General features: G+C 73.5%; 49 protein-coding genes (2 of these 49 cut by a window edge). 25 read left to right on the forward strand and 24 right to left on the reverse strand.

Annotated features, from left to right (window positions below; genetic code table 11):
• The 5 genes from CC117_RS16485 to CC117_RS16505 form a co-directional block, all read right to left on the reverse strand.
• Window positions 1–25, reverse strand: the beginning of a protein-coding gene (locus CC117_RS16485; protein WP_131803080.1) for a hypothetical protein. Its footprint begins 1,154 nt before the window's first position; 25 of the gene's 1,179 nt are visible here — the first part of the coding sequence; the start codon lies at window positions 23–25; the stop codon falls past the left edge of the window.
• 614 nt (window positions 26–639) lie between these two features.
• The gene (locus tag CC117_RS16490; RefSeq protein ID WP_241830162.1) at window positions 640–1,551 is read right to left on the reverse strand and encodes an NAD(P)-dependent oxidoreductase; all 912 of its coding nucleotides are present in this window, start codon (window positions 1,549–1,551) and stop codon (window positions 640–642) included.
• A gap of 252 nt (window positions 1,552–1,803) precedes the next feature.
• Entirely contained in the window at window positions 1,804–2,481 is a 678-nt protein-coding gene (locus CC117_RS16495) for a carboxymuconolactone decarboxylase family protein (protein ID WP_071085197.1), read from the reverse strand.
• Window positions 2,482–2,510: 29 nt separating this feature from the next.
• Window positions 2,511–4,388 (reverse strand): AMP-binding protein, encoded by a 1,878-nt coding sequence (locus tag CC117_RS16500; protein WP_071085107.1) that lies wholly within the window; start codon window positions 4,386–4,388, stop codon window positions 2,511–2,513.
• Window positions 4,389–4,401: 13 nt separating this feature from the next.
• A complete protein-coding gene (locus CC117_RS16505) occupies window positions 4,402–5,205 on the reverse strand; it encodes a DUF3050 domain-containing protein (protein ID WP_071085110.1) in 804 nt (267 codons plus the stop codon).
• Window positions 5,206–5,609: 404 nt separating this feature from the next.
• Here CC117_RS16505 and CC117_RS16510 point away from each other — a divergent pair, with 404 nt between their 5' ends.
• Window positions 5,610–6,038, forward strand: a complete 429-nt coding sequence (locus CC117_RS16510; RefSeq protein ID WP_241830163.1) for a hypothetical protein — start codon at window positions 5,610–5,612, stop codon at window positions 6,036–6,038.
• A 66-nt stretch (window positions 6,039–6,104) separates the two neighbouring features.
• Here CC117_RS16510 and CC117_RS16515 read toward each other — a convergent pair whose 3' ends face one another.
• The 3 genes from CC117_RS16515 to CC117_RS16525 form a co-directional block, all read right to left on the reverse strand.
• The gene (locus tag CC117_RS16515; RefSeq protein WP_071085113.1) at window positions 6,105–6,317 is read right to left on the reverse strand and encodes a hypothetical protein; all 213 of its coding nucleotides are present in this window, start codon (window positions 6,315–6,317) and stop codon (window positions 6,105–6,107) included.
• An 89-nt stretch (window positions 6,318–6,406) separates the two neighbouring features.
• Window positions 6,407–6,841, reverse strand: a complete 435-nt coding sequence (locus CC117_RS16520) for a hypothetical protein (protein ID WP_131803081.1) — start codon at window positions 6,839–6,841, stop codon at window positions 6,407–6,409.
• Window positions 6,842–6,844: 3 nt separating this feature from the next.
• Window positions 6,845–12,079: an AAA domain-containing protein gene (locus CC117_RS16525; protein WP_071085117.1), complete on the reverse strand. Its 5,235-nt coding sequence runs from the start codon at window positions 12,077–12,079 to the stop codon at window positions 6,845–6,847.
• Window positions 12,080–12,335: 256 nt separating this feature from the next.
• Between CC117_RS16525 and CC117_RS16530 the strand changes: the two genes are divergently transcribed.
• Together CC117_RS16530 and CC117_RS16535 are read left to right on the forward strand one after the other, a co-directional pair.
• Window positions 12,336–12,962 (forward strand): precorrin-8X methylmutase, encoded by a 627-nt coding sequence (locus CC117_RS16530; protein WP_071085119.1) that lies wholly within the window; start codon window positions 12,336–12,338, stop codon window positions 12,960–12,962.
• A gap of 8 nt (window positions 12,963–12,970) precedes the next feature.
• Complete coding sequence (locus tag CC117_RS16535; RefSeq protein WP_071085121.1) at window positions 12,971–14,263, forward strand: cobalt-precorrin-5B (C(1))-methyltransferase; 1,293 nt, start codon at window positions 12,971–12,973, stop codon at window positions 14,261–14,263.
• A 108-nt stretch (window positions 14,264–14,371) separates the two neighbouring features.
• Here the strand turns inward: CC117_RS16535 and CC117_RS16540 are convergent, their stop codons facing one another.
• On the reverse strand, window positions 14,372–14,707 hold the full coding sequence (locus tag CC117_RS16540; RefSeq protein ID WP_071085123.1) for a DUF6011 domain-containing protein: 336 nt from the start codon (window positions 14,705–14,707) through the stop codon (window positions 14,372–14,374).
• A gap of 300 nt (window positions 14,708–15,007) precedes the next feature.
• On the opposite strand from CC117_RS16540, the gene CC117_RS16545 reads away from it, so the two are divergent.
• Entirely contained in the window at window positions 15,008–16,081 is a 1,074-nt protein-coding gene (locus CC117_RS16545; protein WP_071085199.1) for a phosphotransferase enzyme family protein, read from the forward strand.
• Between the two features lie 273 nt (window positions 16,082–16,354).
• Entirely contained in the window at window positions 16,355–17,692 is a 1,338-nt protein-coding gene (locus CC117_RS16550) for an ATP-dependent 6-phosphofructokinase (RefSeq protein ID WP_071085125.1), read from the forward strand.
• A gap of 27 nt (window positions 17,693–17,719) precedes the next feature.
• On the opposite strand, the gene CC117_RS16555 is transcribed toward CC117_RS16550, so the two are convergent.
• A complete protein-coding gene (locus tag CC117_RS16555) occupies window positions 17,720–19,588 on the reverse strand; it encodes a DUF7800 domain-containing protein (protein WP_071085127.1) in 1,869 nt (622 codons plus the stop codon).
• A 157-nt stretch (window positions 19,589–19,745) separates the two neighbouring features.
• Here CC117_RS16555 and CC117_RS16560 point away from each other — a divergent pair, with 157 nt between their 5' ends.
• Window positions 19,746–20,513, forward strand: coding sequence for a proline dehydrogenase family protein (locus tag CC117_RS16560; protein WP_241830164.1), 768 nt, complete (start codon window positions 19,746–19,748; stop codon window positions 20,511–20,513).
• Between the two features lie 91 nt (window positions 20,514–20,604).
• Here CC117_RS16560 and CC117_RS16565 read toward each other — a convergent pair whose 3' ends face one another.
• On the reverse strand, window positions 20,605–20,955 hold the full coding sequence (locus tag CC117_RS16565; protein ID WP_071085131.1) for a hypothetical protein: 351 nt from the start codon (window positions 20,953–20,955) through the stop codon (window positions 20,605–20,607).
• Between the two features lie 368 nt (window positions 20,956–21,323).
• On the opposite strand from CC117_RS16565, the gene CC117_RS16570 reads away from it, so the two are divergent.
• The 4 genes from CC117_RS16570 to CC117_RS16585 all read left to right on the forward strand — a co-directional run bounded on the left by CC117_RS16570 (window position 21,324) and on the right by CC117_RS16585 (window position 25,064).
• Complete coding sequence (locus CC117_RS16570; RefSeq protein ID WP_071085133.1) at window positions 21,324–22,289, forward strand: TerB family tellurite resistance protein; 966 nt, start codon at window positions 21,324–21,326, stop codon at window positions 22,287–22,289.
• A 62-nt stretch (window positions 22,290–22,351) separates the two neighbouring features.
• A complete protein-coding gene (locus CC117_RS16575) occupies window positions 22,352–22,804 on the forward strand; it encodes an NUDIX domain-containing protein (protein WP_071085135.1) in 453 nt (150 codons plus the stop codon).
• A gap of 43 nt (window positions 22,805–22,847) precedes the next feature.
• On the forward strand, window positions 22,848–23,537 hold the full coding sequence (locus CC117_RS16580) for an AIM24 family protein (protein ID WP_071085137.1): 690 nt from the start codon (window positions 22,848–22,850) through the stop codon (window positions 23,535–23,537).
• 33 nt (window positions 23,538–23,570) lie between these two features.
• Window positions 23,571–25,064 (forward strand): CoA transferase, encoded by a 1,494-nt coding sequence (locus CC117_RS16585; protein ID WP_241830165.1) that lies wholly within the window; start codon window positions 23,571–23,573, stop codon window positions 25,062–25,064.
• 6 nt (window positions 25,065–25,070) lie between these two features.
• Here CC117_RS16585 and CC117_RS16590 read toward each other — a convergent pair whose 3' ends face one another.
• Window positions 25,071–26,285: a hypothetical protein gene (locus CC117_RS16590; protein WP_071085139.1), complete on the reverse strand. Its 1,215-nt coding sequence runs from the start codon at window positions 26,283–26,285 to the stop codon at window positions 25,071–25,073.
• 575 nt (window positions 26,286–26,860) lie between these two features.
• On the opposite strand from CC117_RS16590, the gene bfr reads away from it, so the two are divergent.
• The 6 genes from bfr (at window position 26,861) to CC117_RS16620 (ending at window position 32,052) form a co-directional block, all read left to right on the forward strand.
• A complete protein-coding gene (gene bfr, locus CC117_RS16595; protein WP_198541882.1) occupies window positions 26,861–27,334 on the forward strand; it encodes a bacterioferritin in 474 nt (157 codons plus the stop codon).
• Between the two features lie 223 nt (window positions 27,335–27,557).
• The gene (locus CC117_RS16600; RefSeq protein WP_071085143.1) at window positions 27,558–28,178 is read left to right on the forward strand and encodes an alpha/beta hydrolase; all 621 of its coding nucleotides are present in this window, start codon (window positions 27,558–27,560) and stop codon (window positions 28,176–28,178) included.
• 121 nt (window positions 28,179–28,299) lie between these two features.
• Window positions 28,300–28,782: an ArsR/SmtB family transcription factor gene (locus tag CC117_RS40135; protein ID WP_071085145.1), complete on the forward strand. Its 483-nt coding sequence runs from the start codon at window positions 28,300–28,302 to the stop codon at window positions 28,780–28,782.
• Window positions 28,779–29,987: a cation diffusion facilitator family transporter gene (locus CC117_RS16610; RefSeq protein ID WP_071085147.1), complete on the forward strand. Its 1,209-nt coding sequence runs from the start codon at window positions 28,779–28,781 to the stop codon at window positions 29,985–29,987. Before CC117_RS40135 ends, CC117_RS16610 begins: the two co-directional genes overlap by 4 nt.
• A gap of 116 nt (window positions 29,988–30,103) precedes the next feature.
• Window positions 30,104–31,549 (forward strand): hypothetical protein, encoded by a 1,446-nt coding sequence (locus tag CC117_RS16615; RefSeq protein ID WP_241830166.1) that lies wholly within the window; start codon window positions 30,104–30,106, stop codon window positions 31,547–31,549.
• A gap of 68 nt (window positions 31,550–31,617) precedes the next feature.
• Complete coding sequence (locus CC117_RS16620) at window positions 31,618–32,052, forward strand: CBS domain-containing protein (protein ID WP_071085151.1); 435 nt, start codon at window positions 31,618–31,620, stop codon at window positions 32,050–32,052.
• 118 nt (window positions 32,053–32,170) lie between these two features.
• Here CC117_RS16620 and CC117_RS16625 read toward each other — a convergent pair whose 3' ends face one another.
• The 4 genes from CC117_RS16625 to CC117_RS16640 form a co-directional block, all read right to left on the reverse strand.
• On the reverse strand, window positions 32,171–32,428 hold the full coding sequence (locus tag CC117_RS16625) for a Prokaryotic metallothionein (RefSeq protein WP_071085152.1): 258 nt from the start codon (window positions 32,426–32,428) through the stop codon (window positions 32,171–32,173).
• 93 nt (window positions 32,429–32,521) lie between these two features.
• Window positions 32,522–33,157: a response regulator gene (locus CC117_RS16630; protein ID WP_071085154.1), complete on the reverse strand. Its 636-nt coding sequence runs from the start codon at window positions 33,155–33,157 to the stop codon at window positions 32,522–32,524.
• A gap of 141 nt (window positions 33,158–33,298) precedes the next feature.
• The gene (locus CC117_RS16635) at window positions 33,299–34,633 is read right to left on the reverse strand and encodes a DUF2889 domain-containing protein (protein ID WP_241830168.1); all 1,335 of its coding nucleotides are present in this window, start codon (window positions 34,631–34,633) and stop codon (window positions 33,299–33,301) included.
• A gap of 391 nt (window positions 34,634–35,024) precedes the next feature.
• The gene (locus tag CC117_RS16640) at window positions 35,025–35,795 is read right to left on the reverse strand and encodes a hypothetical protein (RefSeq protein ID WP_241830169.1); all 771 of its coding nucleotides are present in this window, start codon (window positions 35,793–35,795) and stop codon (window positions 35,025–35,027) included.
• Window positions 35,796–36,097: 302 nt separating this feature from the next.
• Between CC117_RS16640 and CC117_RS16645 the strand changes: the two genes are divergently transcribed.
• From CC117_RS16645 to CC117_RS16665, 5 genes are all read left to right on the forward strand, one after another.
• Window positions 36,098–38,437 (forward strand): FdhF/YdeP family oxidoreductase, encoded by a 2,340-nt coding sequence (locus CC117_RS16645; protein ID WP_071085158.1) that lies wholly within the window; start codon window positions 36,098–36,100, stop codon window positions 38,435–38,437.
• Between the two features lie 192 nt (window positions 38,438–38,629).
• The gene (locus CC117_RS16650; RefSeq protein ID WP_071085160.1) at window positions 38,630–40,828 is read left to right on the forward strand and encodes a tetratricopeptide repeat protein; all 2,199 of its coding nucleotides are present in this window, start codon (window positions 38,630–38,632) and stop codon (window positions 40,826–40,828) included.
• Between the two features lie 144 nt (window positions 40,829–40,972).
• The gene (locus tag CC117_RS16655) at window positions 40,973–42,013 is read left to right on the forward strand and encodes an MBL fold metallo-hydrolase (protein ID WP_071085162.1); all 1,041 of its coding nucleotides are present in this window, start codon (window positions 40,973–40,975) and stop codon (window positions 42,011–42,013) included.
• A gap of 162 nt (window positions 42,014–42,175) precedes the next feature.
• Window positions 42,176–43,780: a hypothetical protein gene (locus CC117_RS16660; RefSeq protein WP_116287812.1), complete on the forward strand. Its 1,605-nt coding sequence runs from the start codon at window positions 42,176–42,178 to the stop codon at window positions 43,778–43,780.
• Window positions 43,781–43,827: 47 nt separating this feature from the next.
• The gene (locus tag CC117_RS16665; RefSeq protein ID WP_116287813.1) at window positions 43,828–44,952 is read left to right on the forward strand and encodes a glutamate ABC transporter substrate-binding protein; all 1,125 of its coding nucleotides are present in this window, start codon (window positions 43,828–43,830) and stop codon (window positions 44,950–44,952) included.
• A gap of 13 nt (window positions 44,953–44,965) precedes the next feature.
• On the opposite strand, the gene CC117_RS38165 is transcribed toward CC117_RS16665, so the two are convergent.
• The 6 genes from CC117_RS38165 to CC117_RS16695 all read right to left on the reverse strand — a co-directional run bounded on the left by CC117_RS38165 (window position 44,966) and on the right by CC117_RS16695 (window position 53,266).
• Entirely contained in the window at window positions 44,966–45,904 is a 939-nt protein-coding gene (locus CC117_RS38165; protein WP_071085164.1) for an FHA domain-containing protein, read from the reverse strand.
• The gene (locus CC117_RS16675) at window positions 45,901–47,187 is read right to left on the reverse strand and encodes a VWA domain-containing protein (protein WP_071085167.1); all 1,287 of its coding nucleotides are present in this window, start codon (window positions 47,185–47,187) and stop codon (window positions 45,901–45,903) included. Before CC117_RS16675 ends, CC117_RS38165 begins: the two co-directional genes overlap by 4 nt.
• 14 nt (window positions 47,188–47,201) lie before the next feature.
• Complete coding sequence (locus tag CC117_RS16680) at window positions 47,202–49,574, reverse strand: serine/threonine-protein kinase (RefSeq protein ID WP_071085169.1); 2,373 nt, start codon at window positions 49,572–49,574, stop codon at window positions 47,202–47,204.
• Window positions 49,571–50,230 (reverse strand): hypothetical protein, encoded by a 660-nt coding sequence (locus CC117_RS16685; protein ID WP_241830170.1) that lies wholly within the window; start codon window positions 50,228–50,230, stop codon window positions 49,571–49,573. The genes CC117_RS16680 and CC117_RS16685 overlap by 4 nt, the downstream gene beginning before the upstream one ends.
• A 142-nt stretch (window positions 50,231–50,372) precedes the next feature.
• Window positions 50,373–51,422 carry a transporter substrate-binding domain-containing protein gene (locus tag CC117_RS16690; protein ID WP_241830171.1) on the reverse strand — a complete coding sequence of 350 codons (1,050 nt, stop codon included), beginning with the start codon at window positions 51,420–51,422 and terminating at the stop codon, window positions 50,373–50,375.
• A gap of 71 nt (window positions 51,423–51,493) precedes the next feature.
• Window positions 51,494–53,266: a hypothetical protein gene (locus CC117_RS16695; RefSeq protein ID WP_241830172.1), complete on the reverse strand. Its 1,773-nt coding sequence runs from the start codon at window positions 53,264–53,266 to the stop codon at window positions 51,494–51,496.
• 443 nt (window positions 53,267–53,709) lie between these two features.
• Here CC117_RS16695 and CC117_RS16700 point away from each other — a divergent pair, with 443 nt between their 5' ends.
• Window positions 53,710–54,219: a hypothetical protein gene (locus tag CC117_RS16700; RefSeq protein WP_071085215.1), complete on the forward strand. Its 510-nt coding sequence runs from the start codon at window positions 53,710–53,712 to the stop codon at window positions 54,217–54,219.
• A 48-nt stretch (window positions 54,220–54,267) separates the two neighbouring features.
• On the opposite strand, the gene CC117_RS16705 is transcribed toward CC117_RS16700, so the two are convergent.
• Window positions 54,268–54,570 (reverse strand): hypothetical protein, encoded by a 303-nt coding sequence (locus CC117_RS16705; protein ID WP_131803083.1) that lies wholly within the window; start codon window positions 54,568–54,570, stop codon window positions 54,268–54,270.
• A gap of 145 nt (window positions 54,571–54,715) precedes the next feature.
• A complete protein-coding gene (locus tag CC117_RS16710; protein ID WP_071085173.1) occupies window positions 54,716–55,576 on the reverse strand; it encodes a hypothetical protein in 861 nt (286 codons plus the stop codon).
• Between the two features lie 25 nt (window positions 55,577–55,601).
• Between CC117_RS16710 and CC117_RS39125 the strand changes: the two genes are divergently transcribed.
• From CC117_RS39125 to CC117_RS16725, 3 genes are all read left to right on the forward strand, one after another.
• Complete coding sequence (locus tag CC117_RS39125; RefSeq protein WP_241830173.1) at window positions 55,602–56,006, forward strand: hypothetical protein; 405 nt, start codon at window positions 55,602–55,604, stop codon at window positions 56,004–56,006.
• A gap of 216 nt (window positions 56,007–56,222) precedes the next feature.
• Window positions 56,223–57,164: an undecaprenyl-diphosphate phosphatase gene (locus tag CC117_RS16720; protein ID WP_071085175.1), complete on the forward strand. Its 942-nt coding sequence runs from the start codon at window positions 56,223–56,225 to the stop codon at window positions 57,162–57,164.
• A gap of 165 nt (window positions 57,165–57,329) precedes the next feature.
• On the forward strand, window positions 57,330–57,671 hold the start of the coding sequence (locus tag CC117_RS16725; protein ID WP_071085177.1) for an HAD-IC family P-type ATPase. The gene runs 2,241 nt beyond the window's last position; 342 of the gene's 2,583 nt are visible here — the first part of the coding sequence; its start codon is at window positions 57,330–57,332; its stop codon lies beyond the right edge, outside the window.

Raw genomic sequence — 57,671 nt, forward strand, 5'->3', positions numbered from 1 at the left:
GGTCGTATTGAACGCCACCGAGCATCCATGTCCGCTGCGGATCGGCCGGCGATTCCGCGTGAACTCCCGCGATAAGCAGCACGGCGCGGGATTGGAGTTCCGCGGCCCGCCGCATGTCACCTGCACGGCCGGCGCGCCGGGCATCCAGGAGCAGCTCCGCGAACCGCATCCGCGGAGCCGGCCATTTTCGTTGTCGTCGCCGTGAGGAAAGAGCCTGCTCTGCGCTCCGGCGGGCCGGTTGGCGATCCGCGGTACCACCGAATCCCGCGGTGGTCTGGATTGTTGTCGCGCGATTTCCCCTCCACGACACGGCCGAATCCGTCCCTTCCGCGTTGGGCCGTGCGGCGTCCGGCCGTCGGGACGGCCTTTCCTGCCCGCATTTCGGCCATGCCGACCGTCGGATCGTGCTAATTGGACGTGAATCAGTCCTTTGTTCGCCAGTCCGACTAGGAGTTTGAATTGTCCCCGCAGCTCTGTCAATCGTCTACCGGCTTGCGTTGAGGCGAATATCTGCGCTCCGGCGCACGTTGTTCATCTGTTTCGGTTTCTGGTACTTCCGGTCGATGTCCACGCCGGGAAACGAGTCCTCCGCCGCCGACCCCGGGGGATCCCTGCCGGTATCCCGCCGCAGGTCAGGGCTCAGGCAGGAACCTCCGCCCCGGCGGAGTGCCCCGGGCAGGTGCCGGCCGGCCCGGTCCGCACGTCGGGGGCCCGCCGGTCCAGGTCCAGCAGCGTGGCGAGGGCCTCCCTGGCAAGGCCGCCCAGCCGCCCGGCGTTCCCGTCGGCGGCGGCCAGCGCGGTGTCGAGCAGTGTCAGGTCCTTGGTGAGCAGGGCGGCGAGCGCGGGCAGGGACGGTCCGCTGCCGGGGACGCCGAGCGGCTGGTCTCCCGGGGGCAGCGGGCTGGCGGCTGCGCTGCACGTCCGGAGAGCCACCCGCACCCGGTCCGGGTCCAGGCCCAGCCGGACCGCCTCCCGCAGCGCCTCGACCGCCGCGCCGCGGTGCGCGAGGAACACGGCGTTGTTCAGCAGTTTCACGAGCTGCGCGCTGCCCACCTCGCCGATGTGCAGCACGGTGTGCGCGAACAGGTCGAACACCGGCGTGCATCGCCGCAGCTCAGGCTGGCCGCCGCCGACCATCACCGTCAGCGCGCGGCCCCGGGCGTCACGGATCCCGTTGCTGACCGGCGCGTCGACCAGCGCGAGGCCCCGCTCGCGGGCCCGCGTGGCCAGCTCGACGCACACCTCGGGTGAGCAGGTGCTGTGGACGACGATCAGGCCGCCGTGGCGCATCGTCTCCAGTAACCCACCCGGCCCGGCGACCACGGCGCGGACGTCGTCGTCGGCGAAGACGCAGACCGAGACGACGGTGGCGTGCCGGCCCAGGTCGGCCAGGGTCGGCGCCACCGTGACTCCGCTGGAGCGGACCTGTTCGACCCGGTCGGCCCGCAGGTCGAACACGGTTGGCCGCACCCCGCCCACCGCGCAGAGCCGGACGATCTCGGCTCCCTGGCTCCCGAGGCCGACGAATCCGTAGGCCTCGGCAGCCGGCATGCCATCTCCCTGCGCGTCGACGCCGTGCGCGCTGGGCCGAGCGTCGCTCTGGACATGGCGCGGAGCGCTCTGGACATCGCGCGGAGCGACGCTCCGAGCATCGGCCGGAGCGTCGCTCCGGGAGGTGGCGGTGTGCGCGGCGTGCATCGTGGGGTCTCCTCGGTGTGGGCGGGCGCTGGCTGCCCTGGGCGGCCAACAGGGCGGAGCGGGACGGGCCTGGCGTGGCGTGCCGGCCAGGGCGTGGCGTGCCGGTCAGCGCGGCGGGAGCGGGCGTGACCCGTCCCGCAGGACGGCCGCAGCCGGGGCGGGCACCCGGCTCTCGACCTCGGTGAGCAGATCCCGCAGGTCGGCGGCGGACAGGTCCGCCGAGTCGAGGGCCGAGCGGACATGGTGGCGCAACGGGTGGACGGCCCCGGTGGCCGCGCAGACGATGATCGCGACGATGCGGCGTTCGCGCGTCGTGAGGCCCGGCCGGCGCCACACATGCCCGAAGACGAAGCCGAGCATGCCGGCCTCGACGAAGGGACTGCCCCGGGGTGGCGCCTCGCTGCGGTTCAGGGCACGGAACGCCTCCTCGCCGGCCCGCAGCCGCTCATCGCGGCTTTCCCGGTCGAGGGAGGTGGCGGCCGGCGCCGGCCAGGAAGCGGGATCCGTGCCCGTGTCGCGGCAGTGCAGCGCCCACTGGCACCGCACGACCCCCTCGAGCTCGGACCCCCGCGGCCAGCCGGCATAGACGGCGTACTGCAGGACGAACTCCAGCAGATCGCCGAGACCGCTCTCGTCCCGACCGAGGATCTGCCGCACCCGTGCGGCGAGCGCCTCGGTCGGACCGGACCACGCCAGGCTGGCAAGCTGCGCCCAGTCGCGGTCCCGGCTCCCGAGCCCGGTGTGCCCGGTGTGCCCGGTGTGCCCGGTGTGCGTGACGGTCACCGCCGCCACCTCCTCTCGACGGGGGGCACCTAGACCGACCTGCTGGCGACCAGCGGCGCGGGAGCTGCCCGCAGCGCGACCGGACGGTTGGCCTCCGGCACGGGCAGCGGTTCCGTCCGCTCGCGGAACACGCGCTTGAGCGTCTTGCCGGTGACGCCGACGGGGAACTCGCTCCACGGCAGGATCTCAACGGCGACCAGCTGCTCCTCGGGGGCCAGCAGCGCGTTCAGCTCGTCGCGCAGCCGTGCCGCACCGATCCCGGACCCGGGCCGCAGAGCCACCGCGGCGGCCGGGCGCTGGGTGCCGTCCGGCTGGCGCGCCCCGTAGACGCAGGTGTCGAACACGGCCGGGTGCCGGTGGACCCGCTCCTCGATCGGCAGGCTGTAGACGTCGCCGCCGCCGGTGCGGATGACGTCGACCTCACGGTCGAGCTGCACCACGTGCCCGCCCGACCAGCGGGCGACGTCCCCGGTGAAGAACCAGCCGTCCCGGACAGCCTCGTAGGTGAGCGAGTGGTTGTTCCAGTAGGCCTCGAAGAGCGTCTTCCCGCGCACTTCCAGACGTCCCACCTGCCCGCGGGAGACCGGCACACCGTCCCGGGCGATCCGCACGCCGGGGCCGAACGGAGCCGAGTGGCGCCGCCCGATCCGGCGGTCGTACCGGCGGGTCAGCCGCGAGTAGTACCGCAGGACGGACGGCGTGCCGACCTCGCTCGACCCCTGCGCGTCGAGGTAGACGGAGCCGCGCAGGGGCAGGCCCAGCCGGCGGAAGGTGCCGCCCACCTGGACACACGGCCGGATCATCGCCTCGTGCGCCGCGTCGGCGGTGCTGGCCCAGAACCGCATGGCCCGCAGGTCGTGCGCCGCCAGCGGCACCTCCCTGAGCTGGGTGTAGGTGATGGGGAAGCCGAAGAAACCGGTGTAGCGGTCGCGGGCCAGCTCCTCGACCACGCCCAAGGCGTCGAAGTCCCGGCCGGTGGCGGCCGTCCAGTGCGCCCGCACGCCCAGCAGCAGCATGCAGTGGAAGGTCAGGATCACCGCCTGATGGTTGTTGGGAACGGCCATGTACCCCCGGTCCCGGCGGGGCGAGATGTGGACATAGCACAGCCATCCCCGCATCGCCCGGGACTGCGGGCCGTTGCGCAGGATGACGGCCTTCGGGAACCCGGTCGTCCCGGACGTGTGCACCAGGTAGAGCGGCTCCCGGGGGCCGCGCCGCACCGCGGGAGCGGGCTCGGTGGCCGTGGCGAGCAGGTCCTCGATCCAGTGGACGGCGGGCGCCGTGCCCCCGTCCGGGGTGCGGCGCAGCGCCCCGTGCAGCTCCCGCACGTCGGACTCGGGGACGTCACCCACCCGCCCGACGAGGACGACGGTGTCCACCCGGCCCGGCGTGCCACCCTCCCGCAGCACCCGCAGCAGCGTGGGGACGTCCGCGAACAGGATCCGGGCGTCGATGTTGACGAGGTAGGGGGCCACCTTGTCCGCGGCGAAGGCGCCGTTCATCGGGCAGGCGACCCCGCCGGCCCGCACCACCCCCAGGTGCAGGAGATGGATGTCGAGGTGGTTCCGCTTGAGCACGGCGACGCGCTGCCCGTGGCGCAGGCCGAGCGCGCGCAGCGCGGCCGCGAGCCGTCCGGCCGTCGCCTGGATGTCGCGCGCCGTCCACCGGTCCGGGCCGGACCCTGCGGCGTCACCGGCGTTACCGGCGCCGGGCAGGGACCACGAGCACGGCTCGTCACTGGTGAACAGGACACGTCCGCGGTGCCGGCGGGCGGCCCGGTCAGGTGTCCGTTCCAGCGACATGGGGCCCAGCGCGAGCCGCAGCCGCCGTGGCAGGGCGACCGACGTGCAGACGAACGCCAGGTAGGCGGCGAGCAGTCCGAGGAGAACGAACAGAGCGATGATCATCGATGCCCCCGGCTCAGGCGACCGGCGCAACGATGCGCTGGTCCGGGAGCGTGGCGGCGATGCCGTCCCACAGCGCCGCGCGGGCCCGCAGACAGCCGTTCACCACGCTCGCGCACTCGCGCCAGCAGTGCGGGTCCTCGCCGGCCAGGGCGACGAGCATCGCCATCGCCATCGGCGTGTGCTGCTCCCCGTCGACGGCGACATGCCGGGCCAGGTAGTCGCGGAAGGTACTGAGCTGCACGTTGCCTTCCAGGACCTGCGAGAACATCTCGGGGATCAGGTCCTCGCGGCCGAACGCGAACGCCGCGGCCAGCGCATGCGTCGGCGCGGTGGTCAGCAGCTCCCAGGTGGCGCGGACGAACGACGCCGCCGGCGCGGGCACCCCCGCGCGGACGACCGCGACGGGCACCGCCGTGCCCACGGCGAGCTCCGCGAGGAACCGTCTGACCGGCCCCGTGTCCGCCCCCGCCTCCTCCATGCCCGCCAGGTAGAGCTCGAAGTGGCTGATGTAGGACTCGCCGTACTCGTCGCTCTCCTCGACGAGGACGATCTCGTTGATCAGGCGTCGGCACTCGCGGTGGGTGGTCGGCACCCACGGCACGTCGACGCAGGTGAGCTCGCGCTGCAGGGTCTTCAGTAACGACATGAAGTCCCAGACCGCGAAGACGTGGCTGGTCATGAAGGCGGTGACGTCGTCCGCCGTCACCAGCCGGCCGTACATGGGATGGGCGAGCACGGTGTTGCGGGCCGCCGCCGTCTCCGCCGTGAGCCAGGCGATCGACGGATGGGTACCGCCCCAGGAATAACGACTCGGCACGTGTCATCAACCCCTTGCGTGAACGATGAGGAAGAACAGGACCGGACCGTGGCGGCGGACCTGTCGGGACGCCGTGGCGCCGGCCCCGTCGCGTCCAGGAGGGGCCGGCCCGGCCGGCTGCCCCGCGCGACGGACCACCGGCGGTGGCCGGTAGCCGGCAGGTTCCCGGCAGTCGGTAGCGCCCCGGTAGCGTTGCGGCAGCAGGCCGCTGCTACCCCGCGGGCGCACCACACAGAGCCAACGTAGGGCCACGCCGTGAGCCTGTGACGCTCCCCGGCGGTACCGCCGCCCGGCCGCCCGGCGGTCCGCGGTTTCAGGACACCCGGGCCGGGTTAGCCGGGCCCGCGCGCCGGGCACGGGTCAGACAGGTCTGACCCCATTGAAGCGGACGAAGGGCGCGGGTGATGATCGACAAGCCCCAGGTGCTGGATGTCGAGAGTGCACACGCGGAGATCTTCTTCCGCTGCCGGCGCTGCCACCACAGCTGGCACCGTTCGTTCACCGTCTCCCGCTGGTTCGAGGACGACGGCGGGTTCATGGAGGTCTACCGCCACCACGGTGTGCCGGTGCTGTCGCCGCGGAGTGGTCTGATCTGCGTCTTCTGCGAGGGGCTTCCGGTCGACTGGGCGGAGACCCCACTGCCGCCGCTGTCGGCGCGTGAGGAGCAGCCGGCCGCGGCCGGCCGGGTGGCGGTATCGCCGGCGGGCCGGACCGTTCCCTGGCCCTCGTGGCGCACCCCGGCGCGGGACGAATGGCCGCCGCGCCGTCCCACCTTCCCGTTCCTGCTCCCGCTGCGGCCGCAGCTCCACCCTCGTACGTTCCACTTCCCGTGATCGGACGGGATGCCGGCACCAGCCGGCCCTGCGGGTGGCTCCGCGGAGCCACCCGCAGGGCGGATCTCAGCTCTCCACGGCGTCGCCGGGCGGAGGGTAGCCCTCGCGATAGCGGCGCCCGTCCGCCGTGTAACGGATCGGCGCGGTGACGGCAGCGGCCCCGTAGCGGCGGCGGTCAGCGCGGTGGTCGCGAGCAACGATGATCATAGGTACGGCGAACATGACGGCGAGCAGGGCGACTGCGACGAGCAGTCGGCCCCATTCGAAGTCCGGGTCCATCTCGACTCCTGGGAGCAGGCCTCGGGACGGGCGCGGCAGGACACGCCTCCGGCGCGCCCCGGTTCAGGTCCTCGAGGCATGGGCGGCTGTCAGCGGCTGGAAGCCGCCGGAGGGCCGCGGGACCCGGGGCCGCCGCCTGCACGGTGCGGGGTGCGCTCGGCTGTGCCGGGTCGGGCCGCCAGCCAGGCGGCGCTCAGAACGAGGATGCACAGGGCCGCGCCCAGCCCGAGCAGCTGATGTTCCGAACGCTGGTGGTGGCTGGTCGCGAGCAGCGGCTGGGCGTCGAGCCACGGGCGCAGGGCGTTCCCGCGCTTCGGCGCTGCCGCGTTGACGGGCTCCGCGACCGTCGCGGTCCGCCGCGAGACGGTGGCGGACCAGGCGGCGGGCGTGAGATCTGCGGACCACTGTTGTGGGGCCAGCTGCCCGTGCCCGCGGGGCAGCGCACCCGGTGCGCCCACCAGCCCCAGCACCGCGACGATGGCCGCGAGAAGCGGCCAGGCGCGCCTGGAGAGGGGGGTTGGCATCACCTAGAGGTTAGCTTCGCCGCTGCCGCCCGCAGCCCGGTCGGCGTGGCCGGGGCGCAGCAACCGGGCCACCGAGCCGTACCACCGGGCGACCTCCGACTCCGCCGGGAAGTACTGGACCAGCCCGTGCGCCGCGCCGGCCCCCGGCGTACCGGGCCTGTCGGTCCCGGACCGTGCGCTGACCGGCTGGTCCTGGGCACGGTCCACAGCGCGCAGGACGGCCTGTGCCTCCCGCTGGGTCAGCCAGACGATCCGGCGGCCACCGGCTCCGGGGTTGGGACGGGGGCGCAGCACAACAGCGGCCTCGGGGGCGAACCCGGTGTCGTCCGCGGTTTCGCCCGGCGCGGATCCGTGGGCCGGGGCGGCCGGAGACCAGCGATCACAGGGGTCGATGGCGATGACCCGGGCGCGGCCACCCGTCGCGCTGATCGGCACGTCCCGGGCGAGGGCGAGCGCGGCGAGGACGGCCTCGGCCTCCTCTCGGCGCACCCATCCCGCGTGGCGGAATCCGCCCGGTAGGTCGATCGTCGGCCCGGGCCCGGGCCCGGGGGCGGGGCCGGGGGCAACCGGCGGGACGGGCCGTTGCCCGGGTACCGCCGGCCTGGCGGTGGCCGGCGCGGTCGACAGTGCCCCGGACGGAGCGGGCGTGCGGACTGGAACCGGCAGGGGCGTCGGCGAGGGAGCCGGAAGGGACGACGGAGAGGGAGCCGGAACAGGCGTGGTCGCCGGTGCAGGGCGGATGCCCATCTGGTCGAGCTGGTGCCAGAGGCCCTCGAGCGTGCGGGTGGGCTGCCGGTAGAACTCGGAACCCCTGATCCGCCAGAAGGTCCAGCCGAGCCGTTCGAGGATCCGCTGGCGGCGCAGGTCGGCCTCCCACTGGTCGGGACCGTGGTAACGGTCGCCGTCGCACTCGACGGCGAGCCGGTTGGACTCGCCTTCGATGACCAGGTCGATCCGGAATCGCCCCACCGGATGCTGCGGACGCACCTGGTAGCCGCGGGCCAGGATCTCGCGCAGGACGGCCCGTTCGAACTCGCTCTCGCACAGGTCGACGAGCCGGGTGACCTCCTGTGCGGCCGGCGCCGCGTACATGTACTCGATCAGCTGGCGGCGGACGTCGTCGTCGCGCAGCGTCTCGGGCGCCACGGTGTGGAACACCCAGAGCTGGTCACGGGCCCGGCTCGCCGCCACGTTCACCCGTTGCATGTCGCGCCGCCGGGTCGCCGCCGAGCGGTTGTCGTCGGCGACGACGGACAGGAAGATCACATCGCGTTCGTCGCCCTGGAACTGGTACGGGTCGCCGACCCGGATCCGGCGCCGGACGTACTCCTCCTCGCCCAGCTTCTCGACCAGGCTGTGCTCGATCAGCCGCGGCTGGCCGGCGCCGAGCAGGGTCACGACTCCGAAGGTCATGCCGTCATAGGCGGGATCGGCGCAGCAGGCGATGATCTGGTCGACGACGGCGCCCGCCTCCACCTCGTTGGCGTCGCCGAAACGGCCCGGCGCCCGGCCCCCGCCCGCGACCCGGACAGGGCGCAGCGCCGGCCCGACCGTGACCTGCGGTGTCTCCCGCAGCGGCAGGATCTGGTGGTCGTAGAACCGGTTCGAGAAGCCGATGATCTCGGGCAGGCAGCGGAAGTGCTCCTTGAGTACCACCGTCCGCGGGAAGACCCGGGCCGCCGTGTCGTAGAGGCTGGCCTCGACGTCCAGCAGCGAGCGGTGGGCGACGTCGGGCAGGTGATCCTCGATCAGGGTGAACACCCGCTCCCGCGGGATGCCGACCGCGGACGGGCTGGTCTGCTGGTCGTCGCCGACGACGACGGCCTTGCGGCCGAGGCTCAGCACGCCGAGCGAGAGCACGTCGCACTGGCTGGACTCGTCGACGATGACGACGTCGAACGGGTCGTTCACCCGAGGATCGAAGCTCTCCATCACCCGGTGGATCGGCATGATCCAGATCGGGACGGCGCCCATCGCCGCGGTCATGTGGGTGCGGGCCTCGGCCCGCCACCGGCCGGCGAACCGGCCCGTTCCCTTGCCGACGCGGCTGAGTGCCTGGACCCATCCGGTGAGTGCCTGGCGCTGTTCCGAGCCGAGGTTGCGGGCGAGCGCGAGTCGGGCCGAGCGGCGGGCCACGTCGAGCACAAGGCGGCGGCCGGCCTCGGTCGAGGCGTCCAGACGTCGTTGCAGGGCCGGGATGTCCGCGCCGGCGTGCAGGTCGGCGAGCCAGGTCTCGGCCTGGCGCCACCGCCACAGCGCCGCCAGCTGTTCGGGATCTCCGCAGATCGCCGGGTCCGCGCCGGTGGACAGCACCCGGGCGGCCCAGCGGGGGGCCGCGACGGCGAGGCGCTCGGCCAGCTCGGCGCGGCGGTCGACGGCGGGCCGCAGCCCCCGTAGCCGGGCGGTGGTGTCGAGCGCACGCGCCCAGCCGGCCAGATCCCGGCGGGAGAGCGTGTCGCCGAGCTCCGACCACAGCGGGCTGGCCGCCGCCGCGGCTCGACCGGCCCGCACCTGTTCGGTGAGCCCGGTGAGTTCCGCCTGCGCCGTCTGCTGGGCGATCCTGGTGCCGGCGAGACCGAGCAGGTCGGCGTGGCGCAGCAGGTCGGCGGAACTCGGACGGGGCGGCACGTCCCGGAACAGGGCGGCCAGCCGGGCCGCGAGCTCCCGGCCGGGGCCCGCCTCCCAGGCCAGTGCGGACGTCATCCGGTCGCTGGCCGCGTCCAGCGCGGGAAGCACGGCGAACGCCGCCTGCGCCGGACCGCCGACACCTGGACCGCCGACTCCCGGACCATCGGTGCCGTAGCCGCCGTAGCCGCCGTAGCCGCCGTAGCCGCCGTAGCCGCCGTAGCCGCCGTGGGTGCCCGGGCCGGGGCTGGGCCCGTCGGTGATGGGAGGGGCGCCAAGCTGGCCGGCCACGTCCGTGTAACGGCCGAGGACGGCGCTGACCCGAAGTCGGCCGGTGATCGCGGCGGCAGCGACGTCCAGGTCTTCGACAGTCCGCGCCGGGTAGCCGTCGATGTGGAGCTGGTCGGCGAAGTCGCGGAGCTCCCGCCCGCCGAAGCGGGGCAGGCCGCGGCCGGCCGCGAAGCGGGCGCGTAGCTCGCCGAGCAGGTCCAGCTGGCCCCGGGGGTCGCCGTCGGGAACGTCGACGCGGTGCCCGAAGAGCGCCCCCCGCAGGGCGTGCAGGTCGGCGACCGCTGCCGCGAGTTCCTGCGCCTGCACCCGCCAGAAGTCGGCCAACCGGGGCGAGGAGGCGCACTGGTCGCGCAGGGTCACCAGCCACGGCTCCTCCAGCGGGCCCAGCGCCGCGGCGCCTGCCAGGACCTCGGCGCGCAGTGCGGCGATTCCGGTGTCGCCGAGCCGGTCGACCGCCGCGGAGGTCAGCCCGGCCCGCTCGCCGTCGGCCACCTCCGCGTCGAGCCGGTCCAGCCGGTCGAACAGGGCCGCCAACGGGCCGGCGCCGGGCAGCGCGGCCGGGTCGGGCAGCGCCTGGCCGGCGGCGGTGGCCTCCGCCTCGGGTATGCCGTGGGCCAGCGCGAACAGCTCGGCGAGCTCGTCGGGCCGCAGCGGCGGCGGAGTGTCGGGGTCGAGCCGGTCCGGGACGGCGCCGAGGGCGGCCTCGTTGGCCGCGAGCCACTCGGAGACACCCGCGGCCCGCACCCGGCCGTGCGGGAGATCGAACTCGTGCTCCTCGCCGCGGAGCAGCTCGACGAGGTCCAGCTCCAGCGCCCTGGTCCGGGATCGCACCGCGTCGAGCTCCGCCGCGAGCCGCTCGACCTGGCGGGCCTCGCGGGCGAGGTCCACGTCGCCGACCGCGGACTGGATCTCCACGACGGACGCCCGCAGCTGCTCGATGTGGGCCTGGCTGGAACCGAGGACCGCCACGGACAGGTGGCGCAACTCGGCGGGAATCTTCTCCTGCAGGACGACCAGGGCCTGCTCGTCCTGCGCGGTGACGAGCACACGGCGCCCGTGCGCCACGAGATGACACACCAGGTTCGCGATGGTGTGGCTCTTCCCGGTGCCCGGTGGGCCCTGCACGGTGACGCCGCGCGCGGTCGCGAGCTGTGCGGCGACCCGTTCCTGGTCGTCGTTGGTCGGCAGCGGCATGAGCAGCCGGGCGCCGGTGGCGGCCCACCCGTCGTCGGCCCCGTCCGGATCGCCGGGGTGTCCCGGCCCCGCTCCGCCCGCGGCCAGGTCGCCGCGGCCGGGCCCGTCCCAGCCGCTGTGGGCCTCGCCGAGGGCCTCCGCCACCAGCGACTCCGTGGCGACGACGGCCGCCACCGCCTCGGGCAGGAAGTCACGCTCGGCCATCGCCTCCCGAAGCTCGCTGTAGAAACGGGCGCCGGTCGTCGGCCGCGGGCGCAGGAACAGTGCCCAGGTGTCGACGACCCGGGCACTGGGCCCGGGCAGCGGCAGATCGGGCCCGTCGAGGACCGCCGCGTCCAGCCCGAGCGGGGCGGCCAGCTGGGCGTGCAGCTGGGCGAGCTCGGCAGGATCCCAGACGTCCGGCGGGCTGGTGCGCAGCCGGTCGCGCAGGGCGGGCAGCTCGCGCAGCTCCGGTGCCTCCAGGCCGCGCACCGGGTCGGTCTCCACCGAGGTGGTGCCGTCGACCAGCACCCGGATGACGCCGTCGTCCTGGTCGACGTCCAGCCGGACCGGGGTGATCAGCAGGGGGTGTTCGACGATGACCTGCTCGCCCCCGGCGGCGGCGACCCGCCAGCTGAGCAGCGAATGGCCCCACACGAGCTGCAGGCCGGTGGTGTCGTGGCTGTGGCGCAGCCGCAGGTCGAACAGCCGCTCGTAGAGACCACGCGCGGCATACGCGGCGCGGGCGGCGGGCGCCCAGGGCTGCCACGCCTCCCGGAGCCAGCGGTCGTGGGCCCGGGTGACGGCCTCCGGATCGTCCCCGCGCTGCGCGGCCCGCTCGCGCAGGTCGGCGGGAAGGGCAGGCGGCAGGTCGGGCCGGACGTCCACTCCGCCCAGGTAGGCGTACAGCGCGCGGGGGACCCGCGGCGGTACGGGAGCCGGGACCTTGCCCACCTCCAGCCAGCTCTCCCGCGTCTGCCCGGGACCCAGCTTCACCTGGGGATGGGACGGCACGTCACGGGGCAGCACCGGCGCCGGGTCGTACTCGGCCAGCCGGCGCCGCGGGGCGCCGCGCAGATCGGTGGCGAGGGCGGCCAGGTAGTCCAGCAGACGCAGGGACCGGCTTTTGACCTGGTCGAGGGCGGGCATCGGCTCCTCCGGCAAGTGGGTCAGGTGGCGCGGAGCTCCCGCCGGCCACAAAAGGGCGGGCTGGCGGGACACCGCGACGATACGGCTCCGGTCGGACAGAACCCTCGCGCTCGCCGACCCGGCCGCGCCGCACGCCGCGCTCCGGGCCGCACCCCGCGCCGCCGCACCCCGCGCCGCCGCACCAGGTGCGCCGCGGCGACCTGCCCGCATATGCTCCGCAGGTGTACGCCCGTCCGCTCTGCCCGTCCGCCGCGCGATGACCGGCTATCTGCGGGACGCCGACGAGATCTACCGCGAGTCGTTCGCGACGATCCGCGCCGAGGCGGACCTGCGCAGCCTGCCTGCGGGCATCGCCCGGGTGGCCGTGCGCATGATCCATGCCTGTGGGATGGTCGATCTCACGGCCGACATCGGCTGCTCCGCGGGTGTCGCCGCCGCCGCGCGGTCGGCGCTTGTCGGCGGCGCACCGGTGCTGTGCGACACCGAGATGGTCGCCGCCGGCGTCATCCGCCGTCGGTTGCCGGCGGGCAACGCCGTGATCTGCACCCTCTCCGACCCGCGGGTGCCCGAGATCGCCCGCCGGGCGGGCACCACCCGCTCCGCGGCCGCGGTCGAGCTGTGGCAGGACCATCTCGGCGGCGCCGTCGTGGTCGTCGGCAACGCGCCGACGGCGCTGTACCGCCTGCTCGAACTGGTCGAAGGCGGTGCGCCCCGGCCCGCGGCGGTCATCGGTGTCCCGGTCGGCTTCGTCGGTGCCGCAGAGTCCAAGGAAGCCCTCGTGAGTTCTCCGAGCGGGCTTGAGTACCTGGTGGTGCGCGGGCGCCGTGGCGGCAGCGCGATCGCCGCCGCCGCGGTGAACGCCCTCGCGCTCGACGCGGACTGACCCACCCGATGGGCGGAGGACCAGCCCGGGAAGCCGCCGGGCAGCAGCCCGGTGAACCGGCGCCCGGCGATCAGGTACCTGGCGATCAGGCGCCTGGCGAACCGGCGCCCGGCGGGGCGCGCCGGCGGCCCGGGCCCGACCGGGGCGGGCTGCGGTACGGCTGGACCACCGGCGCCTGCGCGACCGCCGCGACGACGGCCGCGTACACGGCCCTGCTGACCGGCGACTTCCCCGACCCGGTGACGATCACTCTGCCTGGTGGTGCGCGGCCCRCCTTCGCGCTCGCCCGCGAGGCGCTCCGGCCCGGTTGGGCCACCGCGTCCGTCGTCAAGGACGCCGGGGACGACCCCGACGTCACTCACGGCGCCGTGGTGACCGCCGTGGTGCGGCCCGGTACGCCGGGCAGCGGTGTGGTGTTCCGCGCCGGTGCCGGGGTGGGCACGGTGACCAGACCAGGCCTCCCGCTGGCGGTGGGCGAGCCGGCGATCAACCCCGTTCCGCGGCGGATGATGCGCACCGCCGTCGCGGCGGTGGCCGCGCAGCACCCCGGAGCCGCCGCGCAGCACCCCGGAGCCACAACGCCTTCCAACGACCCGACGACCGGGCTCGGGGCCGAGGTGGATGTCGAGATCGAGATCAGTGTGGACGGCGGGGAGGAGCTCGCGACCCGCACCTGGAACCCTCGGCTGGGCATCCTCGGCGGGCTGTCGATCCTCGGCACGACCGGGATCGTCGTGCCGTACTCCTGCTCGGCCTGGATCGACAGCATCCGGCGTGGCATCGACGTCGCCCGGGCGGCGGGCCACCGGCGGGTGGCCGCGTGCACCGGCAGCACGTCCGAGCAGGTCGCGCGGGACGTGCTCGGGCTCGCCGACGAGGCCATGCTCGACATGGGTGACTTCGCCGGTGCCGTCCTGAAATACCTGCGGCGCCACCCCGTCCCGCAGCTGACAGTCGTGGGCGGGGTCGGCAAGCTGGCGAAGCTCGCCGCGGGCCACCTCGACCTGCACTCGGGCCGTTCCAGCGTCGACCTGGCCGGCCTTGCCGCGCTCGCGCGGGGCGGCGGCGCGGACGCCGACCTCCAGGACCGGGTGCTTCGGGCCAACACTGCGCTCGGCGCGCTGCGGATCTGCCTGGACGACGGCATCGCGCTCGGCGACCTCATCGCCGCCGGCGCGTTGCGCACCGCCCGGGAGGTCCTGCGGGAGGCGCCGGTGGACGTCGACGTCATCGTCATCGACCGGGCCGGCCGTCTGGTGGGCCGGGCGGGGCCCGGCCACCCCGCCGACACACACCACTGATCTCATTGGTCCTACTGGCCGTGGCTGCTGGCCGGAAAGCGGCCCGGTGCGGGAATCCCCACGCCGAGTGCGCCGGAGAATTCGCGCACCGGGCCGCCGACGGCACATTCATGCGGCGATGAGACGCACCGCCGCGACGTGATAGCAGGGCTTTCCATGAATGCCGGCCATGCAGGTGCACTGGCCGGTGGATGCGGTGCGGTAGGTGGTGCCGTGATGGCCGACGGTGAGCCAGACCCGCCGGCCCCGCAGCGGTGCGATGCCGCCGAGCTCGAGCAGTTCGAGGGCATCCTCGACCTGGCGTGGTGTGAAGCCCGGGAGGACGGGAGCTGCCCGGCGGAAGTGCCGGGTGCAGTCGGGGCCGAAGCCGGTGGCGACGCTGGGCGGGCTGGTGAGAGCCCGCCCGCAGCGCAGGCAGAAGGTGGCGGAGGTGGGAACGTCCATATCGGCTCCCCTCAATGTGCAACTATCCAATGATATCCCGCCAGGGGCCGGTCCGGGGGATTTTCGGCGGTCCAGAGAGTGGTATCCGGTGGGAATCCGGGCACGCTGCCCGCGCCTTCCAGGGAAGGCACCCGCGATACCCGGCGGCAACGGATTCCGCCGGCCGGGCGGTGCCTTCGGCCGGTGCTCCGGCCGAAGGAGACGGGACGGGCCGGGGTGGACGGTGCGATCGCGCCACTAGCCTCTGGGCGTCTACGGCGGGCACYGGCCGCTGTGCGGGCTGAGGGAGGACAGGTGGGTGTGCGGTCTGGCGGTGGCGCCGACCAGGTGGTCACCGGAAAGCTGCTGGATCTCGCCGAGCTGCTCGACGACGTCCTCGCCGCCTACGATCTCGGGCCGGCCCCGGTCGTTGTCCTGCACACCATCTCGGAGAACCTGACGTACCGGGTGGAGGACCCGTCCAGCGGGCGCCGGTGGGCCCTGCGGCTGCACCGGCCTGGTTACCACGGCGCCGCCGAGATCGCCGCCGAGCTGGCCTGGGTGGAGGCGCTGCGGGCCGAGGGAGTCGTCAGCACGCCGCCGGTGGTGCGCAACCGGGCCGGATCGGCGCTGACCACCGTCCGGTCGGGCCCGGCGGCCCGGCACGGCGTGCTCTTCGCCTGGGTCGAGGGCACCGCGCCGGAACCCGGCGACGACGCGGCGCTGGTGTCGTCCTTCGGTGTCCTCGGCGACATGGCGGGCCGTCTGCACGGGCATGCGCGGCGCTGGCCGCGGCCGGTCGGCTTCCGCCGGTTCTCCTGGTCCTGGCAGACGACGTTGGGGCCGGCCGGGCGCTGGGGAAGCTGGCGGGCGGGCGTGGCCGCCGCACTGGGTGCCGAGGCGAGGCCGGTCCTGGCGGCGCTGGAGCCGGCGGCGGAGGCGATCGAGCGCCGGCTCGCGGCCTACGGTGAGGGCACCGACCGGGCCGGCCTGATCCATGCGGACATGCGACTGGCCAACCTCCTGATCGGGCCACCGGCGCCCGGCGGCGGCGGTGTGATCCACCTGCTCGACTTCGACGACTGCGGCTTCGGCTGGTTCCTCTACGATCTCGCGGCTGCGCTGTCCTTCATCGAGCACAGCCCGGTGCTACCCGGGCTGGTCGGTGCCTGGCTGGACGCCTACCAGGCCCATCGGCGGCTCGACCCGTCCGATCGGGGGATGGTGCCGACGCTGGTCCTGCTGCGCCGGCTGCTGCTCGTCGGCTGGCTCGGCACCCACCCGCACTCCGACGCTGTGCCCGACCCCGCCGCCTACGCGCGGGACAGCGCGGAGCTGGCCCGGCGCTACCTCGCCGGCGAGTTCCTGCCAGAGCTCGCGTCGGGGCGGCCCTGAGGGGAATGGACCTGATGGAGGAGCAGGTCCCCGGGTCGCCCCGCAGTCGTCCGCGGGCGCTCCGGCGCGTTGGCGGTGACCAGCCGCCCACCGTTCGCGGCGGTTGTCAGCGGATGTCCAGCACATGATGGCCGGGTTGCCCGATCGACGGCGTTCCTGGGGGAGACGTCCGGACCGGTACGCTCGGTCCGGGAAAGCGGGAGGAGCTGGGGCGATCGTGGTCCGATCCAGTCGGGCGTCAGGTGGCCGCGGCGGTGTCGGAATCGGGGGGCCGTGGAAGAGCCGCTGACCATCGAGGGCGCTGAGCTGGAGGTTCGCACCCTCGGTCCGTGCCGGATCGACTCACCCCTGCTGCCGTTGCTGGGGGAGCGCCCGACCACGCAGCACTACATCGACGAGGGCGACAAGGTTCTCCTCGACGACACCCTGACGATGATCTCGTCCCGGAAGGTCCCGCTGGACGAGCTGCCGGGCTTCGARCCGGCCGGCCCACGGCGCAAGATCTACTTCGACCCGTCCAAGACCCGGGTGGGCATCGTGACCTGCGGCGGGCTGTGCCCGGGGCTGAACAACGTGATCCGCGGCCTGGTGCTGGAGCTGACCAACCACTACGGCGTGAACCGGATCTTCGGCTTCCGGCACGGCTACCAGGGCTTCATCGCCAAGTACGGGCACAGCGTCGTCGACCTCACCCCGGAGCGGGTGGCGCACATCGACGAGGACGGCGGCACGATCCTCGGCACCTCGCGCGGCCAGCAGGATCCCGACGAGATCGTCGACTGCCTGTCCCGGATGAACATCAACATCCTGTTCGTGATCGGCGGGGACGGCACGCTGCGCGGCGCGCGCGCGATCTCCCGGGTGGTCACCGAGCGCGGCGAGAAGATCGCCGTCGTCGGTATCCCGAAGACGATCGACAACGACATCCCGTACATCGACCAGAGCTTCGGGTTCCAGACCGCGTTCGCGAAGGCCGCCGAGTCGATCCGGGCGGCGTCCGCGGAGGCGACCTCGGCTCCCGGCGGGGTCGGCATCGTCCGGCTGATGGGCCGGCACTCCGGTTTCATCGCCTGCTACGCGACGCTCGCCAAGAGCGACGCCGACGTCGTCCTCATCCCCGAGCTGCCGTTCACCCTGGAGGGGGAGCGGGGCCTGCTCACCTACCTGCGCCATCGGGTCGAGAAGCGGGGCCACGYGGTGGTCGTCGTCGCGGAGGGCGCGGGGCAGGACCTGGTCACCGGCCTGCCCGAGTCCTTGGACGCCTCCGGCAACCGCAAGCTCTTCGACATCGGCCCGGAGCTGTCGCGGCGCATCACGGACCACTTCGCCGAGCACGGCACCGAGCTGAACCTCAAGTACATCGACCCCAGCTACCACATCCGCAGCGTGCAGGCGAATCCGTACGACAACGTCTACACGATCCGGCTGGCGCACGCGGCCGTGCACGCGGCGATGTCCGGGCGCACGGAGATGGTCGTCGGGCGCTGGCGGCGCCGGTTCATCCACATGCCGATCGCGCTCGCCGTCAGCCACCGCAACCAGGTCGACCCCGCCGGCGACCTGTGGATGTCGGTGCTGGAGGCGACTGGTCAGCCGTACCGCTTCGGCTGACCGGCCGGCCCCCGCCCCTCACGGGCACTACGCGCCCTCGGGCCGGCCCTCGCCGGGCCGCGCGGTGAGGCTCACCCGCAGGACCTCGTCCAGGCCGCCCGGTGTACCGTCCGGCTCGGTCTTCTCCAGGACCATGGACGCCGCCCGCCCGTCGAGGATCAGGGTGGCGAGCTGACTGTCGAACCACGGCCCGTGCGGGATGGACCAGGTGACGGCCATGTCGCGGACACCGACGAGGCGCGCGAGCAGACCGGACACGCCGGCGGGCAGGCCGCGGCGGGACATCGCGTCGACCCGCCGGACGCCCGGCCCCAGCGGATTGCGGAACGGGGAGCACACCGCCTGCCAGACCGGTGCGGAGTTCCGGGCCGTGGTCGCCCGGGCCAGGTAGGCGTGGTGCACATCCCCCGACAGGACCACGACACTGGCGGGCGCGGGGCCGTGCTCCCCGGCGGCGACCGCGTGCAGCAGGTCCGTCATCTGGCCGAAGGACCGGCCGAACGCCGCCCAGTGCTCCAGGTCGACAGCCTGCCGCATGCGCTCGGCCTGGCGGGCGACGACCCGGCCGAACCGGCCGGAGGCCAGCCGTTCACTCACCGTCTCGACGTGGTGGATCGTCGGCGTGAGCAGATATGGCACCGATGTTCCCAGCAGCAGGTGGTCGACCTCCCCCGTCTGGGCGGTCTGTGCTCGGACCCAGGCCCATTCCGCGTCGTGGACCATCGCCCTGGTCCCGTCGGGTGCGACGATCCGGCTCAGACGCGAGTCGATGACGATCAGGCGGGTGCGCCCGAGATCCCACCGGTAGCTCCAGCGGGGCGGGGCGGGCGGCTGTGACCAGTCCGGGGAGCCCTCGGCGGTTGCGGGGGGTGCGCCGGCCCGCGCCGGGCCGGCGGCGAGCGCCCCGAGATCCGGCATCCGGTCGACCCGGCGGGCGAGGTCACGGACGAGGCTCTCACCGTCGGCGGGGCCGTCCGGTGCGGTCACCGCGGCGAAGACCGGGTCGGCGTCCCGGGTCTCCGGGTCGAGGTTGCCCAGGAACTGGTAGAGCCAGTAGGCCATGATTCCGCTGGTGATCCGGGTGTCCCACCAGGGCTGCGCKCGGATCTCCGCTCGCCAGGCCGCCGAGATGTTCCAGTCGTCGCGGACGTCGTGGTCGTCGGCGACCATGGCGGTGGGGATCGTCGAGAGCAGCCACCGGATCTCCGGCTGGGACCAGGCCTCCTGGTAGAGCCACGCGTACTCGGTGAAGTCCGCGATCTCCTCACCCGGCGGCACGGTCACGTCGCGGCGGGTCCGGATCCGCGCGGCCGTCGCCGGGGACACGTGGTCGGCGTAGACCTGGTCGCCGAGCAGGAGCAGCGCGTCCGGCCAGGTCCGCGGCGGCGTCTCGGTCATCCGCAGCGCGAGCGCGTGCAGCGCGTCGGTGCCGAGGCCCTGCGGATCCTCACCGGGGGAGAGGGTGTACGGGCGGGCCTGTGGCGCTGTCACCCGGCACGACCCGAAGACCAGGCGGACGGGTTGCCCGGCCCCGACGGGCCTGAGCAGGCTGGGCGGCTGGCTGCTCCCCGGCTCCGGCCAGACCTGTACCGCACCGGCGTGTGTCTCCGATTCCGTTTCCGCCCCCGATTCCGTCTCCGGTGCCGTGGAGGGCCCGGCCGGGGCAGGCTCCAGTGGGGTGAGCCAGACCTCGTACGGGTAGGTCGTCCCGCCCTCCAGGCCGGAGACCACCACAAGCGCGACATGGTGGCCCGCCACGGTGAAGGTGGGCGCTGCCGCGCGTGGCCCGTTCAGGGCCCGGATCTCGACGGTGCAGGGCTCGTCGGTCTCCACCCACACTGTGGCGCGGCGGTCGTCGGCGTACCGGTGCAGGGGGCCGAGGAGGAGGGTGGTCATGGTCCCTACTTTCGTGCTGCGCCCGCGGGGCCGCCCAGCGGGGGGGGGAGGGTGCCGTGCGCCGGCACCGCCCGGCCAGGCGATGCGCCGGCTCGGTTGGACAGCGCCGAGCGACTACGTGAGGCTACTTAATGTGTCCAGACAGTCACGATCGTGGATGGTTGCTGGCGGCATGCTCGGGCGCCTCGGGCTCGGTGCCGGCCCGATCGACGCCCTCACCCGGGCGGCGCGGGTCGCCGACGCGCGGGTCCTGGCGACGATCGACCGGATGGGTGCGCCCGCCGCCGACGTCCCGGCCGCCGAAGCCGCGACGGGGTCGTACCTCGCCCTGCTCGACCTGGCCGACCGTGCCGGCATCGCCGAGGATCTCGACCTCAGCCTGCGGCTGCCCACGGTCGGTCAGCAGATGCCGCGCAACGGAGGGAAGATCGCCTACGAGAACGCGGCGGAGATCTGCGCGCGGGCCGCGGCGCTCGGCGCGACAGTCACGCTGGCGGCGCCCAGCCCGGCGGCCGTCGACGCCGCGCTGGCGACGCTGGCCGAGCTGCGCCGGGATGTCCCGGCGACCGGGGTGACCCTGTGCGCCGCCCTCCCGCGCACTCCCGCGGACTGCCGGGATCTGGCCCGATCGGGGGCCCGCGTGCGCCTGCGCCCCGGGGCTCCGGGCGGGGCTGGCGGACGGCAGTACGCGGCCTGCGTCGGCATTCTCATGACCGGGTCGGGCTATCCCATGATCGCTACACGGGATCCTCGGCTCCTCGCGCTCACCACCCGGCTGGCGGTGCACGTCGGGCGCCGGCGGGACAGCTTCGAGCTGCAGACCGTGCGCGGCACACCGGGCAGGGTCCACCGCCGGCTGGCCGCGGACGGCTACCGGACCAGGATCCGTGCCGCCTACGGACCCGTGCCGCCGGGCCGGGGCTGACAGGGCCCGGGGGGCCTGCCGGCGCACGGCCTGGCGGCACGGGAGAACCGTCAGCATCGGATGACCGTCGGTGTGGAGGAACCGGGCCGTCCTAGAGGGGGACGGACTCGCCCTCGGTCCGGGTACCCGGGTGCAGCAGTGCCTCGGGGATGGTGGCGGAGACGTGGGCCTGACCGCGTCCGCGGCAGGTCCGGCAACGGCGCCGGTAGGTGGTCCGGCCGCGCCCGTAGAAGGCGCGCCCCTCACCGCGGCACTCCGGACAGGTCCCGACTCCCGGCCGCGACCGGGGAGCGCCGGTCTGCGCGGCGGCGAGCACGCCGGCCGCGAGCGCCACCAGTACCACCAGCGCCACTGCCCAGACCGCACCCCCGAAGCCGCTGACCAGGGCAAGCCCGACCGCCACCACGATGACGAAGACCGCTGTTCCGATGACCGCACGCATGGCGCACCGTCCCTTCATGGTGCCTGGGTGGGAGGTCCGGACCCGCCCGCCGCGGCCCGCGACGCCCACCGCGGCCACAGCTCGTGGTGACCGTTTCGGGGCGGTGAGCCGGATTTGCGGCTGGTTGGTAGTCCGTACTCCGGCTATTCCCGACATCGCATCGTCTACACCCGTTGCGAGGGCGATGTCCGGCGAGCGACACATCGTCGGGTGTCTCACCACCCGCCCGGCCGGACCACGGCCGAGGTCGTTCCGTTCGTGCCGGGCGCTGCCCGGGCCTCCCCCGTCTGGGGGATGATGGTCTTCGCGGATCGTCCTCGCGGACACCGCGACTCCTCGTCCTCGGCCCCGTCGGGAGGTACCCCGCGATGTCCACGCCTGCCCTCATGCGGCTTGAGGCCCGTCTGCTGATCCGGTCCGGTGACAGCGTCCTGCTCGCTCGCCCGTCCGGCGGCGCCTGGCACGAGCTGCCCGGCGGCCCGGTCCCGCCGGGAGAGGACACCGAACGGGCACTGTCCCGTCAGCTGGGGGCCCTGGCCGCCCGGCTCGTCCCCGGGGCGGGCGGCGCCGCCCCCGCGCCGGCGTGGCGCTTCCTGGGCGCCACCGAGCACGCCGGCGACGATCTGGGCACCGCGACGAACCCGGCGGCCGCCGCCCACACCCTGAGCGTTCTGTTCACCGTCGACTGGCCCGCCGGGCATCCCGTGCCGTCCGACTGGCAGGGGCACGATCTGGTTCTGGTCGATGCCGGCCTGCTCGTCGCCACCCGCATCCGGCCGCTGCCGGTCGCCGTGGCGGTGCGCCGGTGGGTCATCGAGGAATGGCCCGTCTGGAGGGGGATGGCCGCGAATGCCGGTGAGGTCGGCCGGCTCGGCCGACGGCTGTCCGTCGCCTCGCTGCGGGCGCAGCTGTCCGCCCGGCGTGAGGATCTGCGCAGCAGCGCGTTCCGGGACGCGGCGGTGGCGATGTGCGCCCTGGTGACCGCCGCCGACGGGAAGATCGACCCGGCGGAGCGGGACGGGCTGCGTGCCTTCGTCGCCAGCGACCCGGTGATGTCGCAGTTCTCGGCCGAGGAGCTGGAGGCGCGCTTCGACGCCCACCTCAGCCGCCTCGTCGAGGACCCGCCCGCCGGCCGCGCGGCGGCGATCGCCGACATCGCCAAGGTCAGGAACCGCCCCACCGAGGCCGCCGCAGTGATCCACCTGGGCGAGGTCATCGGTCGGATCGACGGCGAGTTCGTCCACAGTGAGCAGGCCGTCGTGCTCGATGCGGTGCACGCCCTCGGCCTCGACGCCGCCGAGTTCGCGCTGCCCGCCGTGGGCAACGCGCCCTGACCCGATCGGATCATCCGTCCCCGGCCCGTCCGCCCGCTTCGGATCCCCGCCTTGGAGCATTCATGGTTTCCCTCGCCCCCGTCGAGATCAGCGCCCGGGTGCTGTTCCTCACCCAGGACCGCGTGCTGCTGGCGAACCGCCGCGGCCAGTCGTGGTTCTACCTGCCCGGTGGGAACGTCAGCCCCGGCGAGACCGTCGAGGCCGCGCTGCGCCGGGAGACCCGGGAACAGGCCGGCCTGGATGTGACGGACCTGGAGTTCATCGGCTGCGCCGAACACGTGTACGTCGAGAACGACGTCCGCTACCAGGAGATCAACGTGCTGTTCGCGGCCGACCTGCCGTGGGGCGCGCAGATCGGCAGCTGGGAGTTCGACGTCGACCTGACCGCGGTCGCGCTGGCGAGCCTGCGTGGTCTCGACCTGCGCCCCGTCAGCCTGCGGGCGGTGATCGACGGTTGGCTCGCCCACCGGCGCCCGACCTGGTACGGAGCTCCGGCGCTGACCGGAACCGGCTGAGCCGCACCGGTTTGTCGTGACGGCCGCCGCCGGGCGGCGTTGAATGGTGTCCGTGAACCAACCACTTGGGCACCATGCGGCGGAGGCGGCCGGTGGGCCGCCGTTCGCGCTCGAGCCGGGTGACCGGATGCTGCGGGTCCGTCTCGACGGCGGCGAGATGTACGCCAAGCAGGGGTCGATGGTCGCCTACCGGGGCAAGGTCGACTTCGCCTACAAGGGCCAGGGGGTGGGCGGCTATCTCCGGCGTGCGGTCACCGGCGAGGGCCAGGACCTGATGCGGGTGAAGGGCCGGGGAACGGTCTGGTTCGCCGAGTCGGGCAGCCACATCTCGATCTTCCACCTGGACAACGACCGCCTCACCGTCAACGGGCGCAGCCTGCTCGCGCTCGAGTCGGGCGTCCGTTACAAGATCACGACGACATCCGGTGGCCTCGGTGCGATGATCGCGGGCGGCGTGTTCAACACCGAGGTCTCCGGCACCGGCGGCGTCGGCGTCCTCTGCCTGGGCAGCCCGCTGGTGCTGCCGACGGACGAGCCCGTCTGCGTCGATCGGGACGCCGCCGTCGCCTGGACGGCGGGCGTGCGCACCCGGGTGATCTCCAGCTTCAAGGTCGGCAACCTGCTCGGCCGGACGTCCGGCGAGCTCGCCCAGATCGAGTACAGCGGGCGCGGTGGCTTCGTGGTCGTCCAGTGCGGCGAGGTGCCGGCCCGGGGCGCCGAGCCGAGTGGCTGACCGCCGGCCCTTCCCCCGGCCCCGGGGCACCGGGTGAGCGGCGCCTGCGCCGCCGAGCTCGCCGACGCCCTGCGCACGGCTGGTCTCCCGATACCCCCTTCGCCGTCGCTGCCGGCTTCAGGGCCGCCCGGCGAGGAGCATGCCGCTCTCGACTGGGCGCGGTCCGGGCTGATGTCGCTCACCGGCCGGCCCGGTCATCCGCCGACGGTGCCGGACGCGCCGGTGCTCGCCCGTGCCCGCGCCGCCGCCGACCTGCTGGGTGCCGCGTCGGCCGCGCTGGGTGCGCCGGTGGCGGTGGACGTCCCCGAGCTGCTGGGCGGCCGGGCGGCTCTGCTCGGCCTGAGCCGGGGCGGCACGGTCTCCGCGAACGGCAGCTGTCGGCTGCTGCGGGCCGCCGACGGCTGGGTCGCGGTGAACCTGCCCCGCCCCGATGACGTGGACGCCATCCCCGCCCTGCTCGGCGCCGCGCCCGCGGACATCCTCGCCGCGGCGCACCTCGATGCCGGCTCCGGTGCGCCGGAGGACGACGTCTGGGCGGCGGTCACCGCCGCGCTGCCCACGTGCAGTACCCGGGACCTGACCGAACGTGCCTGGCTGCTCGGCCTGCCACTGGCCCCGCTGCCCCCCCTGCCCCCCGCGGGAGCGGCGGTGGCGGCGCCTGTCCGGGTGTCCGGTGCCTGCCGCGCGGCGCCCGTCCCGGTCGGCGACCGGACCCGGCCGCTGGTGGTCGACCTGTCGTCGCTGTGGGCCGGCCCCCTGGCCGCGCACCTGCTGGGGCAGATGGGCCTGCGGGTGGTCAAGGTGGAGAGCACCCACCGCCCGGACGGGGCACGCCTGGGCAACCCGGACTTCTACCGGTGGCTGCACACCGGCCACGAGAGCGCCCGGTTCGACTTCACCAGCGAGGTCGGCCGCGCCGGGCTGCGCCAGCTCGTCGAGCGGGCCGACGTGGTGATCGAGGGCTCCCGCCCGCGGGCGTTGGCCCAGCTCGGCCTGGACGCCGACCGCTGGGTCGCGGCCCGCGCCGGGCGGATCTGGCTCAGCATCACCGGCTACGGGCGGCAGGCCTGCGCCGCCGGCCCCGGTGCGGGCCCGGTCGCCTTCGGCGACGACGCCGCGGTCGCGGGCGGGCTGGTCGCCTGGGACCGGACACCCCCCGACGGGCCGGTGCCGGTGTTCTGCGGCGATGCCATCGGGGACCCCCTCACGGGCCTGTACGCCGCACTGGCGGTGGCGCTGTGCCGGGCCGGCGGCATCGGAGCCCTGGTGGACGTCGCCCTGCGCGACGTGGCCGGCTTCGTCGCCAGGCCACACCGGGGCACCGACCCACACTCCGGAACACGTCCCCGCCCCCACCCCGACGTGGGCCAGGCCACCGGTCCGGCGGCCTGGCCCGTGGGTACGTGGTCGGTCACCGGCTCGGACGAGGCCGGATGGACTGTGCACCAGGCCGGGCAGCACAGCCCGGTGCACCCACCACGCCGCCCGTCGGACCAGCTGGGCGCCTCCGGCCACCTGGAATCGTGACCGGCACTAGCGCTCTGACGTCCCGGCGCCAGGAGGCTCAGGGCCCGGCGGGGAACTGACGATCTCGGTCGGCGGGTCGAGCTCCTCCCCGGCTGGGGACTTCGAGCTGCCGGAGAGGCCGGTGGACCTGGACGAGGGCGAGGGTGGGGCTGGTGCCGGGTTGCGCCGCGCGCCGTCGAGGATCACCTCGTCGCCGGCCACGGTGACGGCGTCGTCCCCGGCGGTCGCCGCCGTGGGATGGCTGGAGCGCCGCTCGGCGGCCCGGAGCCGCTCCGCGTTCTGCCGGATGGCCTGGTGGTAGGCGTCGTAGCGGTAGGGAAGCCGCTCGGAGGGCTGGGGTCGCCTGCCCGCCCGCGCCCCGCCTGCCCGACGGGGCATCCGGGGCAGCGCACCGAGCGCGACCGGGAACTGCGTCCGGGAGGTCCAGACCGCGACGCCCACCCCGGCCAGCCACAGGCTCCACACCATCCGGGCGAGGACCGGCAGCGGTGCGGCGGGGATCAGCCCGACCGTGGACGCTGCTCCGGCGACGAGCAGCACCGCGCAGCCGACACCACCGCCGACGAGGGCCGGTCGGGACCACAACAGGCCTCGCAGACGCAACCAGTTCGTCCAGGCCCCGGCGACCGCGACGAACCGGCCGAACGCCCCGTCACGGTGCGGCATCGCCCGACCGACGGGGCGCAGCGGGCCGAACGGCCACCAGCCGTCGAGCACGACGGCGACGAAACGGGTCGCGACGAGCGTCGTCCAGCCGGCCAGCAGCAGCGGGCCGAGGGTCTCGCCGCACAGCACTCCGGCGACGACACGCAGCAGATCGAAGGTGATCACATTGGGGTCGAGCCGGCCGGTCACGCCCGGCGGGTGCGCCAGCAGCGGCACCCCGACCAGCCACAGGGACCATCCGAAGATCAGGACGGTGCTCGTGGCCAGACTGGTGCACAGCAGGAGCCACCGGCTGCGGCGGGCGCCGTCCAGCTCCGGACGGGCCCGGACGATCCGCGCGGTCAGCGGCACGAGCAGGAACGCGGCGGTGGCGGTGAGCAGGACGCAGGGGATGAGCGTGCGCTCCCGCGCCCCCAGGTCGGCGAGGGTCGCCGCGGCCGGGGTGTTCAGGACACCCGGATAGCCGAACACCCGCGTCAGGCCGGCGATCCCCAGCGCGTTGGCCAGCGCACACCAGACGAACAGGGCGGCGCTCACATCCGCGCCACGTCGCATCGGGAGCACTCCAGGTTCTCGACAGGGTTCCGCGGAACCGCCTCCACGCGCAGGGTCGCCCGGACCCTACGTTGCGCTGCCTTCGGTCTCTGGTTGCCACGTGCCACACGCCACGACGGATGACGGCGAGGCCGGCCGGGTGATTGAAGGACAGCGGGTGAACACGCCCGTTCCGATGCGTTGACCGGGGTGTTCCACCGGTTCCGTGCCGTGAATCCGGAACCGGCGTACCCTCGTCGAGGGCTGTCAGCGGAACCTTCCCTAACTGAGGACAGGCTAGCCTAAATAGGCGCCGGTGTGAGCTTCGTGGCCGCCTTCCCGTTATGCGTTTCGCCCGACAGTGTGATTTCCTGTTTCCTGGACGAATAACGGTGTGCGGCGACCGGTCCGGCTCGCCGCGGGACGGGTGCCCGGCGACGGTCCGGGTACCTTGTGCCGCGGTGCAGCTGAGGCGGAACCTGCGCGGACGGCTGATCCGTGGCGGCCTGGCCCCTCGGGTCGTGCCCGGCCGCGGGGGCGTCGTGCCCGCGGCCGGGCGGTGCGTAGGGACGAGGAGTGAAGGCGAGATGGCGACTGTGCGTGGCGACAAAGACATCATTGATCTGCTGAACAAGGTACTGACGAACGAGCTGACGGCCATCAACCAGTACTTCCTGCATTCGCGGATGCAGAAGAACTGGGGCTATCTCAGAATTGCCGACTACTACTACCACGAGTCCATTGACGAGATGCGTCACGCGGACCAGCTGATCGAGCGGGTGCTTTACCTGGACGGACTGCCCAACCTGCAGCGGCTGCATTCGCTGCGCATCGGTGAGACGGTGCCGGAGCAGCTGGCCACCGACCGCTCCCAGGAGGACGAGGCGGTCGAGCTGCTCCGCGGCGGGATCGCGCTGTGCCGCTCGAAGAACGACGTCGGTTCCGCCGTCCTGCTGGAGAAGATCCTCGTCTCCGAGGAGGAGCACATCGACTGGCTGGACGCCCAGCTCACGCTGATCGAGCAGCTCGGCGCGACGAGTTATCTCGCGCAGCAGATCCACGAGAGCTGAGGTCCGGGAGCGTTCCGACACCGAGGGAGCGGGTCTGGCGCGTCCGGGGCGGTGTCGTCCGCCGGACACGAACAAACGTCATGGGGGTGCGGAGCGGGGCCATCAGCCGGGGGATAGTGTGCCTGGCCTCATGGATCTACGCTCGCACGGTGGTGTGAGTGTCATGCCCCGCGGTGGGCCGTGACGGCGCAACGGAGCGCCAGACAAGGAGGACACGGCTTTCATGACGTCCTCGACCGCGACGATCAGCCCTCGGCTCACCGAAGGTGGCACGGGCCCGGATGTTCACCCGACCGGCGAGGCTGTCCGGGCCGTGGTGGTGATGCTGACGGGGCGGGGTGAGAACCCGGAGCCCTACGAGTGGCTCGCCCGGCGGCTCGCGCTCGACGGTTACACCGCGAGCGTCGTCCAGAGTGGGAGCGGTGCGGCAGTGAGCGGGGCCGGAAGTACGGCCCGGGCGGTGGGGGRGGCCCGCCGGCCGGGCGTGCCCTTCGTCCTGCTCGGTTCGGACGCGGGGGCGCTCGCGGTCCTGGCGATGGCGGGTTCGCCGGCGCTGCGCCCGGACGGGCTGGTGCTGCTCGGCCTGCCGCTGCTCCATGTGCCCGTCGCGGGGATACCCGTCGCCGATCCGCCGCCGCGGGCGCTGCCCGACATGCCGATCCTTCTCCTGCACGGCCGGGACGACCAGATCAGCCCGCTGCCGCTGGTGCGGATGACGACCCGGACAGCTCCGAGGGCGGACCTGGCGGTGGTCCCGGGCAGCCACGCGGTGCTCGCCGGGCCCGGCCGCCGCTGCGTCCCGGCCCGCGTGCTGCTCTTCATCGAGGGCCTCATCGCGGACTGAGGTCGGCCGCCACCGCCGGCTGGCCTCCGACTCGGAGCGCTGGAGCGCCGGACCATGGTCACCGGCGGTGGGTAATTGTTCAGGGTCGCCTGACGTCAGCATCCGCTGTACTGTTCAGTGCATGGTGAAACTTGTCGCGCATGGAGAGGTCCTGGCGAGATTCGGGCACGCGCTGTCCGACCCGACCCGGGCGCGGCTGCTCCTGGTGCTGCGCAAGGGTCCCGCCTACCCGACGGAACTCGCTCACATCCTGTCGGTGAGCCGTACGAACCTGTCCAACCACCTCGCCTGTCTGCGGGGCTGCGGCCTGGTGGTCGCGGTGTCCGAAGGCCGGCGCCTGCGGTACGAGCTGGCGGACGGCGCGCTCGCCCATGCGCTCGACGACCTGCTCAGCGTGGTGCTGGCCGTCGATCCCGACCACGCCCACCCCGACGGGGCCGACGGACATGACGGCGATCCCTACAGCGGCGGGGACGACGGCCCGGTCAGCGACTTCCGCGGCCGTGCCGGCGAGCTTGTCGGCTCGGGCATCCTGCCCGTCGGCATCCCCGCACCCGCCGCGTCGGGTGCGGATCGCGGCCTTCCCGAACGGTCGGACCGTTGAACGCGCCCGGCGGCCGCGGGCCCGGGCAGGGCGATGACCACGCCCCGCGCGACGATCATGCTCGCGACGACAGCCATGACCACAGCCACAGCCACGACCACGACCACGACGGCCATGACACCGGTCACGGTCGCGTCCCGCGCCAGGTCCGCCGCACCCACGCCGCTCCCGCCGGCGCCGAGCACGGGGGCCACGAGCACGGGGGCCACGAGCACGGGGGCCACGAGCATGAGGGCCACGAGCATGCGGGTGACGGGTACGTCCCCCGCAGCCCGCAGTCCCAGTTCCGGCGGCTGGCGGTCGCCACCGGGCTGAACATCGGGATCGTCGTGGGGCAGTTCGCCGCCGGGCTGATCGTCGGCTCGGTCGCGCTCCTCGCGGACGCGGCGCACAACCTGGCCGACGCCGCCGGAGTGGYGTTCGCGCTGGTCGCGATCAGGCTGGCGCGGCAGGAGYCGTCCGCGACCCGTACCTTCGGCGGGCTGCGGTGGCCCGTCCTCGCCGCGCAGGCGAACGCGGCCAGCGTGCTCGTGGTGACCACGCTGGTGTGCGTGCAGGCGGTCGGCCGGCTCGCTCATCCCCGGCCGATCGACGGGCTGGCGGTGCTCGCCGTGGCGCTCGTCGCCTCCGTCGGCAACGGGGCGAGCGCCCTGTTCGTCCACGAGCGGCACGGGGACCTCAACACCCGGGCCGCGGTCATCCACCTTGCCGCGGACGCCCTGGTGTCGGTGGCGGTGGCCGTTGYCGGCCTCGTCATCTGGCTCACCGACGGTTGGTACTGGCTCGACCCGGCACTGTCGCTGACCGTTGCGGTGCTGATCGGCGTGCAGGCACTCCGGCTGCTCGCCCAGTCGTCCCGGGTACTGCTGGAGGCGACGCCGGTCGGCCTGGACATGTCGGCCGTGCGCGGTGACGTGCTGGCGGTGGACGGCGTCCGCGGGGTGCACGACATGCACATCTGGGGCCTGTCCGACCGGGTCTTCGCGGCGAGCGCGCACGTGGAGGTCACCGGGCATCCGACGCTGGAGGAGGCCAGGGCGGTCGCCGGCCGGGTCAAGGCCGTGCTCGCCGAGAAGTACGGCGTCGAGCACGCCACGGTGGAGACCGAGTGCGAGCCCTGCGCGCCGACCGGCAGTGACCCCTGCGGCGTCCGTCAGGTGGTGACGCGTCAGGTCGCCCGGATGATCCCGGTACATCGCCACTGACAGGCGTCCACCGGCGCTCTGGCCGGCGTCCACCAGCCGTGTGATCGGTCGTCCCCCGCTCGGGACGGGCACACCCACCAGATGGGTCCGTCCGTTCCGAGCCGAGGGAGGCCCAGGTGAGACAGCCGGGAACRTCCGATCGCAGGAGCGGGGAGGCGTCGTTCCCGCCCCCGAGCGACGCGGGTCGCGGTGGCGGGGTGGGCACGCCGACGATGTCCACCGTCGAGACCGCGCACTCGACACTGTTCTTCGTCTCCGACCGGGTCTACAAGATGCCGAAGCGGGCGCCCGCGGGCAGAGCGGATCTGCGCCGCCGGGAGGCGCGCGAAGCGGCCTGCCGGGCGGAGATCGTGCGCAACCGCCCGTTCGCCCCAGGCGTGTACCTCGGCGTCGCCGATGTTCGGGACAACACCGGGACACCGGTGGAGCACATGGTCGTGATGCGCCGGTTGCCCAGTGACCGCAGCCTGTCCGAGCTCCTCGCCCGCGGTGAGCCGGTCGAGGAGCCGTTGCGGGACGTCGCCCGCGCACTCGTCGCCTTCCACGAGCGGTGCGAGACGTCCGCGGAGAGCGCCTCGCGTGGCCGCCTGCCGGACGTCGAGGCCGGGTGGCTCGCCGCGACGGACGCGCTGGCTCCGTTCCGCCACGGCATGCTGGCGGCGGACGAGGTGGACGCCATCGGCCGGCTGGGCCTGCGGTACCTGTGCGGGCGCGCGGCGTTGTTCGACGCGCGGGCGACCCGGGGACGAATCCGGGACGGGCACGGGAACCTGCTGGCCGAGCACATCTTCTGTATGCCCGACGGCCCGCGCATGCTGGACCGGGTGCCCGCCGACGACAGCCGGCRCATCGGGGACGTCCTCGCGGACGCGGCGATCCTCGCGGTCGACCTCGAGCTGCGCGGCGCGCCGGAGCTGGCCCGGCGTTTCCTCGGCTGGTTCGGCGAGTTCGCGGGGGAGACCCATCCGCCGTCCCTGGTGCAGTTCTACCTGGCCCAGCGGGCCGTCGTCCGGGCGGGCGCGTCGGCGGTGCGGGCCCGCATCGGAGATGAGTCCGCCGCGGGGCAGGCCCGTCACCTCGTCGGCCTCGCGCGGGAGCACCTGCGCCGGGCGAGGGTTCGGCTGGTGCTGGTCGGCGGGGCCCCGGATCCGCTGCGGTCGGCGCTCGCCGGGCGCCTCGCCGCGGACCAGGACGGCTGGGTGCTCCTGTCGGCAGCGGCTGTGCGCCGCGAGCTGGCCGTCGACCCGCCTGGTGCGGCGTCGGCGCCTGCGTCGGTGCCGACGCGGGTGCCGACGCGGGTGCCGACGGCCGGCGGCGCCGGCGGCGCCGGGCCGGCCGACGCCGTGTGCGGGGAGATGCTGCGCCGGGCACGCGAGGCCCTGGAGAACGGTGACTCGGTGATCCTCGAGGCGCCCTGGTCGGACGTCGGGCGCCGCAGCGAGGCCGCGACTGTCGCGGCCGACACGTGGGCGGACCTGATCGAGCTCAGGTGCTCAAAGGAGGGCTCCTCCCTCACCGAGACGGTCCGCAACGGGCGCATCGCCGCCGGAATCCCCGGGTGACCGGATGCCAACCGTGTGCCGGCGACTACTGCGGGTATGTCAAAACGGACCGTAAAGGGGGAACAGTCATGACGACAGCTCGGGACATCATGCACGGGGACGCGCAGTGCATCGGTGCGGACGAGTCGCTGACCAGCGCCGCCCGGATGATGCGTGACCTCGGGGTCGGCGCGCTGCCGATCTGCGGTGCCGACGACCGGCTCGGCGGAATCATCACCGACCGTGACATCGTCATCCACTGTCTGGCCGAGGGGAAGGACCCGGACTCGGTTCGCGCCGGCGAGCTGGGGCAGGGCCGGCCGCTCTACGTCCGCGCGGACGCGGATCTGGACACGGTGCTGGAACAGATGATGTCGCACCGGGTGATGCGCATGCCGGTGATCGACAACAAGCGGCTCGTCGGCATCATCAGCGAGGCGGATCTGGCGCGGAGCCTGCCGGGCGAGAAGATCGGCGCGCTCGTCGAGGCGATCAAGAGCGGGCCGGCCGACCTGCCTTCCTGACCGGCGAACGGTCACCGTCCTGCCCGCCCGGTGGGGCGGTGACCGTCCGCTGTCGGCGCGAGGCGCGAGGCGCGAGGCGCGAGGCGCGAGGCCGGGTGTCGGAGGCCGGGCGCGCCGGTCAGTTCGGGTGGGCGCCGACGGCGTCGCGGATCTCGCGGCCGATGCCRCCGCCCTGCCGGGCACAGTGGGCGCAGCAGAAGAAACGGCCGGAGACCTCCACCCCGTGCCCGATCACGCGACAGTCGCAGTGTTCACAGCGGGGTGCGAGCTTCTGCACCGCGCACTCGAACGAGTCGAAGGTGTACCTCTCACCACTGACGACCCGTATCTCGAACGCCATCCAGTAGTCGTTTCCACAGGTATCGCAGGTCGCCATTGCGGCCTCCCCTCTCGGCACGCCCCGACATTACTTTCGGTGCCGAGCTGATCGCATGTCGTCAGACCGTCGGATCGTCAGGCCATCGGATCGTCAGGCCTTCAGGCGGGCCGCGAAGACGGCGGCCTGGGTCCTGCTGGTGAGGCCGAGCTTGCCGAGAATGGCCGACACGTAGTTCTTCACCGTCTTCTCCGACAGATGGACACACGCGGCGATCTGGCGGTTCGTCATGCCTTCGGCGATCAGTCGGAGGATCTGGCGTTCGCGGGCGCCGAGGGCCGCGAGCTGTTCGTCCTCGATCGGCTCGTCCCGCAGCCGGGCGAGGACCTTCTGGGTGACCGCCGGGTCGAGCAGCGAGCGGCCTGCGGCGATCGTACGGATCGCGCCGACCAGGTCGTTGCCCCGGATCTGCTTGAGCAGGTATCCGGCCGCCCCGGCCATGATCGCGGCGAACAGTGCGTCGTCATCGTCGTAGGAGGTGAGGATGAGGCAGCCGACCGCCGGCTGTGAGGAGCGGATCTCACGGCACACCTCGATGCCGTTGCCGTCCGGCAGCCGGGCGTCGAGCACCGCGACGTCGGGGCGGGCGGCGGGGATGCGGCGCAGTGCGGCGGCCGCGGTCGACGCCTCTCCGACGACCTCGATGTCCCCGGAGTCCTCCAGCATCTCGCGGATGCCCCGGCGCACGATCTCGTGATCGTCCAGGAGGAAGACGCGAACTCCACTCATGATCAACAAATTACCCGTGCGGAGGGCCGGATCGCGTGCCTGCCGGCCAGGTCGGCCGGTACGGACCACCGGCGCCGGGACCTTCGCCCGGGAGTCTGCGCACCGAAAGGCACATTGACGACCGACCGCCACAGCGCCTGGTCAGCGTTCGGCGGTGCCACCGAGGAAGGTGATCAGGTCGGGGAGGTCGCCGAGGGTGCGGAAGGTGTCGTTGAGGTGGGTGCAGGTGCTCGTGCCGACGAACGCCCGGCCGACGGTGCGACGCAGCTCCGCCGCGGGCAGGCCGACGAGGCGGTCGGCGCTGCCGAGTGCCTGCGGGCACTCCCGGCCGGGAAGCGCACCGGCCCGGGCCCGGGCCCGACTGATCAGGCCGGCGCTGTCGACCTCGGCCTCGACGCCGTACTCGTGGACGAGCACCTCGCGCCCGGGCGCCTCCAGGTAGGAGTCGCGGAACAGCGCCTCGACCTCGACGGCCGACACCGCGCCGGCGGCCGCTCCGTCGGTGGCCTCTCCGCGAGGGGCTTCTCCGTCAGTGGGACCGCCCCCGGCCGGGCCGGGGCTCACCGGGACCACGTCGATCCGCCGCAGGCGGCGCATGGCGTTGGGTGGCATGGGCGGCAGCGGATGCCACCCCAGCGGGTCGTCGCCGAGGGCGAGGTCACCGGCGGGGACGCTGACCGCGCGGACCGGGGTGCCCGGGTTGGCGCGGCGCTCGGCGGACAACTGGGCGAGCAGCCCGCCCTGCTGCCAGCCGGCGCAGACGTCGATCATGGGGTTGCCACCGGCCTCGGCCCCGGCGTTCACCGAGGCGCCCTCGCGGAAGATGCCGTTGCGGCCGAGGGCCGCGCCGGACACCAGCACCGCGACCGGCACATCGTCGAGCAGCTGCCCGAGCAGCGAGCGATCGGTCGCCGGCGTGGCCGCGCCGCCGCCGAGGTCTCCCGCCGGCGCGGTGAGGGCTCGGCGCGCGGCCGTGCGGAACCCTGACCGGGTCGAGGCGCCGACCAGGTCGGCGAGGGCGGGGACGGGCGGCTCGGACTCGATCTCGAGGACTCCGCCCGGTGCGGCCATGTAGTCGAGGACGACCCGCAGTCGGGCCTCGCCCACCACCACGGCCTCCCCGGCCGTGGTGGTCAGCAGATCACGCCCGGTGCTGATGAGGTGCAGCGGGCCGGTGAGYCCCTGCGGGCGCTCCATCATCACCGAGGTCGTGCGCCGGATCGAGCCCGGGCGGCGGGCGGGGGTGCCCTGCGCCGAGCCCGTCATACCGGGCCACAGTGGGATCTCGCCGAGAAACGTCGCCGTCGCCGTCGCCGCCGCCGACGCCGCGGGCGGCGGGCCGGCGCGGCGGGCACCGTCCTCGCTCTGGCGCGGCCGGGCGATATGTGGGACGCGTGGAGCGGCACGGCCAGGTGTCAGCCGAGTGAGAGACGACTGGACGGTCGTGGGTGCCGTCTGCCCGTGCGCCATGCGCATACTCCGATCGCTGCTCGCTCGCGGCCGCATTCGGTGGGCGCGATGAACAACCCCAGCGTATGGCGCGGTGCCGACACATCCGTCCCCCGGCGGTGACGGCCTTTTCACAAAAACATCCGCGCTGGGTGTGACCTGCGTCAAAACTGTGCTGCGAGTGTGATCTGCGTCGCCCGAAAGGTATCGGTCGGGCCGGGCGGTCGGACGTCCGAGGAATTGTTCGGGGTGAATCGTGTTCGGTGTAACAGGAAACAAAAAGGTATGACGTAAAGCTCCTTGCTGGCGCCCCCGAACCCGGGAAGCCCGAGGTCGCGGTGGGGCGCGGGCCGCGGACGGCTGGTCCCGCCGGCGCGTGGAGGACGGACGTCGCGCGCCGGCGGGAACTCGCCGCGGGTCAGGAACTCGCTGCGGCTCCGGCGCCTGCGCGGCTGGCGGCCGGGTCGCTCTGGGGAGCTCCGACCCCCGGGATGGTCGGCGGCTGGAAGACGTCCGTCGGTGCGGTGGCGACGACCGGCCTGCCGAACTCGGAGAACGTGGCATCCAGGGTGTTGCCGTTCTTGTCGCCGAGCTGGCGCAGCGGCAGGGCCGGGCCGACGAGCGAGACGAACAGGGTCGACGACTTCGTCGTCAGCTTCAACGCCGGGGTGCCCTGCTCGGTCACCTCCTCCAGTGTGGGCTGCTCGCCGTTCTCGATCTCCTTCCTGATCTCCAGGATCTCGTCGGCCGCACCGGTGATCGTGAGATCGTCGGACGCCCCGATGGACCCCGTGTTGATCCACTGGTCGGGGCGGGCGCCGGGGAACGTGCCCGACCCGGCCGTGCCGCGGATGTAGGCGACGTTGTCGACGCGGAGCACCTCGACGCGCTGGCCGTTCTGGTCGAGGGTTCCGGTGACGACGCCGTTCGCTGCGAGCCGCAGGTCGAGCGAGGCGGCCCGACCGCCGCTGACGTTGCGCCCCACGTACCGCACACTGCCCGCTCCGCGGAGCGCGTCCGCGGCGGCGGTGACGATGTCGGCGGGGGGCCTGGACTCGATCCCGTTGCGTGGCCCCGTCGCCGCCTGCGTGCTCCGGACGTCGCCCGTGGTGGTGGCGCCGCCGCCGGAGTCGTCGTCCCCCCCACCGCAGGCGGAGAGGGCGAGCRTGACTCCGAGAGCAGCCGTCACGGCGGCGAGTCGCGAGAATCGAGTGGACGGGTTTCGCATTGTCGTCCTTTCGCAATGCCGGAGCGGTGGCCGCCCGTGTACGCACGCGCCGGCTCCCGTTCCAGCTCGGGTGTGGTCCCTCCCCTGCCGCCCGTAGGTGAGGTGACCATGGACGACGCCGCGGACGATATCGGCATTTAATGCGACATGCATCCGTGGATTTGCGGCCGGTCGGATCGGGCCTGGTCGGATCAGGCGTAATCTGAACGACCGAATGGCGTGGCATCTCGAACCTGGTAGGCCCAAGGACGGCGGACGCGACCATGGTGACAGGCGACCCGGCGGAGCCGGACGACGGCCGGCTGCGGACCGGCGGCCCGGCGACCTGGGCCGCGGGTGTCCCCGGTGTGGCCCATGCGCTGGCGCGCTGCAACGACCTGATGGGAGTGCGCCGCTCCGTCCAGACCCTGCGGCTGCTCAACCAGGACGGCGGTTTCGACTGCCCGGGTTGCGCCTGGCCCGAGCCACGCCCCGGCGACCGCTCCCGGGCCGAGTTCTGTGAGAACGGCGCCAAGGCTGTCGCCCAGGAGGCGACCCGCGCCCGGGTGACCCCGGAGTTCTTCGCCGCGCACAGCCTGACCGACCTCGCCACGCGCTCCGAGTACTGGCTCGGCGGGCAGGGCCGGCTCGTGGCGCCGGTCTACAAGGATGCCGGCTCGGACCACTACACCCCGATCAGCTGGGACGACGCGTTCGCGATCACAGCCGCCGAACTGAAGGCGCTGCAAAGTCCGGACGAGGCTGCTTTCTACACCTCGGGCCGGACGAGTAACGAGGCGGCGTTTCTGTACCAGCTGTTCGCCCGCTCGTTCGGGACGAACAATCTGCCGGACTGCTCCAACATGTGCCACGAGTCGTCCGGGGTCGCGCTGACCGAGGCCATCGGGATCGGCAAGGGTTCCGTCACCCTGGAGGACCTGGAAACGGCGGATCTGGTCCTCGTCGTCGGGCAGAACCCGGGCACGAACCATCCGCGGATGCTCAGCTCCCTGGAGCGGTGCAAGCGCGCCGGCGGCAGCGTCGTGGCCGTCAACCCGCTGCCGGAGGCGGCGCTGCTGCGCTTCCGCAACCCCCAGCACGTGCGGGGCGTCCTCGGCCGGGGTACCGCGCTCGCGGACCAGTTCCTGCAGATCCGTCTCGGTGGTGACCTGGCCCTTTTCCAGGCGTTGTCCGCGCGCCTGCTCGCCGCCGAGGACGCCCGTCCCGGCAGTGTCCTGGACCGTGTCTTCATCGACCGGCACACCACCGGCTTCGAGGCGTTCGCCGCGCACGCACGCAGCCATCTCGGCGCGGCCGACGTCGCCGCCGCCACCGGTCTGCAGCCCGCCGAGCTGGACGAGCTGACCGGCCGGGTCCTCGCCGCCGACCGGGTGATCGTCTGCTGGGCGATGGGCCTCACCCAGCACCCGGCCGCCRTCGCGACGATCCGGGAGGTCGTGAACTTCCTGCTCCTGCGCGGCAACATCGGCCGTCCCGGGGCCGGGGTGTGCCCGGTGCGGGGCCATTCGAACGTCCAGGGCGACCGCACCATGGGGATCTCGGAGCGCATGCCGCAGCCGTTCCTCGACGCGCTCGGGAGCGAGTTCGGCTTCACCCCGCCGTCTCGTCACGGCCTGGACGTCGTCAACACGATCCGGGCCATGCGCGACGGCCGGGTGACGGTGTTCGTCGCCATGGGCGGGAACTTCGTCGCGGCCACCCCCGACACCGCCGTCACCGAGGCGGCGATGCGCCGCTGCCGGCTCACCGTGCAGGTCTCCACCACGCTCAACCGCTCGCACGCGGTGACCGGCGAGCGCGCACTGATCCTGCCCACGCTCGGCCGCACCGAACTCGACCTGCGGGGCGCCGRCCCGCAGCGGGTCAGCGTCGAGGACTCGATGGGTGCCGTCCACGCCTCACGCGGGCGGCTGACACCCGCCGGGCCCGACCTGCGCTCCGAGGTCGCCATCATCTGCGGCCTGGCGAAGGCCACCCTGGACGTCCCCCAGGGCGCGGCGGCCCCCGGGCGGCCCGCGGTGGACTGGGCGTCGCTGGCCGAGGACTACCGCCTCATCCGGGCGCACATCGCCCGCGTGGTTCCCGGCTTCGCCGGCTACGAGGCCCGGCTCGACGAACCCGGCGGGTTCCTGCTGCCGCACCCGCCCCGCGACAGCCGCACCTTCCCGACCCCGAGCGGCCGGGCCGCGTTCAGCGTGAACACCGTCGAGATCTCCCGGATCCCACCCGGGCACCTGCTGCTGCAGACGATCCGCTCGCACGATCAGTACAACACCACCGTCTACGGTCTCGACGACCGTTACCGCGGGATCCACCACGGCCGCCGGGTGGTGCTCGTCAGCCCCGCGGACCTCGCCGATCTCGGCATCGCCGACGGCGCGTGCGTCGACATCGTCGGAGTGTGGTCCGACGGCGTCGAGCGCCGCGCCGCCGGCTTCCGGGCCGTCGCCTACCCGACCGCCCACCGCTGTGCCGCCGCCTACTTCCCCGAGACGAACGTTCTGGTGCCGCTGGACAGCACGGCACGGCGGAGCAACACCCCCACCTCGAAATCCATCCTGATCCGCCTGGAGAACGCGGCGACCCGTACCGGAACCGAATAGCCGGCCACGGGCCCGTCGGCCCGTCACGGCCCGGTCCGCCTGCCTTTTCCAGGCCTGGGACACCAGGCCTGGAAAAGGCAGGCGTTCGGCCTGTTCGACGCTTTCCGGGAACCAGACTGGCCGGCCGGCGTGTTGAAGCGGACGGGCGATGGTGCATTCCCCACAGTCATTCATGACCAGTCGAGGTGATGAGTGTCGCGGACGCGATCGGAGCCGGCGGGCGGCGCGGGCGCGGCGGCCTGCCCGGACCGGCCGCGGGTGTGGAACGTCCCGTGCCCGGCCCTGCCCGTCGTCAGCCGGGAGGATCTTCTGGACCGGCTGCACCGGGTGCTGCGCCCTGCTGACGGCGCTGGGCGGCGGCCCGCCGCGGCCGGCAGTGAGCGGTGGCCTCCCGTGGCCGGCAGCGAGCGGCGGGATCCCGCCGGGCGGGCCGGTGCGCGGGGCGTCGTCCTCGTTCTCGTCCCGGCGCAGGGCAGGGGCGGGGTGGGCCGCGCGCATCTCGCCGCCGCCTATGCGCACCGTCATGCCGGTTCATACGGGCTCGTGTGGTGGGTGGACGCGAGGACGCCGGCCGGGGCCGAATCCTGCCTGCTCGACCTCGCCGCGGTCGTCGCACCGCCCGCCGCCGGGCCGCGGGCAGCCGTGCTGCGCCGGCTCTGGGCCGAGCTCGGCCAGCGCTCCGACTGGCTGCTCATCTACGACAACGTCGCCTCACCGCGGGACCTCGGCCTCGCCGCACCCCCCGACACGGGCCAGGTCATCATGATCACTGCGGGCCCCGGAGCTGCCCGGCTCGCGTCCGGGGTGCTGCCGGTCGATGTGTTCAGCCGGGCGGAATCGGTCCAGCTCCTTCACCGGTGCGACGAGCGGATCACCGCCGCTGACGCCGACCTCCTCGCGGCGGCTCTCGGCGACCATCCGCTCGCTGTCACGCAGGCCGGCCGCTTCCTGGCCGCGACCGGTATGTCGGTGCCCGCCTACCTGCGCCTCCTCACACAGCACCCCGGCTGGTCCGAGCCCGATGACGGCGACGGGCCGGCCCCGGCGCCCGAGTCCGAGCGGCGGCTGGCCGCGGTCGTCAGCACGAGTCGCGACGCCCTCGCGGCGGGCAGCCCGACCGGGGCCCGGCTCCTGGACGGACTGGCGTTCCTGGCCGCCGCGCCGCTGCCCCTGACGACGTCGGCACGCGAGCTCGTGCGCTTCGGGCTGGCGGAGGCGTGCGGCGGCGCGGTCCGGATGCATCCGCTGGTCCAGGAGCTGCTTCGTGCCGGGATGTCCCGGGAGCGCAGGGCTGCGGCCCTGTGCCAGGCCCGGCACCTCGTCGCCGCCCTCGGCACGGGGAACTCCGGTGACCGGACCGACGCCGTGGGCGGTGCGGGAGAGGACGCGGCGGACCCGCCGCTCCTCGCCGTCCTGGAACAGCACCTCCGAACCCTTGCCGGGCTGGCCGACAGACACGTCGGCAGCAGACACGCCAGCAGCAGGGACGTCGGCAGCAGAGACGTCGACCTCGATCCGCCGAGCGACCAGGACGAGGCGGCCTTTCGTGCCGTGACACTTCGGGTCGCCCGCTACCTGTGGACGTCCGGCCGGCACGGCAGCGGCCGGCAGCTGGTGCGGCGGGAACGGCTGCGCTGGGTGGAGCGGCTCGGCCCCGATCACCGTGACGTGCTCGCCGCGGCCGAGCTGGAGGCGTCGATCCTCGCGGACGGCTGCGATGATCCCGCCGCGGCTCGCGAGCTGCTGGCGGACGTCCATCGCCGCCGGGTGCTGACGTCCGGGGAACGGCACCGGGACACGCTGCGCACGGCGTCGGCGCTGGCCCGGGTGTGCGGCGAGCTCGGCGACGAGACGGAGTCGGCGCGGCTGTTCGAGGGCACGCTCGGCCATCAGCGCGCGCTGTTCGGCGCCGATGACAGGGACGCGCTGCGGTCCGCCGACGGCCTGGGCGAGGTCCTGGTCCGGCTGGGGGAGTACGAGCCGGCCCGGGACCTGCTCGGTGACACCTGGTCGCGGCGCGAGCGGATGGCCGGTGCCGGCGATGCGGACACCTGGTGGACGGCCGCCGTCCTCGGTGTGGCTCTGCGTGGTCTCGGTCAGGCGCGGCAGGCCCGTGTTCTCCACGAGCGGGTGCTGACCGCCGCGCGCGAGCGGCTCGGGGACGAGCATCCGCTGACCCTGTACGCCGTTCTGCACCTTGCGCTGGATCTGGCGGCCCTCGAGGAGACGGACGCGGGCCGGGACCTGTTCACCGAGGTGATCGGATGGGACGTGTTCGGATGGTCGGGCGACCGCTGGTCGGGCGATCTGCCACCGGGTCCGCAGGCGTCGGTGATCCGGTGGGCCGGTCGCCACCGGGCTGACATCACAGCTCTCTGGGCGGGCGGCTGACGGCGCCCGCCTGGAAATTGGCATAAAGATATATCGGTACGTGCGACATAAGCAGTGCCTGCCACGGTGGCCCGCCCGCGGGCGGCCGAGTGAGGAGGATGATCGGATGAGGCGACCGAGCCACCACACCGCGGTGATCGGCGCGTGACCGGCCAGGCGCGTCCGGCCGGGCCGCAGCTGCCACCGGTCGAACGGCTCCGGCCCGGGCTGTGGAGCATCCCGATCCCGCTGCCGACCGCCGGCCTCAGTCATGTCTTCATGTACCTGTTCGAGACGGACCGCGGCGCGTACGTGATCGACCCCGGATGGGACACCGACACCGGTTACGCCGCTGTCGAGGCCGGGCTCGCCGTCGCCGGTTACGCCCTGACCGACGTGCGCGGGATCATGCCCACGCACATGCACCCCGATCACTACGGCCTGGCCGGGCGCCTGCGGGAGGTCTCCGGCGCCTGGATCGCGCTGCACCCCGCGGACGCGGCCCTGCTGCGCCTCGACCCGATGGACCCGGCCGAACTGATCGACAAGGCGAACGCGCCGCTGCGGCGGGCCGGCGCGCCGCGCGAGGTGCTGCGGGACGTCACCCCGGCGCACCTGCCGCCCGGCCCGCTGCCCGCGATGGCCCGCCCCGACATCCTGCTCAACGACGGCGACCGGCCGGATGTCCCCGGCTGGGACCTGCGCGCGGTCTGGACACCGGGACATTCCCCGGGCCACCTGTGCTTCTGGGAACCGGTGAACCGGCTCCTTCTTTCCGGGGACCACATTCTGCCGCGCATCACGCCGAACATTCCCTTCGGAACGGGCGCGGCCGACGACCTTCTTGGCGACGACCCGCTCGGCGACTACCTGCGGTCGCTGGACAAGGTCGACGAGCTGCCCGCCGAGGCCACCCTGCCCGCGCACGAGTACCGCTTCGACGGCCTTTCGGAGCGGGTGAAGCAGCTCCACGACCATCACGAGCAGCGCTTCGGTGAGGTCCTGGCCGCCCTGGCTGCCGGCCCGGCCACCGGATGGGACGTCGCCAGCCAGATGGAATGGTCGCGGCCGTGGGCCGAGATCGAAGGATTCGTGAAACGAAGCGCTGTCGCCGAGGCGCTTGCGCACCTGCGCGCGCTGGAGCGGCGCGGGCTCGTCCGCGAACGGCCCGGCGAGCCGCCGGCCTGGGAGCGGATTCCCGCCTGAATGCGTCACCGGGTGAAAGCCGCTGGTCCCGGCGCTGAATGCGCCGCGGGCTGATCATCCCGCGGGGGAGTTCCGTCGACAGGGCACGGCCTTTTCCTGCTCTGTGTACGCTTGGTGCCGTGACGATGACAGGCTCCGCCGGTTCGCTCGGGCGAGGCCGAAGTGTCGGGCGCTGAGCATTCCGGGCATTCCTTCGCCGGGGCGCCCCGTTCTGCGGCGCAGCTGTGGGCGGGTGCACGCCGTCATGCGGGGCGGGTCCGCTCCGCGGGGGCCGGCTCGCGGTTTGTCGGAGTTCTCGCCCTGCTCACCGGAGTTCTCCTGCTCGCCGGCCTGGTGACGCAGATGGTTCTCGACCGGCGGCTCACCGCGACGGAAAGCATTCGCGAGCGTTCCGTCGCCGCCCTGATCGCGGCCGAGCGGCTGCGGGCCGGGCTGGCCGGTGCTGATGCGACGGCCGCGTCCAACGTCTTCGCCTGGGTCACCCTCGCCCCCAGCTCGTTGAGCCCGGCGGAACGCCGCTCGGTCTACGACAGGGTCAAGGCCGACGATTTCTATGCCGGTGACCATTCCGGCGACGTCTCCGCGGGCATCGCCGGCGACCTCACCGGTGACGCCGCCCCGGGCGGCGCCGGTGACGGGGCAGCCGGTGCCGACCCCGCCGCGGCCGCGAACCCGTACAGCGCGGCCCTGCGCGGCGCGGAGACCGCGCTGCTCGACCTGCGCGAGATCGACCCGGGAGCCTGTGACCCGGTTCGCGACCCGGGTTCCACCCACTGCGTCATGACCCGGATCGCCACGCTGATACCCGAGTACACGGGGCTCGTCGCGGCGGCGGTGGCCAACACCCGGCCGGGGAACCCGGTCGGTGGCGCCTACCAGAACCTGGCCTCCGACCTCATGACGAGGAGCATCCTCGGGCAGACCGACCAGCTGGTGGCCGCCTACGGCGACCGGGTCGACCGGGACTACCGACAGGCCACCAGCGGGGCGGCGGAGGGTGCGCTCCTCGGCGCCCTCGGCGGCGCGCTGGTCGCGCTGGTGGGTGCGCAGGTGTACGTCTTCCGGCGCACCAACCGGATGCTCAACCTGGGCCTGGTCACGGCGACCGTCCTGGTGGTCGGCGCCGGGTCGGCCGGGCTTGTGCTGCTGCACGGGCAGGGGGAGCGCCTGGCCACCGCGCAGCGGTCCGACTATGTCCCGACGACGCTGCTGGCGGCCTCCCGCACGCTCGCGCTGCAGGCGCGGACCTGCGAGTTCCTCTCCCTGATCTCGCTGGGCAACGGCGAGAACGCCGACCGCTGCTTCGCGGACGCCGTCTCGGCCCTGGGCTACACGCCTGACGGGCAGCCGAAGGGACCGTCCAGCGGCGGCACCCTGACGGCGGGTCTGACCGCGCTTCCCGACCGGTTCGCCGGGCAGCGCGCCGAGCTCGCGGGCGACCTCGGGAGCTGGCTGCAGGTGCGCGCCAGAGCTGTCGCGACACTGCAGGAGCCCCCACCGACGGCACCGGCCGGCGACAGCACCGGCGCGGCCGGCCCGACCGCGTTCGGCCGGGCCATCAAGGACACCCTGGCCTCCCCGCACTTCGAGAGGTTCGTCGGCGGCACCGATGAGCTGCTCGCCCAGGGCACGGACAGCTTCGCCGCCGAGCTGCGCGGGGCGGCGCGGGACGTCCGGCTGCTCACCGGCATCGTCGTCGTGGCTGCGGTCCTCGCCGTCCTCTGTGCCGGTCTGGGCATCGGGTCGCGCATCCGGGAGTACCGGTGAGCCGGCGACGGCGAGGAGGGCGACGGAGCGGGCCGACGTCCCCGCCGGTGTCCGCTCCGAGGACCGTGCGGGTCGGCCTCGCCGCGCTGCTGGTGCTCCTGTCCGGTGGGCTCTCGGCCTGCGGGACGACAGGCTCGCCGCTGCCGTACACAGCGGGCCCTCGTGCCGCCGCCCCAGCTCCGTCCCCCGCATCGGCACCGGCGGGCCCGGCCGCGGCTGCCCCCGGCGCGCAGTGTGTGCCCCGTCGCAGTGAGCAGCCGCTGGAGGCCCTGACGCTGCCCGGGGCCCACGCGCAGCGGGTCGCGGAGATCGAGGAGCGCCGGGTCCTGCGGGTGGGGGTCGTCGCCGAGGCGAGGCCGTTCGCCTCCATGAACTGGCACACCGGCGTGCCCGAGGGCTTCGAGATCGAACTCGCCCGCGCGATCGCTCGGGCGATCTTCGGTGACCCCTCCCGCGTCGAGATCCACGCCGTCGACACCCGGGACCGGGAGAAGGCCCTGGCCGAGGACGATGTGGACGTCGTCATCGGGACGATGACGATGACCTGCGAGCGCAAGGAGAAGGTGAACTTCTCCGGGGTCTACTTCGAGGCCTCGTTCACCCTGCTGGTGTCCAGAAACTCCGGCCTGAGTACCGTCGCGGATCTTTCGGGGCGCCGGGTCTGCTCCTCCCAGGGGAGCACCTCGATCGGGAAGATCCTGAATCTTCCGGGGTTCCCGGACGACCGGCCGGAACCGGTGCCGGTCAGCCGGGTGGGGTCCGCCGACTGCCTGGCGGCGCTGCAGCGCGGTGAGGTCGACGCGGTGGCCAGTGACGACACGATCCTGGCCGGGATGGAGCAGCAGGACCCGACCGTCAGGGTGCTCGGGCGGGAGGCGTTCGCCGGCGCGTCCGCGGCGGAACTGGCGACCCTCGACGAGCCCTACGGCATGGCGGTCGCCCGCACCGACCTCGGGCTCACCGGCCCGGCGGCCGAGGCGCGCCGGAAAGCCGACAGCGACCTCGTCGCGTTCCTCAACCGGATGCTGCTCGACATGTTCACCGACGGCCGCTGGCAGCAGTTGTACGCCGACTTCCTCAGCGACGTGCCCAGCATCCAGGCCCGCCTGCCGACCGAACGCCAGCCGCACTGGCCCGACGGCCAGATCGGCCAGGTGGGCCAGGCCGGTTAGGACACCGGTCCGCTCATCTCAGGCGCAGGGTGATGCGGGTCCAGGCGCCGACGAACACCCGGTCGCCGTCCCGGAGGGGCACGGGACGTCCCGGCCGGATCGGTTCGGGATCCCGGTTCACCCGGGTGCCGTTGCGGGAGCCGTGGTCGACGACCGCGTAGCTGCCGTCGGGCTGCCGCACGAGCCCGGCGTGGCGGCCGGAGACCGCCGGGTCGTCGAGCGGGCCGGTCAGGTTGATGACCGGCTCCGCGCGGCTCGGCCGGGCGCCGATGAGGATCTCCGGGTTCTCCAGCGCGACCACGCGGGGTGGCCGCTCCGCCGGCAGGCGCAGATCGTCCCCGATCAGGGTCCCGAAGTGAACCGGATCGACCTCGATGACGGCACTCCAGGCCGGACCCGCGGCGGGCAGCTGCCGGACCACCGGTACTGCGGGACGCCGACCGGTCGTGAACTCGTAGTGGCAGCCGAGGCAGTACGCGTCGGTCACCAGGCGACGGGTCCCGCAGTGCGGGCACGGCTCGGGCGGGGGCCAGCCGGGTTCGAACCTGCGATCCCAGCTGCCGACGGACGGCTCCGTGGACGTCACCCGCGGGGCCCTCGGGCCCGCCGGCGGCCTGGTCGGAAGATCGTCGAGGTCGATGTCGGGCACGTCCGCCGGCCGCCACGACCTGCCCGAGGCCAGCGTGGCGTCGTCGTCGAGGGCGTCGGGGTCGACGCCGAGGTCGAGGTCGAGCACGTCCCGGTCGTCGGCCTCCTCGTCCGGGTCGGGAGCGCAGCCCGTGTCCTGCCTGGCCCCACCGGGCACGCCGTGGGTGGTCTCGCCGGACGGCTCGGGCAACGGGTAGGGAAGCGCGGCCGCGGCACTGGCCAGCCACCCGGTCGGCGGGCGGTAGGCGGGACCGCTCTCTCCGGTCCCACCGGCGTGGTCCTCCGGGACGGCAGGCGAGCTCATGGGGCGTCCTTCGGTTCCGCAGGCCGGGTGAAGCGGGAGCGCACGCCGAACACCTCCAGGTCGTGCGGGTCGACGCCGTCCCGGATCCGCACCTCACCGGTGGCCGGGTCCGTCCGCAGGACGCGGTCGAGCATCTCGATCTTCTCGGCGTCGCCGAGGTCGTAGGCAAGGCTGCGGGCCGGCAGGAGGTACGTGAGGGCGGTCGGACCGTCGTCGCGGCGCAGCGCGTCGATGCCCTCGGTGAAGGCCCGTTCCAGCCTGATCATCTTGTGGCCCTGTTCCTCCAGCCGCGAGCGCTGCGTGTACAGCGCCGGATCCGGCGTCCACACGGCGGTGATGTCCGCCTGGCCGAAGGGCGGCTGCTCGCCGGAGACGAGGGAGATGCGGGCGAGCCGGCACGGGTCCGGCGACGTGCGTGGGCGCAGGCCCGAGACGGTGATGTGGTAGCTGCGCTGCTCGGCGCCCCAGGCGCCGGTGGGGAAGTCACATTCCAGCGCACTGACCGGCCGGGCCCGCCCCAGCAGGTCGCTGATGGCAGGAGTGACCTGCTTGAAGCTGCTGACCTGCGCGTTCTTCGGGACCCACACCCGCAGCGCGATCTCCGGCTGGAGGCGGGCCATCGCGGTGTCGGTCATCTTCTGGAAGTCGGCGGCCAGGTCGGCCGGGTCGGCGATGTCGCGGGCGCTGCCGAGCAGGGCGTCGGAGACGGCGTTGAGCTCGGCAGCGACCCAACCACGGCCCACTCCGCGGCTGTCGCACTGGAAACGGCCCTGGCAGGCGGCCAGCGCAGCCTGGAAAGCCGCCGGTGTCTCGTGCTCGTTCTTCCCGTCGGTGAGCAGGATGGCGTGCCGGAAACCGCCGGTGTGCGCCGCGAACAGGTCGCGGGCGGCGAGCAGCCAGCGGCCGATGGCCGTCCCGCCGGCCGCGTCGATCCGGTTGATGTGCCGCTTCGCCTCCGCCTGGTGCTCCGCGGTGGCAGGCGCCAGGCCGCCACCGGGCGGGTAGACCGGCTGGGCGGTGCTCGTCCCGCGGATCACGGCGAACCGGGCGCCCGGCCGCAGGGCGTCGACGGCGGCGCAGGCCGCTCGCCGCGCCGCGTAGATCTTCGTCGGGGGCGCCATCATCGACCCGGAGCAGTCGACGATGATGACCTCCGCGTAGTCCGTGTTGCGGTGGCCCGGCGTCCCGTCCTCGCGGGCCCGCACCGTGACCAGCGCGTGCGCGTCGGTGGTGTCCCTGGCGAGGAAGCCACCGCTGTCGGCCTGAACCGTGAAACTGATCATGGGAGATCTCCGGATCACAGCAGGGTCCGCGGTCGGACCCGGTTTGCCTTGTCAACGAGCCGGATGCGCTCCCGGCGATTCCGGGTCAGCCGGGCGATCTCCCGGTACGCCTCCTCCAGGCCCAGCCGCAGGTCGTGGTCCACCAGCGGACGTCCCAGCACCGTCGGGCGCACCGGCGGGGGAGCAGTCACCGGGGCCGCGGGTGGAGCGGCCGCCTGAGYTGGTGCAGCCGCCTGAGCCGGTGCAGCCGCCTGGGCCGGTATGGACGGCTGTGCGCTCACGGTGCGCAGCGCCGCGGCGAGGATGTCCAGGCGGAGCTCCACCTCCAGCCGGCGATCGAGGTCGAGCCGGCGGTCGGCGAGAACGGCCTCGGCGCGCGCGAGATCATCCCGGCTCGCTGTGGGCGGGACGGGTACCGCCCGGTCGGGCCGGGTCAGCGATCCGACGAGAACCCGGATCATCCGCACCCGGGAGGTCGTGAAGGCGTAGGCGGACGGCGGGACCCGCTCGTAGGCCGCGAGCTTCCCGGCGGGACTGTCCAGACAGCGGGCCAGCCCGAACGACGCGCTGGTGATCGCCGGGTCGATGGCACTGACCGCGTCGAAGAGCTCCGCCGCACGTTCCCGGTCGTCCGCGGCCTCGTTCGCGGTCGCCAGCGCGAGCCGCGGGGCCAGCTCGCTGGGGATCCACGCGAAGACCCGCTCGAACGCCTTCCTGGCCCGGCGCGGCCGGCCAGCGGCCAGATCGAGGACGCCCTGGTACCAGACGACCCGCCAGTCGTGGGGAAAGTCGACGGTCAGCGCGGAGACCGTCGTCTGGGACTCCGCCGCGTCGCCGGCCCGCAGCTGGGCGCTGGCCAGCGCGAGGCGGGTCGCGAGGGTGGGCTGCTCCACGTCGGCCAGCCGGGCGGCCAGCGCCGCCGGGTCCTCGCCGGGGGTCGCCGCGAGGATCCGCGCCTGCGGGTCGTCGGCGTCGACGCGCAGCTCGGGCAGGATCTCCCACACGGCCGGCGGGTCGCCCGTGTCCCGCTCCGTCGCCGGCGCCCCCGCCGCACCGGCCGGGCGGCTGCCGCCCGCCTCGCCCGTCGGATGCAGCTCGGGCTCGAACCAGCGGCTGGCCAGCGGCGGAAGCCGGCGCTCGGTCCGGGTGACGATCTCGTACAGGACGCCGGTGAGCTCCGCCGCGAGCTCCCCGACGCTCCCGAACCGGTCCGCCGGGTCCTTCGCGGTGCCGCGGCGCAGCAGATGGTCGAGAGACTCGAACCTGGACAGCGGCCCGTACTCGCCGCGCGCCGGCAGCGTGTGGCGGTGGTCGTCCAGGAATCCCGGGAACCGGCCCAGCACCAGGCGCGCCAGCGTGCGGGTGGCGGCGAAGACGTCCGAGGCGACCGTCGGGACGCCGTGCCGGCTTTCCTCCGCCGCGCGGAACTCGCCGTCCTCCAGCTCGGGCGCCCGGTAGCCGGGAGTGGAGAGGAAGCTGGAGGTCTGGTCGTCCAGCCGCCGGGCACCACCCAGATCGATCAGGACGACCTGCTCCGGGGTGACCATGATGTTGTCCGGTTTGAGGTCGCAGTAGGCCAGCCCGCGCCGGTGCAGGTGGCCGAGCGCCGGGAGTAACCGCAGCAGGTAGCGGATGGCGTCCGCCGGCGGCAGCGGCTCCGGCCGCCCGTCACGCCCCGGCCGCCGCCGGTCAGCCAGCCTGGACAGCGACACTCCCGGGACGTACTCCATGACGATGTAGTCCTCGCCCCGGTGCGAGACGTAGTCGATGATCTTGACGATGTTCGGATGGTGCACCGCGCTGAGGACCCGCCGCTCCGCCTCGGCGATCCGCCGCGCATCCGGATTGGCGACGTCCAGCAGGCCCTTGAGCACCACCCACTTGCCCACCCGGTTGTTCATCGCCGCGTAGACCCAGCCCATGCCGCCGTGCGCGATCACTCCGTGCACGGTGTAATGCCCGACCTGCTCCTCCGGGAAGAGCTTGACCGTGAACGAGTAGCGCTGGCCGCACTGTGGGCAGAAACCCTCCAGCTCCTCGCCGCGGGCCGTTCCCGCCCGGGCGACCTTCGACCCGCACGCCGCGCATTCCCGCAGGTGGTTCGGAACAGTCGGGTTCGCCATCAGCGGTGGGGTGTCCGCCATCAGCAGGGCGTCGACGATCGGCAGCCGCAACGGATCCTGGCCGTGCTCCGACGATGACTCGTCCACCGGCTGCGTGTGCGGCGTCGGGGATTCCGAGGATTCCGGGGACCTCGGGGAATCCAGGGAATCCGAGGCCTCGGTCGACGGCGCGGCCGACCCGCACAGGTTGCAGTAGCCGCTGGTCTTGATGAACCCGTCCGGGCAGTCCGGCTCGGGGCAGGGAACCTCGGTCAGTTCACTCACGGCAACTCCCCGTGCGTCCGGCCGGCCGCATCCTCATCCTCATGATCGGTCAGAGCGTGAAGGTAGGCCATGGTCAGGCGCTCCGCCACCACAAGATCGCTGGGCGCGCGGTAGAGCGTCCCGAAAGCCCGTGCGTGCAGTGCGGAAAGCTCCTCGTCCTCGGCGAGCCCCAGCCGGACGGCCTTCGCGTGCGCCGCCTCCAGCCGCCCGCGCAGCTCGCGGCGCTGGTCGAGCGGCATCGCATTCGTACGGGCCACCGTCTTCGCCACCCGCTCCGTCTCGTCGGCGAGGGTGTGCCATCGCGCAAGCCCACCCACCACGTCCGCCTCGCGACCGCCGGTCAGCGCGGCAGCGGCAAGATCGGCCAGCCAGGGGCGCAGGCCCGCGCCGGCCTGGTCCAGGACGTCCGGATCGGCGAAGGTGACCAGGCCCGCCGGCTCGGCGATGAGACCGCGAGCCTTCTCCACCGAATCCTCCGCCCCCGTCACCAGGGTGGCGAGCTCGGCGAGACGGCGGCGCGCAACCGCCAGCGCGCTGTCAACCGCCTGTGCCGCACCGGCGCCGCCGTCCCGGCCCGGTCCTGCCGGTCCTGCCGGTCTCGAGGATCGTGGCGGCGCGGCGGGATTCACCGGCCTGGCCGGGTTCACGTCGCTCATTGTGCGTTCCCAGCCTTTCGCCAGAGCTGGCCTGTACCGGTCGTACGGACAATCACTCGGATGTCCGGCGCTGGACGTCCGCAGGCTGCTGGTCGCGGCGCGGGATCCGTTCGTGGCCAGCCGGGTGCCGTCGGACCGGCCATCAGCGGGACCATTGCGGCTCAGGCGGCCTCGATCCCTCGCACGGCATCTCGGCAACAGCCCAAGCTTCGCACAATCCCACCCAGACAGCCTCGTCGCGCCGTATGCCCTCCAGAACGCCGTTGACGAAGCCGGCGAGTTCGGTGTCACCCCGGGTGAATCCGACGCTGTAGTACTCCCTCTCCCCGATTTCGGCGTCGCCGAGTTCGGTCGTGGCATCCTGCTCCAGCATCCCCACCAGGCTGGCGTCGTTCGCGGCCACGGCGTCGACCGTGCCCTGTTGGAAGGCGACGAGGCAGTCCGACAGTTCGTTCAGGCTGCCCTCGATCTCAAATCCGCCGAACTGGACCAGCTTCTGCTGCAGATTGGCCAGTGAGGTCGTCGCCCGCGGTGCGCAGACCCGCTTCCCGGCGAGATCCGCGAAGGCGGCGGCCACCGGGGACGTCTGGGGTGCCGTCGACGCACGGGTGGGATCGCGTCGGGTCAGCAGCCGGGGATGGGCGGTGAAGTAGGCCTGGGACAGTCCCACCCGCCTCGCCCGCGCCTCTGTGTAGGTCAGCGTGCTGATCACGATATCCACCCGCCGGTTCTCGATTGCGGGGAGTCGCTCGGAGTAGCTGACCGGCACATACCTGATCGTGTCCGCTTCACCCGTGTTGTTCGGGCCGAACAGTGCATCCGCGATCCTGCGGGCGATGTCAACGTCGAAGCCCTCGTACTGGTGCGCCACCGGATTCCAGGCGCCGCGGAGCTGGGTGTCGCGGGAGACGCCCACCCGCAGGTACCCGCGATCGACAATGTCCTGCAGCGACCCGCCCGGCGGGAACGACCCTGGTCCCGGCAGGGGATCCATGGGCGGTACGAGGTTCCGCGGCACGGTCGGCATGTCCTCGCCCGAGGCGATGCTGCTCGCGCCGGGGTCGGCGGAGGCGGTGGCCAAGGTCCCCCAGGGCTGGTCCGCCGCGGCCGGAAGCTTCGCCGGGACGGTGGAGCACGCGGTGACCGCCGCTCCCACCACCAGCGCGAGCCACGTACGGCGCACGCTCTTCACGCGACCACCACCATGACCACCACCACGACCGCGGCGGTCCCCGCGACCGGCGGGGCGCGAGGGCGTGCCGGTCACCGGTACTCCCTGATCCGGGGCTCCAGGCCGATGGCGACCAGCGCCGCGGCCCCGCCGAACAGCAGGAGGGCCCCGATCGCGACGCCCCACAGCGCCCTGTCCGCGCGGGCGACCTCGGCGTCGAACCGGGCCCGGGCGTCCGTGTCCGCCCCGGTCAGCGCCCTGTCCAGAGCAGCGAAGCGTTCCAGGACGGCGGGTACCGCCTGCAGGTCGTCAGGAGCCCGGCGATCACCCGACGCGCCCGGTCCGGAGCTGGACCCCGCACCGGCGCCGCTGTCAGGGCCGGGGTCTTCGGCGGCGACGCTGCCGATCGCGGCGCTGCCGGCATCCCAGGCCTCCTTGACGAGGCTGATGATCCCGGCATCAAGCTGCCTGAAGGTCGCCGCGGCGCACAGCTCGTCAGGAGCCTCCGCGGTGGCGCTGCCGGAGGCCGCGCAGGCGAGCTGCGCTGCCGTCCGGTCGAAGTCGTCGTCGAAGGCGATGTCACCGCCCTGAGCGATGCGCCAGTACAGCACGTCCGCCTCTGCGCGTAGCGCCAGGTGGTTGGCCCGGGCGAGCAGGCCGCGCAGCTGGTGGCTTTCGCTGGCCGACGCCAGTGCCGACCGCTCGCCGGCCAGCGCCGCCAGGGGCCAGACCATCCCGCCCAGCACCAGCAGCGTCGCGGCGACCATGGCTGGGTTCGCCCACCGTCTGGTCCACAGCACACTGAGGATCTGGGTGCCGATCAGCGCCGCCAGCCCCAGGCCCGCGGCCACCGCCAGCCACACGATGTCCCGCGCGCGGGTGGCCCGCTCGAACTGCCGGGCCTGCTCGGTGGTGTGCGAGCGGGCGAGTGTCGCGCTCGCGGGCAACAGGCTGTCGTTCATCAGGGCGTTCGCACTGCGCAGGTAGGCCTGGCCGACGCTGTTCCCGGCCCGGTTGTTCGCCCGGGCCTCACCGATCAGCTCCCGGTAGGTCGGGGTGAGGCACACCAGCGTCGTGAGGGCTGCCGCTGCCTGCGCGGCGGGCTCTGTGACCGGGGGGCGCGGATCTGTCTGTGCACGCGCCGGCGGGCATACCTGCGCCCCTGCCGCCGGGCTGATGCCTGCGCCGGCACGGACCATCGCCCCCGCCGCCGTCAGCAGCGCCTGATCGAACTCGTGATAGATCCCTTCGCGGGAGGTGTCCGCCGCCCCCTCGGCTGCTCCGGAGCGCGGAGCGGTCGCCGGCGCCTGCGCGCCACCCGGCGGCGGCCCGATGAACGTCTCGGCCTCGGCGGCGGCCGCGCGGGCCAGCGACCGGTGGATGTCCCATGACGCCTCGGTGCGCTCCATGACCGCCCCGCTGATCGCCGCGACAGCATGCGCCCGGCGCTGCGCCATCGAGAAGGCGCCGGCCGCCGCGATGACGCACAGGGCGACACAGACTCCGGCGCAGATCCACAGGCGCCTCGGTGTGGTGAACCAGTCCCGGCCGAACCAGCCTGACCGGTGCCCTCCGGCGTCGACACGGTCGTGGCGTCCGGACCCCGCTCCGCCGTGGCCGGCTTCCGGGGTGGCGCGCCGCGCCGCCTCTCCGTCGGTGGGTTCCGCGTCTGTGCCGCCGGGATCAGCAGGTGTGTCGGTCCGCTCCGCGCCCCGGTCGGACCGCTCCGTCACCTCGTCGTCGCGATCGGCGCCGGCACCGGTGTCGGCACCGGAGCCGGGGGCCGGCCCGGTGCCGGCAGGAACGGCGGTGCCGGGCTGCGGGCGGTCCGAAGGCTGCCGCGGCCAGATCTCGCGGGTCGTCATGGTCGGGCTACCGCGGCCGGGACCAGCAGCGGTCGGCGACGGGATCCCGAGCGGGGCCGCCGGCCTGAYGACAGCGACAGCGGTGCGGCCAGCCCGCATCGTCCGACCGGAACATTCCCCTCGGAACAATCACATCGACAGTGTGCCCTACGTGACTGATTCGTCTCTCATCGCCGCGGGTGCTGTCGGATGGACGACGGCCCGCCCGGCAGGGGCGATGCCCCCCTGGGTGGAGGGGAACRCACCCGACTCCGGCATGCGGTCGCGCCGCTGCCGTCCGTGTGCGGTGGGGTCGGAGGATCGTACTCCCGGGGAGCCCCGTGACCGGAGGCGGTCCGGACGCCGTCGACCAGACCACCAAAAGTGTAGTCAGCACTGATCACTTGGTTCGAATCTGGCTGGTTGGCAGGACGGAGGCTGGGTTCACCACTACGATTTGGACGATGTTCGCCACGAGTGGGCTTCGCCGTTCCGACAGCGGTTCGCTATTGTTCCACCGGCTTCGGGAGGGTGTTCTGACCCTCGACCCAGCGGTCGAGGGAATGCTTCAGCACACAGGTGGCACCGTCGTGTGGGGTGCGTTGATGGAAATCGGTGAATCCGAGGGAACCACGACGCTTGTCTCGCTGGCCGACGGCACCACCAGCCTCTACGCGAGCGCTGGGGGAGGTGTCGTCGGGGGTGGCGCCCACCCCTCGGTCGTTGCGGCGACACGGCACTTTCTGGCCATCGTCGAAGGGTGCCTGACCCGCTTCGAGCTCGACGGCGAACGCGCCGCCGTTCCGGTGGCCGGGCATGTCGTTTTTCGGGCGCTAACCTACGGTGGGCGCCGTTGTTTCGACGTTGCCGAGAATGATCTGAGTGAGCCCGGCCACGCTTTTTCTCCGTTGTATCGTGCCGGATACTCGGTAATCAGTCAGCTACGTGCCGCCGAAGCGGCCAGGACGATGTAGGCGGTCCGGCTGCCTGGAGCTCGACCGCCGCAGCGCCGAGCTTCTTTCTCAGGTTCGTCTCTCTGCGGGTTTGTCTGCGATCTCCGGCGCTGCGGAGTGCGCCCGCTGGCGGCGGTATCGCTCCACAGCGGTGCCCGCGGCTCCCAGYCCCACGAAGACGGCCGCGTAGGTGAACCCCCAGAACACGGCCAGCCAGACGGTGAACGCACCGAGCACCACGGTGCGGACGCAGGTTTCGTAGGTTGCTGCCACCTCGTCACCGAAGTGTCGGCGGAGGACGGCGGTGAGCGCGTGCAACACCAGGTTGGCCGTCGCGAACCCGAGCAGCCATTTGTAGTCGCTCGGAGGCACGGTGTCCACATCTGAAGGATACTGAGACAAGTCGGGTGCGGGGAAGAAATCGCTGGGCCGTCGCAAAGTCAGGTCAATGAGACGCGGGGCGACGGAGGAACGGTGCACGTGACGCATGGTGCGGCACGTCGAACACTCCTCTGTGTCATGAGTGATATACGCTCGGCGATAATGATCTGTGATGGGTGCGCTGCTGCACGGCACGCGACGGAGGGAACGGCCCCATGGCGACCAGCTCATCGGAGACCAGTACGTCCAGGAACGGCGCTGGCGCTGTCGGCGCCCTGGCGAGCAGTTCCGGGACGACCTCGTCGGTGACGGCGCCCGCGACCACGCCCCCGGCCCATACCGGCGGAGCACCGGACCCTGGTACCCGGGACGACCGGTCGGCTCCGGGCGCGCCGGGGGAGACCGCCGGCTCCGACACGGCCCCGAGCGGAACCGCCCAGGGCGATGGCACGCGCACAGGTGCCGACGCGCAGGCCCCGCTCTCGCCGGGCAGGGCTTCGCCCAAGCGGCGCGACGGCGTCTCCGCCGGGGCGGGGAAGGCGGAGTCGGGTACCGGGGAGGCCGTGCCCGGCCGGGCGAAGGCTGCTTCCCGCGCTGACGGGACCGCGGCGGGGGCGTCCCGCGCGGTCTCCGGGCGCGCCAGGACAGGCTCCGGCGCCGGCACCGCGCGGGGGAGTGCGCGTTCAGGCGGCGCGACCCCGCGGGCGGCGCGGGCGACACGTTCCGGCCCCGGGCAGGCGGCCGGAACCACCGGGAAGTCCGGGGTGTCGTCCTCGGCACCTGGCGAGAGCACAGCGGCGGCCGGTGCCGGTGCGCGCTCCACCGCACGGAGCACAGCGGGCGGGACGGCCGCGTCCCGCACGACCACCTCGCGTGCGACCACGACCACGTCCCGTCCGGGGACGGCGCGCGCAGCCGCGGGCAAGGCGGCGGCGACCCGGACGGCGCCGTCACGCCCGGTGCCCGCTCGTGCGGCGAGTGCGCGCGCGGGTGCCACGGGTTCAGCCGCGGGTCGGCCCCGGGTGACGCGGGCCGGTGCGTCCCGGGCCGGTGCGTCCGCCGGCTCGTCCCTGCTGGGGGAGGAGCCGGGGCGTCTGCCGCGTCCCGGGAAGGCGGCGGCCCACGCCATCGGGCGGGTGATCCGGGGCCGGGCCGGACGTCCGCAGGACGGACGGACCGTGGTGCTGCATCTGCCCTACGTCACGGCGCGCCTGGAGATGGCGCCGCCCCCGGCGGACACGAACCACCGTCTGGGTCCGGTTGTGATCCCGTCCGCGAAGATGACGGCCTACTACGTCGGCCTGGGGACGCTCGCGGCGGTCGAGGCCATCGAGTGGCCGATCGCCGCGGCGATCGCGGCGGGCAGCTATGTCGCCGAGCACACCCGGTCGGCGGCGACGGGCCGCGGCGACGGCGCGCGGCACTGACCGGTCGATGCCTGACCGGTAGGTCCAGAAGGCCGGCGGGACACGGTGTCCGGGTACGCGGTGTCCCGGCACCCGGTGTCCCGGCACCCGGTGTCCCGGCACCCGATGTCCCGGCACCCGATGTCCCAGCATCTGGTGTCCCGGCACCCGGTGTCCGCGGTGGCTCGGGTGCCCCGATAGCGTCGGGGTGGTGGACACCGATCCCGCGGTGAAGCGATGAATCTGACCGAGGGCGCGGTGCTGGGCCTGGTCCAGGGCCTGACCGAGTTTCTGCCGGTGTCCTCCAGCGCCCATCTGCGGGTGGTGGCCGCGCTGGCCGGCTGGGAGGACCCGGGCGCGGCGTTCACCGCCGTGACCCAGATCGGCACCGCCGCCGCGGTGATCGTCTACCTGCGTTCGGACATCACGCGCATGGGCCGCGCCTGGCTACGGTCGGTCGGCGGCTCCGTGCGCGAGGGCGCGGGCGGGGACGTCCGTTCCAGCCGGGCGCGCCGTGCCGCCACCAGGTCCGGTGCCCGGCCCGGAACCCGGCCCGGCCCGGCCGAGGCGGACGAGGCGCGTATGGCGTGGCTGATCGCGGCCGGCACCGTGCCGATCGGCGCGTGCGGCTACCTGTTCGAGGACGTCATCAAGGGGCGGCTGCGCGACCTGCGCCTGACGGCGGGGACTCTCGCCGGGGTGGGTCTGCTGCTCGGCGCCGCCGACCGGTGGGCCGGCAGCCGGGTCGTGCCACGTCGGCCACTGGCGGAGCTGTCCACCCGCGACGGCATGCTGATCGGGCTTGCCCAGGCGACGGCGCTCATCCCGGGGGTGTCGCGGTCCGGGGCGACCATCGGTGGTGGGCTCATGCTGCGCTACTCCCGTGAGGCGGCGGCGCGCTACTCCTTCCTGCTCGCCGTCCCCRCCGTCGTCGTGTCGGGGGCGTTCGGGCTGGACCGGCTGTACCGGGAGGCACGGCAGCCGGCGTCCACGGTCGCGTGGGGTCCACTGGGCGCGGCGAGCGTGACGGCGTTCCTCGTCGGGTACGCGGCGATCGCGTGGTTTCTGCGGTACGTCTCGGCGCACGGGTTCGCGCCGTTCGTCGTGTACCGCGTCGGCCTGGGCCTGCTGCTGCTCGCCCTCGTCCTTGCCGGCCGGATGCCCGCCGTCCCGGCCTGACCAGGGCCTGACCACGCTGCCCGGAGCCGCTCCGGCATGACCTCGCCGCGTCCCACCCGTCCCGGCGCGACCTTGCCCTGAGCCGGTGCCGCGGGCCGTCAAATACGGTGGGGCCCGCAAGGGGGAGCGCAAGATCCGCGGAGCGATCGAAGGAGAGCGGCGGAAATGGACCGGCCGGTGGCCACCACCTCCACACCCACATCGGCCGAGGCCGGTGGCAGCGCCGGTGCCGAGGAACCGGGTGTCCAGGCCGACCACGAGCGTGATCAGGGTCATGCGCTCGGGGGGCTGACCGCGGCCGAGGTCGCGGAGCGGGTCGCGGACGGCCGGGTCAACGACGTGCCCGTCCGGTCGAGCCGGTCCGTCGGTGAGATCGTCCGCGCCAACGTCTTCACCCGGATCAACGCGATCGTCGGTGTGCTGTTCGTGCTCATCGTGATCGTCGGCCCGGTTCAGGATGCCCTGTTCGGCGGCGTGATCATCGCGAACACCCTGATCGGCGTGATC

It is taken from the genome of Parafrankia colletiae, from assembly GCF_001854655.1.
Lineage (GTDB): Bacteria > Actinomycetota > Actinomycetes > Frankiales > Frankiaceae > Parafrankia > Parafrankia colletiae.

Excerpts from the sequence above, each read along its gene's own strand:
- CC117_RS16490 (WP_241830162.1), bottom strand. The coding sequence starts at position 1,551 with ATGCCGGCTGCCGAGGCCTACGGATTCGTCGGCCTCGGGAGCCAGGGA.
- CC117_RS16500 (WP_071085107.1), bottom strand. The coding sequence starts at position 4,388 with ATGATCATCGCTCTGTTCGTTCTCCTCGGACTGCTCGCCGCCTACCTG.
- CC117_RS16510 (WP_241830163.1), top strand. The coding sequence starts at position 5,610 with ATGATCGACAAGCCCCAGGTGCTGGATGTCGAGAGTGCACACGCGGAG.
- CC117_RS16515 (WP_071085113.1), bottom strand. The coding sequence starts at position 6,317 with ATGGACCCGGACTTCGAATGGGGCCGACTGCTCGTCGCAGTCGCCCTG.
- CC117_RS16520 (WP_131803081.1), bottom strand. The coding sequence starts at position 6,841 with ATGCCAACCCCCCTCTCCAGGCGCGCCTGGCCGCTTCTCGCGGCCATC.
- CC117_RS16525 (WP_071085117.1), bottom strand. The coding sequence starts at position 12,079 with ATGCCCGCCCTCGACCAGGTCAAAAGCCGGTCCCTGCGTCTGCTGGAC.
- CC117_RS16530 (WP_071085119.1), top strand. The coding sequence starts at position 12,336 with ATGACCGGCTATCTGCGGGACGCCGACGAGATCTACCGCGAGTCGTTC.
- CC117_RS16540 (WP_071085123.1), bottom strand. The coding sequence starts at position 14,707 with ATGGACGTTCCCACCTCCGCCACCTTCTGCCTGCGCTGCGGGCGGGCT.
- CC117_RS16560 (WP_241830164.1), top strand. The coding sequence starts at position 19,746 with ATGGTTGCTGGCGGCATGCTCGGGCGCCTCGGGCTCGGTGCCGGCCCG.
- CC117_RS16565 (WP_071085131.1), bottom strand. The coding sequence starts at position 20,955 with ATGCGTGCGGTCATCGGAACAGCGGTCTTCGTCATCGTGGTGGCGGTC.
- CC117_RS16570 (WP_071085133.1), top strand. The coding sequence starts at position 21,324 with ATGTCCACGCCTGCCCTCATGCGGCTTGAGGCCCGTCTGCTGATCCGG.
- CC117_RS16575 (WP_071085135.1), top strand. The coding sequence starts at position 22,352 with ATGGTTTCCCTCGCCCCCGTCGAGATCAGCGCCCGGGTGCTGTTCCTC.
- CC117_RS16580 (WP_071085137.1), top strand. The coding sequence starts at position 22,848 with ATGGTGTCCGTGAACCAACCACTTGGGCACCATGCGGCGGAGGCGGCC.
- CC117_RS16590 (WP_071085139.1), bottom strand. The coding sequence starts at position 26,285 with ATGCGACGTGGCGCGGATGTGAGCGCCGCCCTGTTCGTCTGGTGTGCG.
- CC117_RS40135 (WP_071085145.1), top strand. The coding sequence starts at position 28,300 with ATGGTGAAACTTGTCGCGCATGGAGAGGTCCTGGCGAGATTCGGGCAC.
- CC117_RS16620 (WP_071085151.1), top strand. The coding sequence starts at position 31,618 with ATGACGACAGCTCGGGACATCATGCACGGGGACGCGCAGTGCATCGGT.
- CC117_RS16630 (WP_071085154.1), bottom strand. The coding sequence starts at position 33,157 with ATGAGTGGAGTTCGCGTCTTCCTCCTGGACGATCACGAGATCGTGCGC.
- CC117_RS38165 (WP_071085164.1), bottom strand. The coding sequence starts at position 45,904 with ATGAGCTCGCCTGCCGTCCCGGAGGACCACGCCGGTGGGACCGGAGAG.
- CC117_RS16675 (WP_071085167.1), bottom strand. The coding sequence starts at position 47,187 with ATGATCAGTTTCACGGTTCAGGCCGACAGCGGTGGCTTCCTCGCCAGG.
- CC117_RS16685 (WP_241830170.1), bottom strand. The coding sequence starts at position 50,230 with ATGAGCGACGTGAACCCGGCCAGGCCGGTGAATCCCGCCGCGCCGCCA.
- CC117_RS16695 (WP_241830172.1), bottom strand. The coding sequence starts at position 53,266 with ATGACGACCCGCGAGATCTGGCCGCGGCAGCCTTCGGACCGCCCGCAG.
- CC117_RS16700 (WP_071085215.1), top strand. The coding sequence starts at position 53,710 with ATGTTCGCCACGAGTGGGCTTCGCCGTTCCGACAGCGGTTCGCTATTG.